At 66.5% G+C, this 47,500-nt stretch carries 40 protein-coding genes and 4 tRNA genes (1 of these 44 cut by a window edge); 6 read left to right on the top strand and 38 right to left on the bottom strand.

The features are described from left to right. The 3 genes from VGL40_06255 to feoB form a co-directional block, all read left to right on the top strand. Positions 1-544, top strand: partial view of a hypothetical protein gene (locus VGL40_06255; protein ID HEY3314870.1) — the 3' portion only. 260 nt of this gene lie to the left of the window's left edge; the window shows 544 of its 804 coding nt (coding positions 261-804); its start codon lies off the left edge, out of view; its stop codon occupies positions 542-544. Positions 545-730: 186 nt separating this feature from the next. Then, positions 731-979 (top strand): FeoA family protein, encoded by a 249-nt coding sequence (locus tag VGL40_06250; GenBank protein ID HEY3314869.1) that lies wholly within the window; start codon positions 731-733, stop codon positions 977-979. Then, positions 969-2,903, top strand: a complete 1,935-nt coding sequence (gene feoB / locus VGL40_06245; GenBank protein HEY3314868.1) for a ferrous iron transport protein B — start codon at positions 969-971, stop codon at positions 2,901-2,903. The genes VGL40_06250 and feoB overlap by 11 nt, the downstream gene beginning before the upstream one ends. A gap of 253 nt (positions 2,904-3,156) precedes the next feature. Here feoB and lysS read toward each other — a convergent pair whose 3' ends face one another. The 11 genes from lysS to VGL40_06190 form a co-directional block, all read right to left on the bottom strand. Then, positions 3,157-4,641, bottom strand: coding sequence for a lysine--tRNA ligase (gene lysS, locus VGL40_06240; protein ID HEY3314867.1), 1,485 nt, complete (start codon positions 4,639-4,641; stop codon positions 3,157-3,159). A gap of 173 nt (positions 4,642-4,814) precedes the next feature. Further along, positions 4,815-5,291, bottom strand: a complete 477-nt coding sequence (gene greA, locus VGL40_06235) for a transcription elongation factor GreA (protein ID HEY3314866.1) — start codon at positions 5,289-5,291, stop codon at positions 4,815-4,817. A gap of 308 nt (positions 5,292-5,599) precedes the next feature. Next, positions 5,600-6,781: a hypothetical protein gene (locus VGL40_06230; protein HEY3314865.1), complete on the bottom strand. Its 1,182-nt coding sequence runs from the start codon at positions 6,779-6,781 to the stop codon at positions 5,600-5,602. Between the two features lie 47 nt (positions 6,782-6,828). Further along, on the bottom strand, positions 6,829-7,746 hold the full coding sequence (locus tag VGL40_06225; protein ID HEY3314864.1) for a quinate 5-dehydrogenase: 918 nt from the start codon (positions 7,744-7,746) through the stop codon (positions 6,829-6,831). A 62-nt stretch (positions 7,747-7,808) separates the two neighbouring features. Further along, entirely contained in the window at positions 7,809-8,375 is a 567-nt protein-coding gene (locus VGL40_06220) for a helix-turn-helix transcriptional regulator (GenBank protein HEY3314863.1), read from the bottom strand. A 153-nt stretch (positions 8,376-8,528) separates the two neighbouring features. Next, positions 8,529-9,575, bottom strand: coding sequence for a tRNA dihydrouridine synthase DusB (gene dusB / locus VGL40_06215; protein ID HEY3314862.1), 1,047 nt, complete (start codon positions 9,573-9,575; stop codon positions 8,529-8,531). 1 nt (position 9,576) lies between these two features. Next, complete coding sequence (locus VGL40_06210) at positions 9,577-10,536, bottom strand: polysaccharide deacetylase family protein (GenBank protein HEY3314861.1); 960 nt, start codon at positions 10,534-10,536, stop codon at positions 9,577-9,579. After that, entirely contained in the window at positions 10,536-11,009 is a 474-nt protein-coding gene (locus VGL40_06205) for a C-GCAxxG-C-C family protein (GenBank protein ID HEY3314860.1), read from the bottom strand. The genes VGL40_06210 and VGL40_06205 overlap by 1 nt, the downstream gene beginning before the upstream one ends. Before the next feature lie 60 nt (positions 11,010-11,069). Then, the gene (locus VGL40_06200) at positions 11,070-11,534 is read right to left on the bottom strand and encodes a bifunctional nuclease family protein (protein ID HEY3314859.1); all 465 of its coding nucleotides are present in this window, start codon (positions 11,532-11,534) and stop codon (positions 11,070-11,072) included. A gap of 106 nt (positions 11,535-11,640) precedes the next feature. Then, positions 11,641-12,996, bottom strand: a complete 1,356-nt coding sequence (locus VGL40_06195) for a tetratricopeptide repeat protein (protein HEY3314858.1) — start codon at positions 12,994-12,996, stop codon at positions 11,641-11,643. A gap of 4 nt (positions 12,997-13,000) precedes the next feature. Further along, positions 13,001-14,323 (bottom strand): amidohydrolase, encoded by a 1,323-nt coding sequence (locus tag VGL40_06190; protein ID HEY3314857.1) that lies wholly within the window; start codon positions 14,321-14,323, stop codon positions 13,001-13,003. 157 nt (positions 14,324-14,480) lie between these two features. Here VGL40_06190 and VGL40_06185 point away from each other — a divergent pair, with 157 nt between their 5' ends. Further along, on the top strand, positions 14,481-14,972 hold the full coding sequence (locus tag VGL40_06185) for a hypothetical protein (protein ID HEY3314856.1): 492 nt from the start codon (positions 14,481-14,483) through the stop codon (positions 14,970-14,972). Between the two features lie 112 nt (positions 14,973-15,084). On the opposite strand, the gene VGL40_06180 is transcribed toward VGL40_06185, so the two are convergent. The 17 genes from VGL40_06180 to VGL40_06100 form a co-directional block, all read right to left on the bottom strand. After that, positions 15,085-15,849: a type III pantothenate kinase gene (locus tag VGL40_06180; protein ID HEY3314855.1), complete on the bottom strand. Its 765-nt coding sequence runs from the start codon at positions 15,847-15,849 to the stop codon at positions 15,085-15,087. Between the two features lie 30 nt (positions 15,850-15,879). Next, entirely contained in the window at positions 15,880-16,662 is a 783-nt protein-coding gene (locus VGL40_06175) for a biotin--[acetyl-CoA-carboxylase] ligase (GenBank protein ID HEY3314854.1), read from the bottom strand. Positions 16,663-16,675: 13 nt separating this feature from the next. Continuing rightward, a complete protein-coding gene (nadC, locus tag VGL40_06170) occupies positions 16,676-17,545 on the bottom strand; it encodes a carboxylating nicotinate-nucleotide diphosphorylase (GenBank protein HEY3314853.1) in 870 nt (289 codons plus the stop codon). After that, positions 17,535-19,145 carry an L-aspartate oxidase gene (gene nadB / locus VGL40_06165; protein ID HEY3314852.1) on the bottom strand — a complete coding sequence of 537 codons (1,611 nt, stop codon included), beginning with the start codon at positions 19,143-19,145 and terminating at the stop codon, positions 17,535-17,537. The genes nadC and nadB overlap by 11 nt, the downstream gene beginning before the upstream one ends. A 112-nt stretch (positions 19,146-19,257) precedes the next feature. Then, positions 19,258-20,214 (bottom strand): quinolinate synthase NadA, encoded by a 957-nt coding sequence (gene nadA / locus VGL40_06160; protein HEY3314851.1) that lies wholly within the window; start codon positions 20,212-20,214, stop codon positions 19,258-19,260. Between the two features lie 153 nt (positions 20,215-20,367). Continuing rightward, the gene (locus VGL40_06155) at positions 20,368-22,059 is read right to left on the bottom strand and encodes a formate--tetrahydrofolate ligase (GenBank protein HEY3314850.1); all 1,692 of its coding nucleotides are present in this window, start codon (positions 22,057-22,059) and stop codon (positions 20,368-20,370) included. A gap of 345 nt (positions 22,060-22,404) precedes the next feature. After that, entirely contained in the window at positions 22,405-23,832 is a 1,428-nt protein-coding gene (gene hutI / locus VGL40_06150; GenBank protein ID HEY3314849.1) for an imidazolonepropionase, read from the bottom strand. Positions 23,833-23,956: 124 nt separating this feature from the next. Further along, positions 23,957-25,081 (bottom strand): hypothetical protein, encoded by a 1,125-nt coding sequence (locus VGL40_06145; protein HEY3314848.1) that lies wholly within the window; start codon positions 25,079-25,081, stop codon positions 23,957-23,959. A 66-nt stretch (positions 25,082-25,147) separates the two neighbouring features. After that, positions 25,148-26,797 (bottom strand): urocanate hydratase, encoded by a 1,650-nt coding sequence (gene hutU / locus VGL40_06140; GenBank protein HEY3314847.1) that lies wholly within the window; start codon positions 26,795-26,797, stop codon positions 25,148-25,150. 20 nt (positions 26,798-26,817) lie between these two features. Further along, on the bottom strand, positions 26,818-28,389 hold the full coding sequence (gene hutH, locus VGL40_06135) for a histidine ammonia-lyase (GenBank protein HEY3314846.1): 1,572 nt from the start codon (positions 28,387-28,389) through the stop codon (positions 26,818-26,820). Between the two features lie 69 nt (positions 28,390-28,458). Beyond that, positions 28,459-29,019 (bottom strand): flavin reductase family protein, encoded by a 561-nt coding sequence (locus VGL40_06130; GenBank protein ID HEY3314845.1) that lies wholly within the window; start codon positions 29,017-29,019, stop codon positions 28,459-28,461. 21 nt (positions 29,020-29,040) lie between these two features. Continuing rightward, the gene (locus VGL40_06125; protein HEY3314844.1) at positions 29,041-30,372 is read right to left on the bottom strand and encodes a pitrilysin family protein; all 1,332 of its coding nucleotides are present in this window, start codon (positions 30,370-30,372) and stop codon (positions 29,041-29,043) included. After that, positions 30,369-31,676: a pitrilysin family protein gene (locus VGL40_06120; protein ID HEY3314843.1), complete on the bottom strand. Its 1,308-nt coding sequence runs from the start codon at positions 31,674-31,676 to the stop codon at positions 30,369-30,371. The genes VGL40_06125 and VGL40_06120 overlap by 4 nt, the downstream gene beginning before the upstream one ends. 52 nt (positions 31,677-31,728) lie before the next feature. Continuing rightward, positions 31,729-32,865: a Xaa-Pro peptidase family protein gene (locus tag VGL40_06115; protein HEY3314842.1), complete on the bottom strand. Its 1,137-nt coding sequence runs from the start codon at positions 32,863-32,865 to the stop codon at positions 31,729-31,731. 21 nt (positions 32,866-32,886) lie between these two features. Then, the gene (locus tag VGL40_06110; protein HEY3314841.1) at positions 32,887-33,498 is read right to left on the bottom strand and encodes a hypothetical protein; all 612 of its coding nucleotides are present in this window, start codon (positions 33,496-33,498) and stop codon (positions 32,887-32,889) included. Beyond that, positions 33,447-34,709, bottom strand: a complete 1,263-nt coding sequence (locus VGL40_06105) for a class II fructose-bisphosphate aldolase (GenBank protein ID HEY3314840.1) — start codon at positions 34,707-34,709, stop codon at positions 33,447-33,449. The genes VGL40_06110 and VGL40_06105 overlap by 52 nt, the downstream gene beginning before the upstream one ends. 74 nt (positions 34,710-34,783) lie before the next feature. Continuing rightward, entirely contained in the window at positions 34,784-36,217 is a 1,434-nt protein-coding gene (locus VGL40_06100) for an HDIG domain-containing protein (protein ID HEY3314839.1), read from the bottom strand. A gap of 443 nt (positions 36,218-36,660) precedes the next feature. Between VGL40_06100 and VGL40_06095 the strand changes: the two genes are divergently transcribed. Together VGL40_06095 and VGL40_06090 are read left to right on the top strand one after the other, a co-directional pair. Continuing rightward, positions 36,661-37,602 (top strand): TerC family protein, encoded by a 942-nt coding sequence (locus VGL40_06095; protein HEY3314838.1) that lies wholly within the window; start codon positions 36,661-36,663, stop codon positions 37,600-37,602. A 163-nt stretch (positions 37,603-37,765) separates the two neighbouring features. Next, positions 37,766-38,770, top strand: a complete 1,005-nt coding sequence (locus tag VGL40_06090) for a diguanylate cyclase (protein HEY3314837.1) — start codon at positions 37,766-37,768, stop codon at positions 38,768-38,770. A gap of 94 nt (positions 38,771-38,864) precedes the next feature. Here VGL40_06090 and ftsH read toward each other — a convergent pair whose 3' ends face one another. The 10 genes from ftsH to VGL40_06040 form a co-directional block, all read right to left on the bottom strand. Beyond that, positions 38,865-40,778, bottom strand: a complete 1,914-nt coding sequence (gene ftsH, locus VGL40_06085) for an ATP-dependent zinc metalloprotease FtsH (GenBank protein ID HEY3314836.1) — start codon at positions 40,776-40,778, stop codon at positions 38,865-38,867. Between the two features lie 152 nt (positions 40,779-40,930). After that, positions 40,931-42,364: a tRNA lysidine(34) synthetase TilS gene (gene tilS, locus VGL40_06080; protein ID HEY3314835.1), complete on the bottom strand. Its 1,434-nt coding sequence runs from the start codon at positions 42,362-42,364 to the stop codon at positions 40,931-40,933. A gap of 196 nt (positions 42,365-42,560) precedes the next feature. Then, on the bottom strand, positions 42,561-44,936 hold the full coding sequence (locus tag VGL40_06075; GenBank protein ID HEY3314834.1) for a SpoIIE family protein phosphatase: 2,376 nt from the start codon (positions 44,934-44,936) through the stop codon (positions 42,561-42,563). A gap of 326 nt (positions 44,937-45,262) precedes the next feature. After that, a tRNA-Glu gene (locus tag VGL40_06070) sits at positions 45,263-45,335 on the bottom strand. Positions 45,336-45,349: 14 nt separating this feature from the next. Then, positions 45,350-45,422, bottom strand: a tRNA-Lys gene (locus tag VGL40_06065). Positions 45,423-45,431: 9 nt separating this feature from the next. Then, positions 45,432-45,505, bottom strand: a tRNA-Met gene (locus VGL40_06060). A 42-nt stretch (positions 45,506-45,547) separates the two neighbouring features. Further along, positions 45,548-45,624: transfer RNA gene (locus tag VGL40_06055), tRNA-Met, on the bottom strand. A gap of 225 nt (positions 45,625-45,849) precedes the next feature. Beyond that, a complete protein-coding gene (locus tag VGL40_06050) occupies positions 45,850-46,254 on the bottom strand; it encodes a S1 RNA-binding domain-containing protein (GenBank protein ID HEY3314833.1) in 405 nt (134 codons plus the stop codon). Positions 46,255-46,349: 95 nt separating this feature from the next. Beyond that, entirely contained in the window at positions 46,350-46,775 is a 426-nt protein-coding gene (locus VGL40_06045) for a septum formation initiator family protein (GenBank protein HEY3314832.1), read from the bottom strand. Positions 46,776-46,823: 48 nt separating this feature from the next. Then, positions 46,824-47,084, bottom strand: coding sequence for a sigma factor-like helix-turn-helix DNA-binding protein (locus VGL40_06040; GenBank protein HEY3314831.1), 261 nt, complete (start codon positions 47,082-47,084; stop codon positions 46,824-46,826). Between the last annotated feature and the right edge of the window lie 416 nt (positions 47,085-47,500).

Genomic DNA, 47,500 nt, shown 5'->3' with positions numbered 1-47,500 from the left:
CGGCGGGGGGACCTTCATCGCCTGGGACTACCTGCCCTATTTCTACGTCCTGTACGCCACCGGCCGGTCGACGGCGGATGACTACGCCGCCGGTCTCCTCAGCCGGACCGAGCGGCGCCTCCTGGAGATGGTCGAGGAAGCCGGGCCCATCGACAGCCGTGAACTCTGGCGACGTTTCAAGAAGGAATTTCCCGGCCCCCGATCCCGGCTGCTGACGGCCTTGACCCAATCGCAGCGGACCTTCCGCCTGACGGTCTGCGGTGGGTCCCTGGAGGGCTGGTCGGTCCACCGGTGGGACCTGCTGGGGCGCCAGGTCCCCGGGAGTCTGCTGGACGGCCTACCACTCCCCGATGAGGCCCGCGAGAAGCTGCTCTTGAAGTACGTCGAGAACGCGGTGGCCTGCCCCCTGGCCGAGCCGGCCCGGGCCTTCCATTGGGAGCGGCCGGTCGCCCGAGGCGTGATCGACCGCCTGACCGGCCGCGGGCATCTGAGGATTGCCGCCGATGTCGCCGGGATCAGGGGAGATGTCCTGCTCCTTCCGTGAGGTCAACCGGGACTTCCGCCGCCTGGCCGCCCGGGTCTTCCACCGCCAGACCATCCCGGACTTTCCTGCCCGACCGCGCCCGATAAAGCGCGGCCTTTTCTTTTCGGCCTAAAGCCCTTTCCCCCGCATAGGCATGGGAACGAGGTCCACTCGTCAAAAGCCGGCGAGGGCGGGAGGGAGGGCATCATGACCCTGGACGAAGCTCGGCGCGGTCAGGTCCTGATCATCGGCGGGATCAGCGATGGGCGCGCCAAGGACCAGGCCCTTCGCTTCGGCCTGGCCGCCGGGTCCGAAGTCCGCTGCGAGCAGGCCTTGCGGGGCGGGCCGGTGGTCCTCAGCCGGGGGGCGATGCAGGTGGCCATCGGACGCCGCCTGTGTCCCAGGATCGCCGTCGAGCTGGCCCCGCGCCGGGGAGGCGTCCGCCGTGGCCGTTAGACGTCACCACCTGCGCGGGCAGTTCACCGTGGACAAGGTCAAGTCGGGGGGCGGCGATCGCCGCGTCGGCTACGAGCTGGTCGGCCTGCCGCCCGGCGCCCGGCGGATCGTCCTGGTCGGCAACCCCAACACCGGCAAGTCGGTCTTCTTCAACGCCTTCACCGGCCTGTACGTCGACGTCTCCAACTTCCCGGGGACCACCGTCGAGGTCTCCAGCGGCCGGCTGGGTCAAGATGTGGTCCTCGACACGCCGGGCATCTATGGGGTCTCCTCCTTCAACGATGAGGAGCGGGTGGCCCGGGACGTCATCCTGGCCGCCGACCTGGTCATCAACGTGGTCAATGGATCCAGCCTCGAGCGCGACCTCTTCCTGACCCTCCAGCTCATCGACATGGGGTTGCCCTTGGTGGTCGCGGTGAACATGGTCGACGAGGCCGAGCGGCACGGCCTTCGGGTCGACTACGAGCGCCTGCGGGATATCCTCGGTGTCCCGGTGGTCCCGACGGTGGCCACCGCGGGACGAGGCCTGGATACGGTCCGCCGGATGCTCGACACCGCCCGCCCCGGCCGCCCCGACCCGGACACCCTCGAGCTCTGCAAACGTGCGGGCGAACTGGCCGGGACGCCTGAGGGGCCGGCCGCCCGGAGTGAGGCCCTCCTGATGGTCGAGGACGACCCGACCGTCCTCGCGGAGTACGGTGGGCGACCGACCGGCCGGCGCGAGGAGGTTTACGGACGGCGGCGGAAGCGGGTCGACGCCCTGGTGGCCGAGGTCGTCCGTCGCGAGCAGCGGCGGGCCGACTTCGGCCGGACCCTGTCCGACCTCAGCCTCAGCCCCTTGGCCGGAACGCTGATCGTCTTCATCGTCCTCCTCGGGCTCTATGAGCTGATCGGGGTGCTGGCGGCCCAGAAGGTCGTCGGGTTCACCGAGGACCGGCTGATGCGGGGCTATTACGAGCCCTGGATCCGCGGCCTGCTTGCCCCTTACTTGGCCGCCGGGGGGGCGGCGGCTCAGTTCCTGACGGGTGAGTTCGGCCTCCTGACGATGACCGTGACCTACGTGGTCGGGCTCCTCTTCCCCCTCGTGGTCGCCTTCTATCTCGGAATGTCGCTCCTGGAGGACTCCGGCTACCTGCCCCGTCTGGCCACCCTGGTGGACCGGGAGATGATGCGGATCGGCCTCAACGGCCGGGCGGTCATCCCGGTCATCCTCGGTTTCGGTTGCGTGACCATGGCCATCATCACCACCCGCCTCCTCGGAACGGCCCGCGAGCGGACCATCGCCGTGGCCCTCCTGGCCCTCACCATCCCGTGTTCGGCGCAATTGGGGGTGATCGCCGGGATGATGGCCGGGGTCGGCCCCCTGGCCGTCCTGATCTTCGTCGGGACCATCGCCGCCATCTTCGCCCTCGCCGGGACCATCCTCGACCGGCTCCTGCCGGGCGTGTCCTCCGATCTCTTCATCGACCTGCCCCCCCTGCGGCTGCCCCGGGTCGGCAACGTCCTTCAGAAGACCTGGGCCAAGACGGTCATGTTCCTGCGCGACGCCGGGCCCCTCTTCGTCTATGGCTCGCTGGTCATCAGCTTCCTGAAGGTGACCGGTTGGCTCGCGGACGTCCAGGGCTTCCTGGCCCCGCTCACCGTGGGTTGGCTGCACCTCCCCCGGGAGGCGGCGACGGCCTTCATCATGGGCATCGTCCGGCGGGACTTCGGCGCGGCCGGCCTTTCGGCGCTGACCCTGGACGCGGCCCAGAAGGTCACCGCGGTGGTCACCATCACCCTCTTCGTCCCCTGCATCGCCGCGGTGATGGTGATCTTCAAGGAGCGCGGTTCTCTGCAGGCCCTGATCGTCTGGGCTTCCAGCTTCGTCGTGGCCTTCCTGGCCGGCGGGCTGATCGGTCGGTTGGCCGAGGCGGTGCTTTAATCAGAGAAAGCATCCCCGACGGGCGGCGGGGCGGAAAGGCAAGGCCGCCGGCCAGAAGACGACCGGCGGCCCGGAGAAACTCAAGACCCGAAAGGAGGACGCAGAGCTCCGCCGGCGCGGCGTCGAAGACATCTCCGACGTCATCCTGGTCCAATCGGACCGGTCGGGCCGGATGTTCATCGACCTGCGGGACGACTTCTCCGAGGTGACCGGGAAGGACGAGTGACGGGCGGCTTTGGGCCGCCCGCTTCGTTCAGCCCCGCGGCCTCATCACCGGGAAGAGGATGACATCGCGGATGGAAGGCGAGTCGGTGAGAAGCATGGTCAGGCGATCGATACCGACGCCCATGCCGCCGGTGGGCGGCATCCCGTATTCGAGGGCGGTGACGAAGTCCTCGTCGTAGGCCATCGCCTCGTCGTTCCCCTTGGCCTTCTCCCGGGCCTGCTGCTCGAACCGCTCGCGCTGGTCGATCGGGTCGTTCAGCTCCGAGAAGGCGTTCATCGTCTCCCAACCGTTGATGAAGGCCTCGAAACGATAGGTCAATTCGGGGTTGTCCGGCCGTCGCTTGGCCAGGGGGGAGATCTCGATCGGGTAGTCGATGAGGAAAGACGGCTGGATCAGGCGCGGCTCGACAAACTCGGAGCACAGTTCGTCAAGGACCATCCCCTTGGTCCGCTTGCCGGCCAGGTCCAGGCCGAGCTTCTCGCCGATGGCCACGGCCTCCTGGTCGCTCTTCACGGTCAGCCAGTCGACCCCGGCGTACTCCTTGATCGCGTCGAGCATCCTGACCCGTGGCCACGGTGGGGTGAGGTCCAGGACTCGCCCTTGATAGGTGACCTTGGTCGTGCCCAGGGCCTCTTCGGCCGCGCCGGCGAACATCTCCTCGCCGAGGCGCATCATGTCCTCATAGTCGGCGAAGGACTGATATAGTTCGAGCATGGTGAATTCGGGGTTGTGTCGGGTGTCGATGCCTTCGTTGCGGAAGCAATGGCCGATCTCGTAGACCCGGTCGAAGCCCCCGACGATCAGCCGCTTGTGGTACAGCTCGAGGGCGATCCTCAGGCAAAGGTCGAGGTCAAGAGTGTTGTGGTGGGTGGTGAACGGCCGGGCGTGGCCGCCGCTGGCCAGGAGGGTCAGGATGGGCGTCTCCACCTCGCAGTACCCGTGGCCGTCGAGGTACCGGCGGACGGCACTGATGATCTTGCTGCGCTTGACGAAGGTCTCCCGGACGTCCGGGTTGACGATCAGGTCGACATAGCGCTGACGGTACCGGAGGTCTACGTCGGTCAGGCCGTGCCATTTCTCGGGGAGCGGCCGGAGGGCCTTGGAGAGCAGTTCGAACCGCCTGATCTCGACGGTGACCTCTCCGCGCCTGGTCTTGAAGACGACGCCGGTCAGCCCGATGGTGTCGCCCCCATCGAGCTCATCAAACAGCCCGTACTGGTCTTCCCCGAGGACGTCAATCTTCGCGTAGACCTGCACCTTCCCAGACATGTCGCTGAGGTCGGCGAAGGTGGCCTTGCCGTGTTTGCGGATGGTCGTCAGCCGGCCGGCGATGGTCACCTCCCGGCCTTCCAGGGTGACGAAGTCGTCCTTGACGTGCTGGGCGAAGTGGGTCCGCTCAAAGCGGTGGCCGAAGGGGTCCAGCCCCATCCCGCGAAGCTTGTCCAGTTTGGCTCGGCGAACGGCGATCTCGCTAGTCTCGGAGAGACTGGTCTTGGGGGTCTCGTCGCTCAAGGTCCTCTCCTCCTGCCTACGGTTGGGGTGGCTGAACGGAAGGCCCGTCCACCCGGGATCTGGATCCATCACCATGGCCATTGAAGAAGGCCGCGATCCGGATGGTCGCGGCCTTGCTCAGATCGCTCTAAGGTTGGCCGGGCGCGACGTCGCCGGCCGGCGCGCGTGCCCTTCTATCGAGAGATGCCGAGGATCTCGTACTTGATGGTCCCGGCCGGGATGTTGACCTCGACCACGGTCCCGACTTTCTGCCCGAGCATGGCCTTGCCGACTGGTGACTCATTGGAGATGAGGTTCCGGCCCGGGTCGGCCTCGGTCGACCCGACGATGGTGAACTCGACGACGACGCCCTTCTTGAACTCCTTCAACTTGACCTTGGAGCCGACCCCGACTCGGCCGGCTTCCACGCTGACCTCGTCCATTAACTTGGCGTTGCGCAGGAGCTTCTCCAAAGTCAAGATGCGGCCTTCGATGAAGGCCTGCTCGTTCTTGGCGTCCTCGTATTCGGAGTTCTCGCCCACGTCACCGAACTGTCTGGCTTGCTTGATCCGCTCGGCCACCTCCCGGCGTCGAACGGACTTGAGGTGCTCCAGCTCTTGCTCGAGCTTCTTCAAGCCCTCGAGTGAGAGGATGACCTCTTTGTCGGCCATCTGGCTTTCGCTCCTTTAAAAGCGGGGGCAAGATCCCCCGCGTCCAAAGCCAATATATGCCTTGGACTCCTCTTTTATTCTCCGTTCTGGCTGGGGAAAAGCGTTTTCAGAGCGGGTCTTAGCGGGCCGAGACTGAAGGCCGGACGGCCGTAGAAAAAAACCCTTGACCGTCTGGTCGTCCCGGGCGGTGGCGTACAACCAGGCAAGCACCGGATCAGCGCCAGTGCTTGCCTATGCGTCCCAAATTATAAGTCACTCCCGATAGGCTGTCAAGGAAGGCTTCGGACGACCCCTCGGCCGTCCTTTTTCTAGAATTCACTGCCCGTCCTCGCTTTCCTGCCGTCCCCCCCAACTTTCGGCCGCTCCGCCCGTCGCCCCGCCGAGAGTTCGGCTTCCAGCCAGCGTAATCGACCGAAGCAGAGGGGTTGCCCGGCGGCCAAAGCGGCCAGGGCCTCGATGTGACGAAGGGTGGGGGTAGCGATCCCCGGCAGCCGACTCGATGGTCTGACGACCCGAAAACCCGGTCTCGCTCTACCCGCGGGTCCGGAGGGCCTGGCCCCCCCCGTCTCCAGCCAGGCTTCGGCCATCACCGCCGGGACCACCCGGACCGGACCGGCCGCCTTGATCCGGGGCAACGAGTCGGGAGGGCCGTCCACCACCGGGAGGGCCAACCGCGGGGGCGGCCCGGTCCACGCCAGGCCGACGGCCCCACCGATGGCCACTCGAAGGTCGGGGCGAGCGGCTTTCAATGGCTTGGCCGCCCCTCGCCCGGGGGTCAGGTCGACGGCGATGGCTCGGTGGCCGAGGATCGAGTTGAGGTCCCCGGAGCCCGGACCGAGGACGATGGCGGCGATGACCGGCTCGCCCTCCCGCCACAGCCCGGCCGGCCCCCCAACCTCGGCGACCAGCCCGCTGTCGGCCAGTACCCGGGAGGCGATCCCGGTCAAGATGTCGGTCCTTGGGCCGAGGAGGACGAGGCCGTCGACCCGGCGGGCAGCCAGGATGGACAAGGTTTCCCCGAGCAGTCGCTGGCCCGGTCCGACCACCAAGCTCAGCCTTCCGCCCGTAGCCCCGGACGGCAGGGCGGCCCAAAGCCCATCGAGAGTCGCCCAGGCCTCCATGGCCTCGCCGGTGATCACCCTCAGGTCGGAATGGCCGGCGATGAAGGCCGCCCACTCGGGCTTGGCCAGGGAGCCGCCGAGGGCGACGGAGCGCGCCCCCTCCTTGACGGCCGCAGCCACGGCGACGAGGACTTTCCGTCGGGCGGCCCCGGAGTTGACGTCGGCCAGCTGCCCGGGGGCCAAAGGGACGGATAGGGCCAGGCCGCGCGAGCCTCCGGGGGCCGGCTCTAAAAAACCAAGCCGGAGCGGTGGGAGAAGGCGCGACAGCCCCTCCAAGAACAGCCCCGGCCAGAGTCCGATCGCCCCGGTCCGGCGGCCGACTGCCGCCGGGTGCGGGTGGACCAGGTAGACGAAGTCGATCGCGGTCACCGGCCGACCTCCCCGTGCCCGGCACGGCTGGAGGCGGCCGGGCGGGCCTAGTTCAACTGCTCGACCCGCGGTTGGAAACCGATCCGGTTAAGTAGGTCATCGTAGTCCTTCTCGGTGACCTCGGCCGGCGACTTGCCGGACAGGGTGATCAGGATGGCCTCGATGACGTTCGTCCCGGGCGACCGGCCGCCCAGGTCCGGGGTGGCGGTGACGAGGGTCTTGACCCCGCGGGTCTTGAGCTCGGCGATGTTGGCCGTGGTCACGGTGTTGGTCAGGATGACCTTGCCGTCCATCCGCTCGGGCATGTACTTGGCGATGTAGTGCCAGTCGCCCCCGACCACTTCGGCCCAATCGTAGTACCGGGCGTACGTCGGGCTGACCTTCTTCGCCTGGCCCTCGCCCTTCTGTTTCTCCCCGGTGGGGTAGAGCCAGCTGAAGGGGAGTTGGACGAGGATCGGGGCCAGCAGCCTGGCGATGGCTTCCAGTTGACCCAGGGTCCGGAGGGGGATGGGCAAGCCGAGGACGAAGATGAAGTCGCCGAAGATGGTATCGGCCTTGACCTCGGTGAAGCCCTCGGCCATCCCGATCCGGTCGACGGCTGAGACGACGAGGCAGCGTTTACCCCGAAGCGGCATGACGCGCTCATCGATGAAATGCACCGTGCGCCGCTCAAGGAGGTGCTTGAGGCCGCTCCCGTCGACCATCGGGGTCTTCCGGGCGGCCCGGAGGAGAGGGGCCGCCGACCTGATGATGTACTTGGCCGTGCGGGACCGGACGTAGATGTCGATGCCGCCCATACCGAAGGCGTCGACCTTGCCGTCGAGGTCCTTGACGAGCTGAACCGCCTTTCTCATGTCCCCGTCGGCGCCCATCCGCTCGATGCTGAACTCCTCGCCCAACACGTTCAGGGTGTACTTGAAGTCCCTGTCCGAGGCTCCGAGGCTGACGCTGACGACTCGTTTCACCACGACTCATCTCCTCTCATGTCTACTCGCGATGGTCCCGCATCTTGTCGGTCTTGGCGGGATTACTGCCGGTCGTTGGGGGTCCTCGACTTGGCCGGCCGGCTGGCCTTCACGGACTTGATCATCCGTCGCAGCTCCTCGGGGTCGAACCGGCCGTTGGAGCCGGCGGTCTGCTTGAGGTGGACGGCGGTGACCTGTCGGTCGAGGAGGGCCTCGATGAAGTGGGCGGGCTGGTTGAAACCGAGGATGATGACCACCGGGAATTCGCGGATCCGGGCCATCAGCCTCATCAACTCGTTGAAGAGCTCGGCCCCGCTGCGGCTGAGCAGGTTCCACCGCTCCTTGTCGTTGAGGACGTAGACAAAGTCGGCCGCCTCTTCCCGGGCGACCCGAGCGATGTCCTCTTTGTTCTCGACGGGGAAGCCGATGATGGCGATGGAATCACCCTTGCGGACCTCGCCGACGCTCTCCAGCCGCGAGACCAGGGTCCGATCGACCCCGAGCCGGTCGGCCACCTCCTGCTGAGACAGACCGCTGGCCCTGAGCGAGAGGATCCGGTCGATGGCCCGCTCGATCTTGTTGCGATCGATCAGCTTCTCTCCGATACGAATGAAGTCCGCGATCCTCACCTCCGGCCGGTTTCACCTCTGAGCACAAATCTGTGCCCAACACAATTATATCGCCTGGTCTTAATTTGGCAAGGGCAGTGGGAAGGGCCCGATCGCCGAGGCGAATGGGCCCTTGACCGAGGAAGCCTGGCGCCGTCGGGCGGTGGCCCGCCCTTACGGGGCCGCCGCATTTAACTCAGACAGGTAGGCGCGAAGGACGCCGGCCATCTCCTCGGGGGTCCTGGCGGCCATGATCTGGGTCCTGGCCCTGGCCGCCCCCCGCAGGCCATGGATGTACCAGGCGGCGTGCTTCCTCATCTCGAGAAGACCGACGTGCTCCCCCTTGTGCTCGACGATGGCCCGTAGGTGGCGGAGGGCCATCCCGACCCGCTCTTCGGCAGAAGGGGGCGGGGCCTCGCGCCCGGTTGCCAGGTAGTGCCGGATCTGACCGAAGACCCATGGGTTGCCCAGCGCCGCCCGGCCGACCATCACCGCGTCACAGCCGGTGAGGGCGATCATCGATTCGGCCGAAGGGCCGTCGACCACGTCTCCGTTGCCGACCACCGGAACTCTGACCGCCGCCTTGACGGCGGCGATGATCGCCCAGTCGGCCGAGCCGGAATAGAACTGGGTCCTGACCCGCCCGTGGACGGCCAGGGCGGCCACCCCGACCGCCTCCAGGCGCCGGGCGACCTCGACGGCGTTTGCTTCCTCAGGGCTGAAACCTTTGCGGATCTTGGCGCTCACCGGCAGATCGACGGCCCGGACGACGGCCCCGACAATCGACGCGGCCTTCTCCGGGTCCCGCATGAGGGCCGAGCCCTCGCCGTTCTTGACCACCTTCGGTGCCGGGCACCCGAGGTTGACGTCAACGATGTCAGCCCCGGCTTCGGCGACGAGCCTGGCGGCCTCGGCCATCGGTTCGGGCTCCGACCCGAGGAGTTGGACGGCGACGGGATGCTCGTCGGGAGCGATGGCGACCATTCGGGTCGTCCGACGATTGGCGTAGATGAGGGCCTTGTCACTGAGCATCTCCGTATAGACCAGGCCGCACCCCTGCTCCCGGGCGAGGGCCCGGAAGGGGAGGTCGCTGACTCCGGCCATCGGGGCGGCAAAGACGCGGCTCGGAGTGATGACCGGACCGATCCGGACTGATCGGTCCAAGCCGGTCGGGGCTTGGCCGGGTGGTATCTCTCGATGGCGATCAACCGGCTGCTCCATGTCAGTACTCCTTGAGCCAGCCATGCCGGCGGCAAAACTCCAGGAACAGATCCCGGACATAGTGAGCCGGGCTGAGCTTGAAGGCGAAGAGAAGGGGTCCGTCTCGTTCGGTGACGGTGATCCGCCGGACCCGCATCGGCGGGCTGCTCCGCAGGTTGAACCCGCGGACCGTCGACAGCCCCAGGTGGAACCCGGCGGCCCTGGCGGCCTCCTCGACCGCCCCATTGGACGTACCATAGGGATAAGTGATGACCGTGGGGGCCCTCCCAACGGCCGCGGTGATGCCGTCCCGGGAACGCTGGAAATCCGCCGCCAGTCTGCTCCGATACTCCTCTTCAGTCTCCAGGCGGCCTTTGTCCCATAGGAATCGACGATGAGTGAGGGCGGAAGCGGCCGTCCCCCGGGCGTCGATGGCCACGTCGTGATGGCTGTCGTAGGTGTGGGAACCGACCTCGAAAGTGCCCTCGTCGGACATCGTCCGGAGCTGATCCCAGGTCAGGTAACGGAGGCCCGGGGCGACCTGGCTACCGGCCGTGGCCTCGTCGATGCAGCGGCCGATCACGCTGACCAGCCCGGAAAAGCCGACCGATCGAAGGACCGGTCGGGCCTCGCTATAGTTGTCTTCGTAGCCGTCGTCGAAGGTGATCATTACCGGCCGGCGCGGCAGGCCTGTCCGGTCGCCGGCCAGAAAGGCTTCCAGCTGGCGAGGGGTAATGGTCTGATAGCCGTGGCTCTTGAGGAAGCGGATCTGCTCGGTGAAGCGCTCAGTGGAGATGAAGACGGGGTTGGTCCGTTCCATCAGGACCCGGGGGACCACCGAGTGGTAGGTCAGGACCGGGATGAAGCGAGGCCAAGGCCAGACATAGAGCCAGCCCCAGATCAGGAAAGCCAGGAGCAGGCCGACCAGGAGGGCGGCGGCCCTTCGAAGCCGCGGCGATCGGCCGCGTTTCCCTTCGGTCACTAGTCCTCCAGCCCCAATGGCTTGGTGGCCAGGGCCACGGCCTGGCGCATGTACCCCGCGCATCTGGTCGGTTTGACCTTGACCTTGTATTCTTCGAACTGAGCCGGATCGGTCAGGTCGTAGCCGGTCATGGCCCGGCAGTTGATCTCCCCGATGGCCGCTTCGAAGGCCCGCCGGAAATCCATCGCCTGGTTGATCGCCCGCTCCTTGCCGGCCAGGTCGTCGGCATGTTTGTGGCCGGCGGCCAGCCCGATGGCCATGATCCCCCCGGTCAGGCAACCACAGGCCAAGCCGGTGTGGCCCAGCCCGCCGCCAAAGCCGGTGGCCACCGAGGGGATGTAGTCCCCGGCGAAACCGAGGGCTTCGGCCAGGGTCATGAAGGTCGCCTCGGCGCAATTGTAGCCGGCCAGGAAGCGGGCGACGGCGATCTCCCCAAGATCGGACCCGCGGGATTTGGGCTTGTCCAGGACCATTGGTCTATGTACCTCCCCCTGATGAGAAGGGCGGCCCTTACCGGCCGCCTCCTTGGTGTCTCAGTGCATCTGCGGATCGCTGTCTTCGCCTTCACCCTCGCCCTCGGTCGGCCCGTCCTCGGGCCCTTTGGGTTTGACCCCGGCCAACTCAAGGACCATCTCTGAGGCGTAGATGGGAGCCTTCGCCCGCAGAGCCAGGGCCACGGAATCGCTGGGGCGGGAATCGATCTCTTTGGTCTCGTTGCCGACCTTCAACGTGATCTGGGCGAAGAACGTACCGTCCCGGAGGTCGTCAATGAGGACCATGGTCACGGCAGCCCCACATAGGTCAAGGAGGTTCTTCAGCAAGTCGTGGGTCATCGGCCGCGGGGGTTCGATCCCCTCGACCATCATCGCCACGGCGTTGCCCTCCAGGGCGCCGACCCATATCGGGAGCAGCCGGTCGTCCTGGGTCGACTTCAGGATGATTACCGCCTGCTGGTTCTCGAGGTCGAAGCCGACCCGTTCGACCTTAAGTTCGATCATCCGCTTCACTCCCAAAGGTGGGCTTGGGCGGTACATTATATCGCCCATCGGCGGGCTCTAGGCGCCCCGGGGAGTGGCCGTGCCCGCCCGGCCCGCCCGGCCCCCCCTAGACCTTTGGCCTGGATAGCCGCTTGACCATCCGGTCGTCCATGTTGCCCCGCCCGCTGGCCAGGCCCATTTTCCTGAAGAGGGCCGTCGCCCGCTGAAAGAAGGCCAGGGCCTTATCTCGCTCGCCCCTGGCCATGTGCAATTCGCCCAGCTCGTAAAGGCTGTCGGCCAGCTCGCCGGGGCGGTCGGCGGCCTCGAACAGCCGGACGCTCTCCTCGAGGGCGGCGCTCGCCCGCTCGGGATCCTTCATCTCGATGAAGACCTTCCCGAGGGCCTGGCGACCCTGGCCGACGAGGGCCGGATCGCCGATCTTCTCGGCCAGTTCGATGCACTCCTCGCTGGTGCCGAGGGCCCGCTCGAGGTGGCCGGCGTGGAAGTGATAGCGGGCCGCCTCGATCATCGCCGCGACCTCACCGCGCTGGTCCCCGGCCTGTCGATAGAGCCGCAGGGCGGCCCCGAAACGCTCGAAGCCCTCCTCCCAGTCCCCGCGGTCCTCAGCCATCAGTCCGGCGTTGAGGTATAGGGCGGCGGCTACCTCGAGGTCGGCCCGAAGGTCGAGGAGGGCCCGGCCCTTGGCCGCCTCGGCCAAGGCCCGGCCGACGTCGCCGGCGGCGTAATGGTTCTGGGCCGTCTCCAGGTACCGCAGAACCAGCTCCGGCGTTCCGGCAAAGACCTTCAAGGCCTCCAGGGCCTCATCCTGCAACTTGTTCCCGGTCACGAAGTCGCCGGAGCGATAGACGGCCAGAGCCAGGCGGCCGATGGCCCGGACCTTAAGCCCCGGGTCCTCTCCCCCGGGCCGGCCCAGCTTGGCCAGGGCGGCCTGGTAGTCAAGAACCGCCTTGGGGATCTGGTTGCGCAGTTCGTCCAGTCCCCCGAGCCCGATGAGGCAGAGGGCCGCGCCCTCTTCCTCGCCGGCTTGCACATAGGCCTCGAGGGCCAGCTGGAAGGTCTTCTCCGCCTCGTCCAAGTTCCCTTGGGCCTTGTGCGAGCGGGCCTGACCCAAGAGGGCCTCGCCCTCGCGCCGCCGGTTGCCCATCTCTGCCGCTTCCTGGGCGGCCTTTTGGAGGACCTTGGCCGCCTTGGCCGCCTTTCCGCCCCCTTGGAGCAGGCGGCCGGTGGCCAGCAGCCAGTCGCACTCCCGTTCCCTCAGATCGGCTTCGGACTCCATGAAATGACCGATGGGCCGCTTCAAGCGGGCCGCCAAGACCTGCAACGACTGGAGGGACGGGCGGATGACCCCACGTTCGATCTGACTGATGAAAGCCGCCGAGTACTCCTCGCCGGCCAGGTCTTTCTGGGTCATCCCGGCTTCCTTGCGGGCCTGTCTGATCTTCTCTCCTAGCGTGGTGGCCATCACCTCACCTTCCGCCGAAGAGGCTGTCCCACATGGTCAGGTAGGACTCCCGGGTGTACTTCGCGTGGTGTTGAGCCCTGAGCTCCTTGGCCCGGGCCGCGCCATCGGCCAGTAGATCGACCAAGGTCATGGCCATGACCTTGGCCGGGAGGACGTAGGCAAGCTCGGGGTCGGCGATTCGGAAGTCCTCGGAGTGGGCCGCCCCCTCGGCTCCGCCGATCATCGGGTGGAGGGCCGGCAGGAGGTGGGAGACGTCGCCCATGTCGGTCGAACCGGCGCCGTGCCGCTCCTGACCGATCCGGTCGGCCCCGATGATCGCCGCCAAGTTGGCTGCGAAGACCTGGGAGAATGGTTCGAAATTGAGCCTCGGGAGGTAGCCGGGAATCTCGGTGATCATGCAGTCCGCCCCGACGGCCAAGCCCCCGGCCTGCAAAGCCCGGTTGACCTTGGCGCCGGCCTCCAAAATGGCCTCCATAGTCTTGCCTCGCACGTAGGTCTCCATGCGAACGTCGGCCGGGATGATGTTGACCAGGTCCCCGCCGCGGGTGATGATCGGGTGGACCCGGATGTGGTCGTCGTCCTTGAACGTCTCCCGCTGGGCGTGGATGGCCACGAGGCCGATCATCGCCGCATTGAGGGCGTTGACCCCGCGGTGCGGGGCGCCGCCGGCATGGGCCTCCCGGCCGCTGTACCGGATGAACTTGCCGATGAAGCCGTTGGACGTGCCGGAGATGGTGGCGTCCTTACCCGGCTCGGGCGAGCCGGTATGGACCATCATCGCCAGGTCGATCCGGTCGAACTCGCCGCGGGCGATGAACTCTTGCTTGCCGCCGAGGAAGCGGATCTGGCCGCCCTCGCGGAGCCTCTGACGATACTCGATCTCCACGTACTCCTCAGCCGGGACGGCCATCAACACGACCTGACCGTCCAGTTCGGCCATGACTCCCGAGTCGAGCAGCCCGAAGCCCGTCCCGAGCATCGTGGCGACCTGACAGTTGTGCCCGCAGGCGTGGGCCGCCCCGGTGATCGGGTCGGCCTGGGGGTGCCCCGGACAGACCACCGCGTCGAGCTCGCCGAGGACGGCGACGCGGGCTTCGTCGGCCCGGCCGGCGACGGTCCCCACGACTCCGGTCAAGGCCACCCCGGTGCGATGCGGGATGCCGGCCTCGGTCATCGCTCGGTCGACGAGCTCGGCCGTCCGCCGCTCCTTGAACCCGAGTTCCGGCCGGTGGAAGATCTCTTCGCCCAGCTGGATCAGGAGGTCGCGGCGGGCGTCGATGGCCTCGACCACCCTCACCTTCAGCTTCTCTTTGGAATCGGCGGTCACTCGTTCACCTCATTTCCAGGGGCCTGGCCGTGGCCGCGGTCGAACTTGGCGGTCACGGGAGGAAAAGCGCCATGGGTGGGGAAAGCTTCGCCCGTAGGCCGTTCGGTCCCCACCGCAGACAGTCTTGGAGGGGCCGGAAACCCGGTGGAGGTGGACCATGTTCCCGCCGTTCCCGGGGTATGAGCCCCTGTGCCGACAAGTCCGGCTCCGTCTGGGCGCCATCGACCCGATGGGCGCCGGTCAGTTGCTGCCCGTGGCCCTCTTGGACTGCCCGAACGAAGGCACGGCCGACCAGGTCGCGGCGGTGCTCATGGAAGCCCAGAACGGAACCCGGACGATGGCCTCCGGAGAGATGCCCATCTTCTTCGGGGATACGGCTCTGGGCCTCAGGGTCTTCCGGGAAACCCTCGGCCGGGAAGGCCGCGGGCGCCTCGGCCGGGCCTGGGCGGAACTGGTGGCGGGGGGGCGTGGCCCGCGGTTGACCTGCGACCTGGTCATCGTCTCCCCGCTGGAGGAGGGCGACATCCGCATCTTCAGCGGGCTCGTCCAGTTGCGGCGGTCCTATTCGGTGACGGTCGGGGTCGGCGGCCGCCCGGAGTTCGAACGTCTCGACGTGGTCAAATATCCCTTGACCGGTTTGGTGGGCTGAGGGTCCTTGACTTAACTGAGGCTTACAGGAAACGGTTATACCCCTTAAGCAAAAATCCTCCCGAAGCGGGAGGGTTTTTATCCGTCTAAGGGGTGATTAACCACGGGTCCGGCTAAAGATTCCGCTCGTGGACGATTCTCAGGCCCTCCAGGGTCAGCAACGGGTTGACCGTCTCGATGGTCTCGCTGTCGGCCGCGATCAGCTCGGCGAAAGGCCCGGTGGCGACGACTCGAACCGGGGCCCCCAACTCGGCGATGATCCGTCGGACGATCGCGTCGACCTGGCCGGCGAAGCCGAAGACGATGCCCGCCTGCATGCTGGCAACGGTGTTCTTGCCGATGACTGACTTCGGCCGGCCGATGTCGATTCTCGGAAGCTTGGCCGCCCGGACGAAGAGAGCTTCGGTCGAGGTGGTGATCCCCGGCGCGAGGGCCCCTCCGAGGTAGACGCCGTCGGCCGAGATGACGTCGAAGGCCGTGGCCGTCCCGAAGTCGACGACGACCACCGGGCCTCCGTAGAGCTCAAAAGCGGCGATGCTGTCGGCGATCCGGTCGGCCCCAATCTCTTTGGGGTTGTCGTACTTGATGACGATTCCGGTCTTGATCCCCGGACCGACGACGAGCGGCTTCAAACCAAGGTACTGCTCGCACATCTCGGAGATGGCCGGGGTCAAAGGGGGCACGGACGAGGCCACGCAGACCGCGTCCAGCTCCCCGAGGTCGATTCCAGCCAGGGAGAACAGGTTGTGCAGGATGATGCCGAACTCATCGGCCGTCCGGTTACGGTCGGTCGACAGCCGCCAGTGCCTGACCAACTCCCGCTCCCGGTAGAGCCCGACGACGATGTCGGTGTTCCCGAGGTCGATCGCGCAGAGCATCCTTCGCACCTCCCTAAGCGACGGGGCCCACTAGCCAGACCGCAGGGAGACGTCAGCCGCCCGGACGGTCGTCTCCCGGCCGTCGGCCGAGCGGATCAGCAGGGCGCCGTCACCCAGGATGTCCAGGGCCTCCCCGGTGATGGCGGTCTTCGGGCCGATAGCCTGGACCGACCGACCGACCGTGGCCGAAAGCGCCAGACAGCGCCCTCGGGCGGGGCCAAAGCCCTCCCGAAGCCAGGTGCCGTACCACCGATCCAGTCTCTCGGTCAGGCTCTCAAGCGCGGCGTCGGCATCGAAGCGGTGGCCGGTCGCCGCCGATAGAGATGTAGCCGTGTCCCGGATTTCCGGGGGAAGGCTTGCCCGATCGACGTTGAGATTGAGGCCGACCCCGAGGAGGACGGCCGGTTCGACGCCGGGGCCGCCCAAACGGGCCTGCCCGAGGAGGCCGGCCACCTTCCGCCGGTTCAGGAGGACATCATTGGGCCACTTGATTCGGACATCGAGGGACCCCTCGAGCCCCTCGCCTACCTCGCCGGCCAGGAGGTCCGCGACCGTCTCGGCGACGGCCACCCCTCCGACCATGGTCAGGGTCGGCCAGGCGTCCAGGCGCTCCGCGGGTGGCCTGAGGATGACCGTCAGCCAAAGCCCGCCGCGGGGAGAAGCCCATCGTCGGCCGAGACGACCGGACCCGGCCGTCTGGACCTCGGCCAGCACGGTGGACCCCTCCGGGGCGCCCTGGTCGGCCAATTCGGCCGCCACCTGGTTGGTCGAATCGGCCTCTGCCAACCTCATGATCGGCCTACCCAGGGTCACCGGCGGCGGCCCCTCACGCCGGACCGGGCCGGCCCGGTTCGGGGCCGATCTCGAGGCTGATGTCCATGGCCTTGACCGAGTGGGTCAAGGCGCCCATCGAGATCAGGTCCACCCCGGTGGCGGCCACCTCGGCCAGTCCATCGAGGTTGATTCCGCCCGAGGCTTCGACCGTCGCCCGCCCACCGATCCTGGTCACGGCGCCTCGCATCTCTTCGAGGCTCATGTTGTCGAGCATGATCACCTCGGCCCCGGCCGCCAGTGCCTGTTCTACCTGGGCCAAGTTCTGGACCTCGACCTCGACCTTGGTGAAGGGTGAGACGGCCGTCTTGACGGCCTTCACCGCCGGGCCCACCCCGCCGGCCGCGACGATGTGGTTGTCCTTGATCAGGGCCGCGTCGTACAGGCCGAAACGGTGGTTCTTGGCCCCGCCGCAACGGACGGCATACTTCTCCAGGCTTCTCAGGCCGGGGGTGGTCTTGCGGGTATCGACCACGCAAACCTTCGGGTTGGCCGCCCGGGCGACCTCCGTGGCCTTTCTGGCCATCGTGGCGATGCCGGAGAGCCGCTGCAACAGGTTGAGAGCCACCCGCTCGCCGCTGAGGATGGCCCGCGTCGAGCCCTCCAGGACGGCCAGGATGGTGCCCTTGACGACCCGGTCTCCGTCGGCCACCCGGCCATGGAAGACAACCGTCGGGTCGAGCCGGGCGAAGACCCGTCCGGCCAGGTCCAGGCCGGCGATGACGCCGTCGCCCTTGGCGAGGAAGTAGGCCCAGACCCGATGGTCCTCGGGGATGAGCGCCTCGGTGGTCACGTCGCCGGTGCCGATGTCCTCGGCCAGGGCCAGCTCGATCAGGCGGTCGAGGGCGATCGGATCAAGCTTCATGCCGCCACGCTCCTTGGGGTCGCTCGAGCACCGTGTGCCAACGCCAGCCTTCGTCGTCGCGGGCCGGGAAGTCGAGGCGGAAGTGACTGCCTCGGCTCTCCTGGCGGATGAGGGCGCCCTCGGCCACGAGCCCGGCGACGGTGATCAGGTTGGCCGTCTCGACGTTTTCCATGGTCAGTGGGTCCGACCAGGTGAACCGGGCCATGTCGGCCAGCTTGGCCAAGGCGTCCCGGAGCCCGGCCCCGTCCCTGAGGATGCCCACTTCCGACCACATCAGCTCCTGAAGGGCGGGACGGAGATCGTTCGGCCCTTCCCACGGACGCCGCTCTTCCTTGGCGGACAGCCGCAGGTGCCCCAGGTCGTCCCGGGTGGCGCCGCCGGCTCGGTCCTTCATCGAGTTGGCGATCCTTCGCCCGAAGACGAGGCCCTCGAGGAGGGAGTTGGAGGCCAGGCGGTTGGCCCCGTGGACCCCGACGCAGGCCGCCTCCCCGCAGGAATAGAGGCCGTCGATATTGGTCTGCCCGTCGACGTCGGTCCTGATCCCGCCCATCATATAGTGGGCCGCCGGAGCCACCGGGATGGGCTTTGTCCTGGGGTCGATGCCGTACTTGCGGCAGGTCTCGTAGATTTTCGGGAATCGTTCAGCGAAGCCGGCCCCGAGGCTCGTCCCGTCCAGCCAAACGTGCTCGGCGGAGGCCTTCCTCAGCTCGTCGAGGATGGCCCGGGCGACGACGTCGCGGGGGGCGAGATCGCCCCGCGGGTGATAGCGGGGCATGAACCGCTCGCCGGCCGGGTTCAGGAGGATCCCGCCTTCACCGCGGAGGGCCTCGCTGATCAGGAACTTCGGGTTCCCCGGATGGTACAGGGCCGTCGGGTGGAACTGGATGAACTCCATGTCGGCCAGGATCGCCCCCGCCCGGTAGGCCATGGCCATCCCGTCCCCCGTGGCGACGCTGGGGTTGGTCGTGTTCTTGTAGAGTTGCCCGGCTCCGCCCGTGGCCAGCACGGTGGCCTGGGCCAGATAGGCCACCTTTTGACCGTCCGGTCTCAGGGCCAAGGCACCGTAACAGCGGCCGCCCTCGGTCAGAAGATCGATAACCTGCAGGTCCTCGTGGATCAGGATCCCGCTCGAGGTCAGGGCCTTCCAGCTGAGGACGGTTTCGATCTCCTCGCCGGTGGCGTCGCCGCGGGCGTGGAGAATCCTCCGCTCGCTGTGGGCGCCCTCCCGGGTCAGGGCGAAGTCCTCACCGCGCTTGTCGAAGTGGGCCCCCAGGGACACCAACTCCAGGACGCAGGCCGGGCCCTCGTTGACGAGGACGCGGACGGCCTCTTCGTCGCACAGGCCGACCCCCGCGGCCAGGGTGTCCTCCATATGCAAACGGGGAGAATCCTCGCGGCCGATGGCCGCGGCAATTCCCCCCTGGGCGTGTTCGGTATTGGAGTCTTCCATCTTCAACTTGGTCAATACCGTGACCCGCCCCCACCGACTGGCCTTGAGAGCGGTGTAGAGACCGGCGATGCCGCTGCCGATGATCAGAAAATCGCTTTCCTCCCGGGGTATGTCCGAGAGGTCGAAGTCTTTAAGGTACCTCGGATACACTGGTTTCCCTCCAGTAATGGGGCGCCAGCGTTGACCGAGCGGCCAAATTGCCTTGTGCTGGGAACGTCCCCCGACAAGAGTGAGTGGGTAGGTGAGGGTGGCTGACCGTCGGTCAGTCGATGGTGAGCATCCGGTCGAGGGCTTTTTGGGCACGGACCCGGATGTCCTCGGGCACGGTGACCCGCGGTTCCAGACGCACGAGGGCCCGGACCAGTTTTCTCAATGTGGTGCTCTTCATGTTCGGACAGATCTGCTCGTCGCCGGACGGGAAGTAGAAACTGGCGTCGGGGCGGTCTTTCTGGAGGGGATGAAGGATCCCCATCTCGGTGCCGATGATGAACTCGTCGGCCGGACTCCGCCGGACGAACCGCAACATCCCCTCAGTCGAGAAGACCTCGTCAGCCAAGCCGACGACGGCCGGATCGGCCTCCGGGTGGACCAGGACGACCGCCCGCGGGTGGGCCTCTTTCATCAGTCTGACGTCCTCGGCCTTGATCCGGTTGTGGGTCGGGCAGAACCCCGGCCAGGGGATGATCTTCTTCTTCGTCTGGGTCTGGACATAGTGGGCCAGGTTGCGGTCGGGGACGAAAATGACCGAGTCACCCGGGATGGACTCAACCACCTTCACTGCGTTCCGCGAGGTGCAGCAGATGTCGCTTTCGGCCTTGACCGCGGCGGAGGTATTGACGTAGGCGACCACCGGGACCCCGGGATACTCCTCTTTCATCGCCCGGAGGCCTTCGCCGGTGACCATGTCGGCCATCGGGCAGCCGGCCTTGGGTTCGGGGAGGATGACCGTTTTCTTGGGAGACAGGATGGCCGCGCTCTCGGCCATGAAGTGAACGCCGCCGAAGATGATGAGGCCGCTCTTGGACCAGGCCGCCTGCTGCGATAGGCCGAGCGAGTCGCCGACGAAGTCGGCCAGGTCCTGGACTTCGGGACGCTGGTAGACATGGGCCAGGATGAGGGCCTGACGGTCGTCCTTCAGGCGGCGGGCCTCGGCGGCGAGCTCGGTTTGGTCAAGGGGCTGGTCCCCCTGCTCCGCCGGGGCCTCGGGCTCAGCAATCACCGTTGACACGGCCTTTTTCCCCTACTTTCCAGATACAATCCGATTGTATTCCCCACCCCTACCCTTGTCAAGGAAAGCGCCACGGCGGGCCAGCCGTACACCAGCTGGCCCGCCGCCTGGTTCCTTGGGACTCGGAGAAACAGTGAGGGGTCTTTAGAACAGACCGAGGACCTTGCCGTCGGCGTCGATGTCGTACTTCGTGCCGGCCGGAACGGACGGCAGGCCGGGCATCGTCCGCATCTCGCCGAGGAGCGGGTAAAGGAAACCGGCGCCGACCGAGGCGCGGACGTCGCGGATGGGCACCCGGAACCCGCGCGGCCGACCCTTGACGGTCGGGTCGTGGGACAGGGAGAGGTGGGTCTTGGCCATGCAGATGGGGAGCTTGTCGTAGCCGAGCTTGGTGTAGAGCTTGATCCGCTTCTCGGCCAGCGGCGTGTAGTCGACCCCATCGGCCCCGTAGACCTTGGTGGCGATGGTCTCGATCTTCTCCTTGATCGAGGCCTCGAGCGGATAGAGGAAGTGGAAATCGCTTGGCTTGTTGGTCGCCTTGACGATGGCGTCGGCGAGCTCCTTGCCGCCGGCTCCACCCTTCGCCCAGACCTGGGAAAGGACGGCGTCCGCCGCGCCGGCTTTGATCGCCCGGTCGTGGATGAACTGGATCTCGCGGTCGGTGTCGGTGACGAACTGGTTGATCGCCACGACCACTTCGAGGCCATGCATCCGCATGTTCTCGATTTGCTTCTCCAGGTTCTCGCAGCCCTTGTCGAGGGCTTCCATGTTCTCCTTGGACACCAGGGCCTTGTCCATCTCCTTGCCCGGGACGACCTTGAAGGCGCCGCCGTGCATCTTGAGCGCCCGGACGGTGGCCACGACCACGGCCGCGTTTGGCTTCAGGCCGCTGTTACGGCACTTGATGTTGAGGAACTTCTCGGCCCCGATGTCGGCGCCGAATCCGGCCTCGGTGACCAGGAACTCGCCCGACTTGATGGCGATCTGATCGGCCAGGATCGAGGAGTTGCCGTGGGCGATGTTGGCGAACGGACCGGCGTGGACGAGGACCGGATCGCCTTCCAGGTTCTGCAGCAGGTTCGGTTTGATGGCTTCTTTCATCAGGATGGTCATCGAGCCGGCGCACTTGAGGTCCTCGGCGGTGACCGGCGTACCGGTCTTGGTGTAGCCGACGACGATCTTGCCGAGGCGCTTGCGGATGTCCTGCAGCCCGGTGGTCAGGGCGAGGATGGCCATGACCTCGGAAGCCACGGCGATATCGAAGCCGGTCTCCCGCGGGATCCCGTCCCCGCCGAGACCGATGACGATCTTGCGGAGGGAGGCGTCGCTGACGTCGAGGACGCGCGGCCAGGTGATTGAGAACATGTCGAGGTCGAGCGGGTTGCCGTGGTTCAAGCTGGCGTCGACGAAGGCCGCCAGGAGGTTATGGGCCAGGCTGACGGCATGGACGTCGCCGGTCAGGTGGAGGTTGAAGTCCTCCATCGGGACGACCTGCGAGTAGCCGCCGCCGGCGGCCCCACCTTTGATGCCGAAGACCGGACCAAGGGACGGCTGGCGAATGCAGGTGGTGGTCTTGTGGCCCGAGCGGTTCAGGGCCTGGCCGAGGCCGATGGTAGTGACCGTCTTGCCCTCGCCGAGGGGGGTCGGGGTGATCGCCGTGACCACGACGTACTTGGCATCCGGCTTGTCCTTGAGACGGGGGATGACGTCCAGGGAGATCTTGGCCTTGTACTTACCGTACAGCTCAAGATCATCCTCGGTGAGCCCCATCTTTTTGGCGATTTGGACGATCGGCTCCATCTTTGCCGCCTGGGCGATTTCGATGTCACTCTTCATTGATCGTTTTCACTCCTTGTCCTTGCAGCTGTGGGGTGTCCGCGGCCGATCGGCCGCGGTTTCCGCTCCCCTGGACGCATGGTCTGCTTCACTTACCTCTCGAGCGCGAATGGGTGCCTTTATGTGAAGAGGCAGAGACCGTCGCAGCGATGGCTTCGAGAAGAGTGGGCGTCAGGCGGTCCGCTCGGGGGCGTGTAGTAGATTGGTGATTGGGGCGGGGCGTCTTCGACCAGCGATCCGGGCTACTCCATGTCATCCCCCCGTCTGTACCGCGTCAAGGCTGGCAATCCTGCGGTCCCAAGCGGAAACTGCAATCCCCGCAAAAAACGGAGACCAAGGGATGAACTATCGTGGACCCTGGCAAGCCCACCTGGTCAAGAGGCCCAGAAGGGCCGCGATGAGAAAGAACGTCAGCGTGGTCTTCCAGCTCCTCGGCCTGGCCGCCGGGGCTCCCGCCGGAACGCCGCCTTCATCCTCCTCCGGGAGTAATCTGGCCTCTGGCTCCAGTCTTCCATTCCAGACGACCACTTTCCCGCCGGCGATGACGTGCCGGACTAAGTTGGCACCGAAGTAGTAGGGGATGGAAGCGTGACTCGGAACGTCCCAAACCACGAGGTCCGCCCGCATGCCTGGGGTGAGGCGGCCAATGACGTCCCCCCGCCGGAGGGCCATGGCCGACCCCCGGGTCGCGGCCCGGAGGGCTTCGCCCGGGGTCAGTCGGAGCAGGCGACAAGCCAGCCCGAGGACCACCTCCATCGATGGGATCGGGCTTGTCCCGGGATTGAAATCGGTGGCGACGGCGACCGTGACGCCCCGCCGAAGCATCTCCCTGGCCCGGGCCTGTCGATCGAGGAGCAGGGTGAAAGGGGTCCCGGGGAGCAGCACGGCGACGGTCCCGGCCTTGGCCATGGCCTCCAAACCGGCCTCGGAGGAATAAAGCAAGTGGTCGGCGGAGACCGCGCCGACCTCGGCGGCCAGTTCGGCCCCGCCGAAGGGGCCCAATTCATCCGCATGCAGCTTCGGCAGGAGGCCGTGCTTCTTGGCTTCCTCGAGGATCTGGCGGGAGTCCTCCACGGAGAAGACTCCCTTTTCGCAGAAAACGTCACAGAACTCAGCCAGCCCGCTACGGGCTACTTCTGGGACCATGACGCGAGCCACTAGTTCGACGTACTTTGCGCTTTTTCCTTCAAACTCCGGCGGCACCTCATGGGCTCCCAAGAAGGTGGGGACCACCTCGATCGGAGCCTCCGAACGCAAGCGGTTGGCCACCCGGAGGAGCTTCATCTCGTCCTCCAGGGTCAGCCCGTAACCGCTCTTCACTTCAACCGTTGTCGCCCCGCCCAGGATCATCTTCTCGAGGTTCAGGGCCGCTTGGGTGTACAACTCGTCCTCGCCGGCCGCCCGGGTGTCCTGGACGGTCCGGATGATGCCCCCACCGGATTCGGCGATCTCCGAGTAGGTCGCTCCGGCGATCCTCCGGGCGAACTCGTCCTCCCTTGACCCGGCGAAGACCAGGTGGGTATGGGGATCGACGAGCCCGGGAGTGACGACCTGGCCGTCCACCGGGATGACCTCGGCCCCCGAGAGGTCGTACTCGGCCGCCAATTGATGGTAGTCGCCGACGGCCACCACCTTCCCCTCGCTCACCAGGACCGTCCCGCCCTTGACCACACCTAGCCCCCGTTCGTCGGGCTCGTCCCCGGCCATCGTCAGGACCTCGGAAGCGCCCTTCAGGACCAGATCGATCGGCTCGCTCCGCTTTGCCTCCGCCATATGCTCCTCCTCCACCTCGACGGCGACGGTGTTTGTCGGTGCTTGTCCTACCCGTCGCCGCTAATCCATGGAAGGGACTGGTGAACCCATTCAAGCCGGGGCCCGCCGCCCATGCCCGGCGGGCCTATCTGGGCGAACCCTCGTCCTCGCCGGTTGTCGGCCGGAAAGGCGACCGCAGGATCAGGTGGGAGTTGGGGGTCGACCGGACGATGGAGAACCCGGACGCGGTCACCCGGACAAGGTAGAGCCGACCGCGGGCGTCGATCCGTCCGGCCACCAGCGTGGCCGGGTCGGACTCACTCAACGCTCCGGCGGCCGGGTCAATCACTTCCTGAACCCGGCCGTCCGGACCGATCTTGACCACCCGGCCGTCCGGAAGGCCGAGGTCCGTGCCGAGGTACAGGCAACCGTTCCCGTCCGCCCCTAACAGGATGGCGGTCTCGATGAAAGTGGTGCTCTCGTGGAGGAAGGACTCGACGGTCCGGCCGTCCTCCGACTGGATGAAGAAACGCCTTTGGAAGGGGGTCCGGCCGGCGGTCATGACGGCCACCGCGCCCCGCCCGAGGGGCACGAAGCCTTCGATCGGTCCGTCGGGGCCTCCCGCCGTCCCGGCCCGCGGCCGACCGTTCGTGTCCAGGGCGACTTTGGCCGGGGTGGCCAGGACGGTCCCCCGGCCAGAGTAAAGGCTGATCGTTCCGACGTAGCCATCCTTGGCCATGGCCACCCCCAGGACGTAGATGCCGCCTTGGTCGGCCGGCACCAGGGCTTCGACCCGCCATAGGGAAGCGGCCGGCCCAGCCCGCTTGACCTCGATGGTCGCTTGAGGCCGACCGTCCTGATCGTACTTCAGGACCACCCCACGGGAGTTGTCGGCCAGGTAGATCGAGCCGTCGACAGCCACCGCCAGGTCGTCCAGGGAGGGTTCGTAGCCGAGACCCTCACCCACCGGGAATTGAAGAACCAGCCTCCCTTCGGGGCTGTACTTCTTGACCCGGTGGTTGGCGCTGTCGGCCACGTAGACCTGGCCCTCGCCGTCCAGGGCGAAGCTGCGCGGGCCGAAGACACGCCCGTCCGGTGCCTGGTCGCGGCCGAAGTCCCCGGAAGCGGCTCCCCACCCCCCGGAAACGACTACCTCCGGCGTCCGGGTCAGGACCCGCTCGATCCGGCCGAAACTAAGGCCGAAGGCCAGGGCCAGACCGACGACGGCGATGACGAAAAGTCCCGGCCGCCTGATGAGCTTGGTCGGCAAGGCTGCTCCTCCTCACCGGGGCCGCGGTCCCAGACCGGTCTGGCTGACCCCGGTGGGAGCGGTCCCTCAGTCGATCATCGGGAGCTTGATCCCTTTGTCCCTGGCCGTCTCGACGGCCAATGGGTAACCGGCGTCGGCGTGGCGCATTACCCCGGTGCCGGGGTCGGTGGTCAGGACTCTCTGAAGCCGAGTAGCGGCTTCCTCAGTTCCGTCGGCGACGACGACCATCCCGGCGTGGATCGAAAAGCCGATGCCGACCCCTCCGCCGTGGTGGACCGACACCCAGCTGGCGCCGGCGGCCGTATTGACCAGGGCGTTGAGGATCGGCCAGTCGGCGATGGCGTCGCTGCCGTCCCGCATCGCCTCGGTCTCCCGGTTGGGCGAGGCCACCGACCCGGAGTCGAGGTGGTCACGGCCGATGACGATGGGCGCCTTGACCTTGCCATCGCGGACGAGGTCGTTGAAAGCCAGGCCGATCTTGGCCCGGTCGCCGTACCCGAGCCAGCAGATCCGGGCGGGCAGCCCCTGGAAGTGGATCTTCTCGCGGGCCTCATGGATCCAGCGGGTGAGTCCGGCGTCGTCGGGGAAGGCCCGGAGGATGACCTCGTCGGTTTGGTAGATGTCCTCCGGGTCGCCGGACAGGGCGGCCCAGCGGAAGGGACCCTTGCCCTGGCAGAAGAGGGGACGGATGTAGGCCGGGACGAAGCCCGGATAGGCGAAGGCGTCCTCGACCCCGGCCTCCAGGGCTTGCTGGCGAAGGTTATTGCCGTAGTCGAAGACGATCGCCCCGCGCCTCTTCCATTCGAGCATCGCCCGGACGTGGGCGGCCATGCTGTCCTTAGACCGCCGGACGTAGTCCTTCGGGTCGGCCTTGCGGAGTTCGGCCGCTTCGGCCATGGTCAGTCCGGCCGGGATGTAGCCGCATAAGGCGTCGTGGGCCGAGGTTTGGTCGGTGACCACGTCCGGGACGAGGCCGCGGCGGATCATTTCCGGGTGGGTCTCGGCGGCGTTGCCGAGGACCCCGATTGACAGGGGCTGACCCTTGGCTATCGCCTCCCTGGCCAAGGCCAGACCTTCGTCCAGGGAACGGGCCATCTTATCGAGGTAGCCGGTGTTGAGGCGCCGCTTGATCCGCTCCACGTCGACCTCGACGATCAAGGCGACACCGCCGTTCATCGTGATGGCCAGGGGCTGGGCCCCGCCCATCCCACCGAGGCCGGCGGTGACCACCAGGCGTCCCTTGAGGTTCGCTCCGAAGTTCTGCCGGGCCAACTCGGCCAGGGTCTCGTAGGTCCCCTGGATGATCCCCTGGGTGCCGATGTAGATCCAGCTTCCGGCGGTCATCTGGCCGTACATCGTGAGACCCTTGGCTTCCAGCTCCCAGAAGTTCTCCCAGGTCGCCCAGTGGGGGACGAGCATGGAGTTGACGATGAGGACCCGGGGGGCCATGGCGTGGGTCTTGAAGACCCCGACGGGCTTGCCTGACTGGACCAGGAGGGTTTCGTCGTCTTCCAGGCCCTTCAGGGCCGAGACGATCGCCCAAAAGGCCTCCCAGCTTCTGGCGGCCCGGCCGCTGCCGCCGTAGACGATGAGTTCCTCGGGCTTCTCGGCGACCTCCGGGTCGAGGTTGTTCATCAGCATCCGGAGGGCCGCCTCTTGGGCCCACCCCTTGCAGTTCAGCTCGGACCCGCGGGGAGCACGGACGATCGGCGACATGTGGCTGCCTCCCTCAATGTCTATGCCTCATCGACGGCGGCAATGCCCGCGTCTGTCAGGGCTTGATAAGCCTCGCCCCGGCCAACCATCGCCCGGACGACCTCGAAGTCGGAAGCCAGGACCCGGTCCTCGTCGAGCGGGGCCAGTCGTTCGCGGACCAGGCGGTAAAGGGCCTTCGTCCCGCGGCCAAGGGAGTCCTCGGCCGACCGGCCGACCGCCCCGGCGGTCTGTTCGACGGCCAGGTCGACGGCTTGGGCCGCGCAGAGGAGCTCGATGGCCAGGATGGTCTCGAGGTTGTCGAGGATCGCCGCCGCCTTCCGGGCGGCGATGGTCCCCATGCTGACGTGGTCCTCTTGATTGGCCGACGACGGGATGGAATCCACCGAGGCCGGCGAGGCCAGGAGCTTGTCCTCGGAAACCAGCGCCGCCGCGGTGTACTGGGCCAGCATAAAGCCGGAATTGAGGCCGCCCTTCCGGGTCAGGAAGGCCGGCAGGCCACTCAGGTGTGGATTGACCATCCGCTCCAGCCGCCGCTCGGCGATGCTCCCCAGTTCGGCCAGGGCGATCCCGGCGAAGTCCATGGCCAGGGCGACCGGCTGGCCGTGGAAATTGCCCCCGGAGATGACCGCCCCGTCGTCGACGAAGATCAGCGGGTTGTCGGTGGCCGCGTTGGCCTCCCTGGTGACGACCTCGGTCGCGTAGCCCAGGGCGTCGCGACTGGCCCCATGGACCTGGGGCATGCAACGAAGGGCGTAGGCGTCCTGGACCCTCAGCTCGCCCGGCCGGGTGGTGAGACGGCTCCCTTCGAGGACCCGGCGGAGAGTCTCAGCGCTGGCCTCCTGGCCCGGGTGGCCGCGGACGGCCTGCAGGCGCGGGTCGAAGGCGGCCGGGATCCCGCGCAGGGCCTCCAGGCTCAGGGCCCCGATGGCGTCGGCCAGGACAGCCAGACGGGTCCCGCGGCGCAGGGTCAGGGCACCCACGGCGGTCATGGCCTGGGTCCCGTTGATCAACGCCAGCCCTTCCTTGGCCTCGAGGACTAACGGGTCGAGACCGGCGGCCGCCATGGCCTCGGCCCCGGGCAGCCGCCGACCACCGAAGGTGGCCTCCCCCATCCCGAGCGGCACCAGGGCCAGATGGGCCAGGGGGGCCAGGTCTCCGCTGGCCCCGAGGGAACCCTTCTGAGGAACGACCGGGATGACCCCCCGATTGAGCATCCCAAGGAGGGTCTCGACGACCGCCGGGCGGACCCCCGAGTGGCCGCGGGTAAGGGCGTTGGAGCGGAGGAGGAGCATTGCCCGGACAACCGGTTCGGAGAAGGGTTCGCCGACCCCGGCGGCGTGGCTGACGATGAGGTTGCGCTGCAGGCGGGCAACGTCCTCCGGGGGGATGACGACATCGCAAAAACGGCCGAAGCCGGTGGTCACTCCATAGACCACCGACCCTGAACGGAGGATCCCGTCGACGACCGCCCGGGCAGTCTCGAGCGACTCTCGGGCCCCTGGAGCCAGGGCCACCTCGGCCCGGCCCGATGCGACCCGTTCGACCTGGGCCAGGTTGAGCGAATGACCATCGATCAGGACGGCGCGGTCCATGTCTCTTCCCTCACAAAAAGAGAAGGCTCCCGCCTTCTCGGGGTTTTGCCTCCCGGACCCATGACCCGGTCAGGATTTCTTGCTGAAGCCGTATACTCCCAGCCGTCGCCCGAGCGACCAGTAATCACCCCCGCCGTAGGCGAGCGGATCGATCTTGCCGAGGTCCAGATGCCCGTGCTGGTCAAGGACCGCGTCGTCGGCGGTGATGTTGACGACCTCCCCGATGAAGAGGTCGTGGGAACCCAGGTGATGGAACCCGCGGACCTCGCATTCGAGGTTGACCGGGCACTCGGCGATGGCCGGCGCCTTGACCTTCTGGGCCTTGATGGCGGTGAGTCCGGTCAGCTTGAATTTGTCGGTCGTCTTGCCCGAGGTGTTTCCGCAGATGTCCACCGCCCTGACCAGACCGGCGCTGGGGATGTTGATGACGAATTCCCCACCGTCCTTGATCATCCGGTAGGTGAATCGCTCCGGGCGGACCCCGATGGTCACCATCGGCGGATCTGAACAGGCGACCCCCACCCAGGCCAGGGTGATGATGTTCTTGGCCGCTTCGAAATCACCGGCGGTGACCATCACCGCCGGCTGCGGATAGAGCGACGTGGCCGGCTTGAGGCTCAGCCTGGTCATGGCAGCACTTCCCTTCGGCGACTATCTTCTACGCCCGGGCGGGGAATCCTTCGGTCTGATGATGGAGACGGCGAAGGCCGAAGGGTCCAGGACCTCCCGGAGCCGCCGGTTGGCCCCATCCAGGTCGACCCGTTCGAGGGCCGTCAGGTAGTCGAAGATGTCCACGTCCTTGAAGCGGAAAAGGGTGAAGTTGTGGGCGGCGAACTCGGGGGAATTGAACCCGGCGATGAACCCCCCGCTGAGCTTGCGTCGAGTCCGCTCGAAGGTGGCCGGGTCGATCCCGTCCGTCCGGGCCCGCCCGAGGGCTTCGGCGAGGCGGTCGCGCAGCCGGTCGGGATCGGGGGATTCCCCGCCGACGACGACGTAGCCGTAGTCCCGCTCGCCCTCATAACCGAAGGAGAACCGCTCGTCGATCAGGCCGTCCTGATAGAGCGACTCGTATATGGCCGAACTGCGTCCCAGCAGGCCGTCAAGGACGGTCTCCAGGTAGACGGTCTTCTCCAGGAGGCGCGGCCCGTCGTAGCCGATATCCCGGTCCTTGAACCCGACCAGGATGAGGGGGACGGCCACGGCCATGCCCTCCTCAATCAGGTGCTGATTGACCGAGGGCGGCTCGTCGGGGAAGAGGCGCTCGATGCCGCCCTCCGGGGCCGACCCGCCGGGGCCGGCCGGCCGGTCGACCGTCGCCCGGCCGACCACATGGTCGATGGCCCAGGCCGGGTCGACGTCCCCGGTGATGAAGAGGATCATGTTGTCGGGCCGGTAGAAGGTGCCATAGCACTGGTAAAGGAGGTCCTTGGTGATCCCCTCGATGGATTCGACCGTCCCGGCAATGTTGATCCGGACGGGGTGGCGTTGGTAAAGAGCGGTCAGGAGGTTGTCGCGGACCCTCCACTGCGGGCTGTCTTCGTACATCCGGATCTCCTGGCCGATGATCCCCTTCTCTTTGGCCACGCTTTCATCGGTGAAATAGGGCCGCCGGACGAAGTTGACCAAGAGATCCAGGCACTCCGGGAACTTCTCCGTGGTCGAGCAGAGATAGCTCGTCGATGTGTAGGTGGTGAAGGCGTTGGTCATCGCGCCAAGTTCGGCGAAGCGATCGAAGACGTTACCTTCCGGCTTCTCGAACAACTTGTGCTCGAGGAAGTGGGCGATCCCGTCGGGGACCCGGGTGGCTTCGGCCGCCCCGGAGGCCCGGAAGTGGCTGTCGACCGATCCGTAGTGGGTGGCGTAGGTGGCATACTTCTTGTGGTAGCCCGGCTTGGGCATGACGTAAACCCGCAACCCGTCACCGGTGGTGGCCGCGTAGACCGTCTCCCCCAGGGCCGGATATTCGCATCGTTGAAGGTTCATGCCTGGCCGCCCCCTTCCCGTCCGCGGAGGAAGTAGACCGTGTCCGGGACGACCCGCTCGGCGATCCGGATGATGTCTTTCTTGCCGACCGCCTCGGTCCGCCTGAGCCGTTCGGCGGAGGTCATGAAACGTCCCGACCTGACCTCGGCGAGCTGCACGGCGATCATGTCGGACGGGTTGTCTTGCCCCTGGCGGATGACGTTCTGCAAGGCCTTCCTGGTCGATTCGAGCTCGTAGTCGCTGATCTCGCCGCGCCTAATCTCGGCCAATTGGGCGTCGATGATCTCCCTGGCCCGGTCGAAGTCCTTCGGCTCAATGCCTGACTCGATGACGACGAAGCCCTTGGCCCCGTTGACCATCGAATGGGCATAGTAGGCCAGGCCCGCCCGCTCGCGGACGTTCTGGAACAGCTTTGAGTGGACGAACCCGCCAAGGACGCCGTTGTAGCCGAGGAGAGCGGGAAAGTCGGGGTCGGCCTGAGTGATCCCGGTCCGGTAACCCATGACCAGCTTCCCCTGCTTGATGTCCTGCTCCTCGATGACCTCTCTGGCCTTCTGGGGAGGCGGCTTGGCCCCGGTGGCCTGAATCGGGAGGCGGCCACCGGTCCCCCCCGGCAGCCGCTCGGCCACCTGGCGGGCCATCTCGGAGGGCTCGACGCCGCCGACGGCCAGAATATCGATGGGCATCTCGGCCACCATTCTCTGGTATCGGGTGTAGACGCCGACTGGGTCGAGGGCGGGCAGGTCCTCCGGGCGGCCCAATTCCAGGAGCCCGTAACCTTCGTCGGGGCACATCTCCTGAAGACAGCGGAAACGGGCGTACCGCTGCTTGTCGTTGATCAGCCCGTCGATCCGCCGGCGGAGGTTGTCCCGCTCTTGCTGGAAATAGGACGGGACGAAGCCGCCATTCTCGGTAGCCGGCCGGACCAGCATCTCGAACAGTAGGTCCAAGCCATCAGCCAGGACGTCACCCCCGCCGGGCACGTAGCGCCGGTCGACGACGTCCAGGGAGATGCCGATCGATTGGCTTTCCCCGTACTTGGAGACAAAGGCCCCGATGTCGGCGCCGAAAAGCTCCTCGGTCCGGATGGTCAGGGCCCTGGTTGACGGAAAGCCGGCCGTCCCGCGCTTGAGCAGCTGGGCAGCCAGGGCCGTGGCCGTGACCGTCTCTTTGGTCAAGGGCCGGTGGATGAACAGGCTAACGTTGACCGTCTTGAACTTGTCCACCTTGAGCCCGTAAAAACTGACCCCCTCAGCCGGGCGGGTCACAAGAAAATCGCCCGCCGGGGCGAGCTTCAGATCCATGTCTCGGCCTCCCATCCGGACGGGCACAAGTCCGCCAAACCGGGCGATCGCGTCATGACCGCGGTGGCCGACGGCTCGGCCGCAGGTCGCGTGGATAAGTGGTCAGGCTGCGCCCGCCTTCCTCGGTGAGGAGGAGGTCGTCCTCGACCCTGACCCCGCCCTTGCCCGGCAGGTAGATTCCGGGCTCGACGGTGAAGACCATGCCCGGTTTGAGAGGCTCGCGGTTGCCGCGGACGATGTAGGGTTCTTCGTGGACCTCGAGACCCAGCCCGTGTCCCGTCCGATGAGTGAAGTATTCCCCAAAGCCACTTTGGGCGATGTAGTCCCGCGCCAGGGCGTCGACGTCGGCGCCGGTCATCCCCGGTCGGATCCCTTCCCTGGCCAGTTGCTGGGCGGCGAGGACCACTTCGTAAGCCCGGTCGAGTTCACCATCGAGGGTGCCGACGACGTGGGTCCGGGTGATGTCGGCCAGATACCCCTGGCGTTCCACGACGATGTCAGCCCAGACGGTCTCGCCCTCGCCGATGACCCGGTCACCGGTCAGCGCGTGGGGCATGGCGCTTCGCGGGCCGGAGGCGACCATGCATCCTCCGGTGGCCGTCTCGTCCCGGCGGATGGCCGCCTCGATGGCCCGGGCGACGGCCGCCTCGGTGACCCCGGCCCGAGCGGCTTCGGCCCCAGCCCGAGTGGCCTCTTCGACGACGGCCACGGCCTTCTCGATCAACTCGATCTCGCCGGGGTCCTTACGGACCCGCAGTTGAGTCGTGAGCCTTCCGGCGTCCTCGGCTTCCAAACCGGGGATGGCCTCTTGCAGCAGTCGGAACTCGAAGAGTCGCATGGTCCGATGCTCCAGGCCGAGCCGACACACTCGCCCCGCCCTGGCGGCCGGGAAGGCCGAAGCCAGGGCCGAGCGGACCGCCCCGGCCGGACCATCCTCGTCGGCATAGGCGTAGACTTCGCCGGCCCCGGTCTCGCGGCGTACCTTCTCCTCCTCGAGGAGAGGGGTGACCACCACCAGCGGCCTCCCGACAGGGATGAACGCCATCGCCGTCCGTTCGCTGCTCTTCATCGTCAGCCCGGTCAGGTAGTACAGGTTGGCCCCGGGGACGACGACGACTCCGTCCAGCCCCGACCGGTCGGCCATGCCGGCCAGGCGCCGGCGCCGTCCTTCAAAGATCTCAGTTCCCATTGCTTCGCTCCTGACTGTGGTCTAGAGTGTCCCCGGGGGCCCTTCCGCCGCGAAGTCCGCTTCCATTTCCCAGGCCAGGCTCGGCCGCATGATCACGTCGAGCGCCGTCATGGCCAACATCTTAGCGGCCAAGAGGAGCCCGCGGTGCCCGGCCTCAGAGGCGGCGGCCGCCGCGAACTCCCGGCTGTGACCGGGGACGGAGCTTGGGGCGATGAAAATGCCTGGAGCCGCGGTGGGGCAGGCGTGGCTGACGTTACCGACGTCCGTCGAGGCGCTCAGCCGTTGGCCGAACGTGTCCTCCGGCTCGACCCCGAGTTGTCGCAGGTTATCCAGGCCGGCCCGCATCAATGGCCGGTTGGGCCGCAGGTCATCGTAACCGACTCCCTCCTCCACCTCGAGCTTGGCCCCGGCGGCCAGGGCCCCTCCGGCGGCGCAGTCCTTGACCCGGGCGACGACTTGATCGAGGTAGTCTCGGGTGGCCGCCCGGACGTAGAACTCGCCCCAGCCGCCATCGCCTCGACTGCTTTGGTCGCGGCCGCTTTGAGCGCCGGCAGACGGGCGTCGTCCAAGCTTGGTCCCCCCTAGTCGTCGAGGAGTTCTTCGATCTCTGGTCCGGTCTGGTAGCTGCCGCACTCCTTCAGTTTGTCCACCGTCGCCTCGAAGACCGCCGCCGTCATCCGGGTGAAAAAGCCGGTCCCGGCGGCCTTCTTATCGCCGGCCCGAATGTCGGTCTGGTATCGGAGGACCCAATCGGCGAGGGCATTGGCCCCGGCGACCAAGAAATGGGTGTTGACGTTGTCCTTGCCGACCAAGCCGCGGACGACGGTGGCCGCCCCGGTCCCCCCGTGCTGGACGAAGGGCACGTAACGTCCGGTCCAGGTCAGGATCTCCCGTTGGACGGCGGAAAGCCGTTCGACGTCGGGCTCGTGAGCCTCGCCGCTCCTGGCGGCGTGCTCCATCCCGATGGGGTAGGCGATCGCCTCGGCCCCGGTGTAGGCGATGAACGCCGCCACCTGCCGGGCCAGACTCTCCAAGTCGGCACCGCGGGTCGGCGTGTACTGGATGGCCTGGCCCCGGGTGCCCGTCGCTCCATACTCGGCCTCGATGACCACGTCGTCGTTACCGAGCTCGTCCCGGACACCGTCAATGACGTCCCGGGTGACGGCGAAGTCGAGGACCGGCGGTAGCTTCTCGGTGTCGATCATCGCCCAAGCCGGGGAGATGGTCCCGATGACGGCCATGAAGTCCTGCTTGAACTGGCGATAGCGGGCGCTGCAAAGGTAGGTCACGTAGGACCGCAGAGTCTCCTCGGTCCGGTCGACTTCCCCGAGGTGGACCGGCTCGACCGCGGCGAGGGCATGAACGACCCGCCTCTCGGCCAGCTCGACGTCGAGCGCGGCCAGTTCTTCGCCGAAGGCCAAGCCGGACCCCGGGTCGGCGACCTGCCCGGGTGGCACGTAGGCCGGCAGCTTGAAGTGGTCCAGGGAGACGGCCACCCACTCGGCCCCGTAGTGGGCGGCGAACTCCTCGATCAGCCAGTTCCCGAGGACGGCCCCGTCGATGACCGGGCGGACCCGGTCGTCGCGTTGGACCCCGGGGGGGGCCGGGAAGGCTTCCGGGTCGCCGCCGATCAGGCTCAGGGCGTTATGGCTCAACTGGACGATGAGCGGAGAGCTATCCCCTTCGGCGGCAGCCATGGCGAAAGCCCTCGCCTGGATCTCCAGGGGGAGGTTCGCGTTGGCGGCCAGGATGGTCACCCGCTCTCCTTGCGGCTTGAGGCTTCCATCAATCTCGAAGGGCGAAAAATGTTCGAAGACACGGGCCAGTTCTCGACCTGACAGCATGGGCGTCGCCTCCTTGGATAACCCGCCCCTCACCCGGACGTCAAGGCCACCCTCGCAGGTGGCCCCAGGATACCTTAGGTTGATTCATCGTCCGAGGGGGACTCGTCCTCGTCGGTAGGGATTGGTTCCCCCGATCTGACCATTTCCTTGACCCTGGCCTCGAGGGTTGCTCTCGTGTTCATCTGCGGGTCTTCAAGGACCTCCTCGAAGAGGCGCTTCAGGATCCGCCCGACCCGCGGACCCGGTCGCAGGCCGCCGATCTGCATCACGTCGTGCCCGTCGATGGCCAGGTCCTTGAGGCCGAAGGCCGTGTCTTCCTTGAGGACCTGCTCGATCCGGGCCAGAAGCCTGAGGGTCCCGTGGGAGACCGGCCCCGGTTTCTTCCCTGAACCGATCCGATCGGCCCGGCGGAGTTCCAGAAGGTCGCGGATGTTGTCCAGGCCGACCCGGGCGACCAGCCGCCGCACCGCCGAGTCCTTCATCTGCGGGCTCAGGTGTAGGGCCATGTGGTTGCGGATGAGATGGGTGACTTTGGCCACCGTCTCGTTGTCGTACCTGAGCCGCCGGAGGATCGCCCGGGCCATCGCCGCCCCCAGGTTCTCGTGGTCGTAGAAGTGCCGCTCGCCGTCGATGATGGTGAGGGTCCGCGGTTTGGCCACGTCATGGAGGAGCGCCGTCAGGCGCAGGTGGAGCTCGGGCGGGATGGCGTCGACGGCAATCAGGGTATGCTCCCAGACGGTGAAGGCGTGATGGACGTTCTGCTCGAAGCCCACTCCTTCGATAAGCTCGGGCAGGAACAGGGCCAGAAGACCGGTCTGGCGCAGGATCTCCAGGGCCACGGAAGGAGACGGCGACAGCAGGATCTTGGAGAACTCATCGCGGATGCGCTCGGCCGAGACATGCTTCAGCAATTCGGCCTGATCTTTGACCGCGGCGAGGGTCGGCCCGTCGATGGTCATCCCCAGCTGAGCCGAGAACCGGACGGCCCGCATCATCCGCAGGGCGTCTTCTCGGAAACGCTGAGCCGGGTCGCCCACGGCCCGGACGACCTTGCGTTCGAGGTCTCGCAGCCCGTTGAAGGGGTCGACCAGGTCGCCGTGGGGTCCGAGGGCCATGGCGTTGATGGTCAAGTCCCGGCGGGCCAGGTCTTCGCATAGGCTCCTGGTGAAGACGACCTGGTCGGGATGGCGGAAGTCGCTGTACCCCGCGTCCACGCGGTAGGTGGTGACCTCGATAGCCGGCCCGGGGGTCAGGACGGTCACCGTGCCGTGCTTGACCCCGCTCGGCACGGTGCGCTCGAAGAACCGCGCGACCTCGTCGGGTAGGGCGTCGGTGGTCACGTCCCAATCCTGTGGCCTCTTCCCGAGGACCATATCGCGGACGCAGCCGCCGACGATGAAGGCCTGGTGCCGGTGGAGCCAGAGACGCCTGAGGACGGCCTGCACGTCCTGGGGGACGAGCCTTTTGGAGACCAAGCGAAGACGGGCTCGGACGAACAGTTCCTTCAAGAGACACCTCCGGGGCGGCTCGTACGGTTAGGGTTCCCGGCCGAAAGGCAATACAACAGATTAGCCACCGGGCCGCCCATCCCCTTCCAAGCAGTCGCGCCGGTGCGGATTTCGGCGGTACCGTCTTGCCGAAGGGTGAAGGTCGGGGATTCGGCGAAAAACCCAAGCAAACGGAGGGGTTCACAACCCCAAAAGACCCTTGACATCCTCGCTGTGGGCGCGTATTGTCTTACGTAGATGAATACCTCGCAAGGGGAGTAGCCAGCCTGAGGGATCAGGTAGCGCGATCGGTCAATACGGGTTAGCCTGGCTAGGGCTTCCCCCGGTTGCGTTTGTCACCTTCTTTTTTGGGGACACGGCGAGACCTTGGTTCAGAGCGAACCAGGTTTTGCTGTGTCCCATTTCATATGCGGACATCCTAGTTCCGGGGGTGCTGTTAACCTATGCAGGCTGGTATCTGGGTTTGGACCGGATTCACGGCGCTGATTCTGGCCCTCCTCGCGCTGGACCTCGGTGTCTTCAACCGGAAGGTCCACGCGATCTCGATCAAAGAGGCGACCATCTGGAGCATCGTCTGGATCATCGTCGCCCTTCTCTTCAACGTGGTCCTGTACTTCTGGGCCGGCCGAGAGGCGGCCCTGCAATTCCTGGCGGGCTACATCATCGAACGCTCGCTGAGTTTTGACAATATCTTCGTCTTTGTCCTCATCTTCTCTTATTTCGCCATCCCCTCCAGGTATCAGCACCGAGTGCTCTTTTGGGGGATCTTGGGGGCCCTGGTCCTGCGGGCGGTGATGATCGTCGCCGGGATCAGCTTGATCAACGCTTTCCACTGGACCATCTATGTCTTCGGCGCCTTCCTGCTCTATTCGGGCTACAAGATCGCCCTCCAAAAAGGTAATGAGACCATGGACATCGAGGGCAACCCCATAGCCAGGCTGGTTCAGAAGTTCCTGCCCTTCTCACCGAAGCTTGCCGGACACCGCTTCCTGACCCGGGTCGACGGGAAGCTGATGTTCACTCCGCTCCTCCTGGTCCTGATCATCGTGGAAACCAGCGACGTCGTCTTTGCCGTGGATTCCATCCCGGCCATCTTCGGCGTGACTCGCGACCCCTTCCTGGTATATAGCTCCAACGTCTTCGCCATCCTCGGTCTTCGGGCGTTCTACTTCCTCCTGGCCGGGGTGATCGACCACTTCCGTTACCTCAAGATCGGGCTCGGCTTCATCCTCGCTTTCGTCGGCCTGAAGATGCTGACCACCGGTTTCGTCGACATCCGCACCGATCTGTCGCTTGGCGTGATCTTGCTGGTCTTGGCGATCTCCATCGCGGCCTCACTCATGATCCCCGAACGCAAGGGCGGGCCAAGTGGCTCCAGTGCTTGAACCAACGATGTTCCAGGGCCATCGAGTCACCGTCACCTAGGTAACGAAACCCGGTTTAAATCGGCATACCGCCCCACCAGAAGGATTTTCCAACTCCGCGTTGAACCAAATCCTTACAGGACGGTCCTCTTGACCGTCGGTTCAAGCGGGGTGGTGCATCCGGGTGGCTCCTGTCAAGGGTTTGTCCTGGCGGTCGCGTTTCGTCATCCCCCTGACGGCCATCTTCATCGCCGTCATTGGAGGGCTCATCGGCCTCTTCCTGATCGGGCTCGGTGACACCCTGGGGGCTCTGCCCGAAGCCGACCGGCTGGCGGCCACGGCCGGGCTCGGGACGCGTCTGATCCTTCTGGGCTTGGTCGGCCTGGCGGCCCTGGTGGCCGGGACGACGATCATCGTCGACCGCCGGATCAAGGCCCCGGCCGACCGCCTCTTGAAGGCCTTCCGGCGGACCGCCCGGGGGGACCTGCCCGAGCCGCTCAAGTTGGAGACCCGTGATGAATTCGGCAGCCTGGTGGCTGGGTTCAACGAGCTCCTTGGTCCCTTGCGGCAGCAGCGGGAAGTGGCCGCCGGCCTCCATCGCCACCTCGAGGGGGAGCTCAATGCGGCGCTGGCCGATTCGGCGACCGATCCGCTGACCGGGCTCTATAATCGGAGGTTCTTCCGCTACCGGCTGGCCGAGGAAGTCGCCCGGGCCGCCCGGTACGGTCACCAGCTCAGTCTCGTCCTGGCCGATCTCGACCGTTTTTCGGCGGTCAATCAGGAACATGGTCGGGAGTCCGGCGACCGGACCCTGGCCGACTTGGCCAATCTGATCCGCTCCAGCGTTCGTGGATGCGACTTCGTCGCCCGCTGCGGGGGCGAGGAGTTCGCCCTGATCATCCCCGAGACCGATCCGGCCGGGGCTCATTTCCTGGCCAGGAGGCTCCGGCAGAAGGTGGCCGAACACCCGGCCTGGGCCGACGGGCGGACGGTCCGGTCGTTGACCATCAGCCTGGGCATCGCCTGCTTCCCGCAGGACGCTCGAACCGCCGACGAGCTCTTCGAGCGGGCCTGGAAGTCGGTGCTCTTGGCCAAGGAGATGGGCGCAAACCAGGTCCGCCACTATGGCGAAGTGCTCACTTCGGGCCCCGGCTCCGGGGCCGGCGGTGGTCAGTCAAAGGCCCCTTGAGGCGAGCAGCTCCGAGCCTGGCCCCAAGAGAGACACAAAAGCCGCACCAGTGGCTGGTGCGGCTTTCCTTTTCGGGCTCTTGGGCCGCGGGGTCTTATGAGACCGGACGCGGTTTATCGGCGACGAGGCCGATCTTCGGGACCGGCCTCGAGTCGACCCCCTGGGCCGGGCGCTGCTCCTCGCCCTGCATTCCCGGCTCGCCGGCCCGCTTGGGGCCGAGTTCCTCGCCGGCCAGTAGAGCGTCAATGTCGTTCGCCTCGAGGGTCTCCCGCGCGAGCAAGGCCGCGGCGATCTTCTCCATCTTGGCCCGATTCTCGGTCAGCAGGCCCACGGCCTTCTTATAGCAGCTGGTCACGATGTCGTGGACCTCTTTATCGATCTCGGCCGCCACTTCCTCGCTGTAGTTACGGTCGCGGGCGATGTCTCGGCCCAGGAACACCAGGTCCTGCTTGTTGCCGAAGGTGAGGGGGCCGAGCTCCTCGGACATCCCGAACTCCATGATCATCTTGCGAATGAGCTTGGTCGAGGTTTCGAGGTCGTTCTCCGCGCCGGAGCTGGCCTCACTAAAGACCATCTCCTCGGCCGCCCGACCGGCGAGGGCGATCGTGATCCGGTCGAGGATCTCGGACTTGGTGATCAGGTACTTGTCTTCCACCGGCAGGTGCAGGACATAACCCAGGGCCCCGCCTCGCGGGATGATCGACACCTTGTGGATCGGATCGGCATTGGGGAGAAGCTTGCCCACCAGGGCGTGGGCGGCCTCGTGGAAGGCCACCATCCGCTTTTCCTTCTCGCTCATGATCCGGCTCTTCTTCTCCGGGCCGGCGATCACCCGGTTGATGCCCTCTTCGAGCTCGTCCATGCCGATCCTCTTCTTGCGGCGGCGGGCCGCCAGAAGGGCGGCCTCATTGCACAGATTTTCCAGGTCGGCCGGGGTGAACCCGGGCGTCCGGCGGGCCAGGACCTCCAGGTCGACCTCGCGCTCGAGGGGCTTGCCGCGAGTGTGGACCTTGAGGACGGCGAGGCGTTCGTTGAGGTCGGGCTTGTCAATCGTGATCTGCCGGTCGAACCGGCCGGGGCGCTGCAGGGCCGGGTCGAGGACGTCGGGGCGGTTGGTCGCCGCCATGACGATGATCCCCTCGTTAACCCCGAAACCGTCCATCTCGACGAGCAATTGGTTCAAGGTCTGCTCGCGCTCATCATGACCGCCGCCGTAACCAGCGCCACGCTGGCGGCCGACGGCGTCGATCTCATCGATAAAGACGATGCAGGGGGCGTTCTTCTTGGCTTGGTCGAAGAGGTCACGGACGCGCGAGGCGCCCACGCCGACGAACATCTCGACGAAGTCGGAGCCGCTGATGGAGAAGAAGGGCACGCCGGCTTCACCGGCCACGGCCCTGGCCAGGTAAGTCTTGCCGGTGCCCGGGGCCCCGAAGAGCAGGACGCCCTTGGGGATGCGGGCCCCCATCTCCAGATAGCGCTTGGGGTGCTTGAGGAAGTCGACGATTTCGGCCATCTCTTCCTTGGCTTCCTCGGCCCCGGCGACGTCTTCGAAGGTAATCTTTCGTTTATCTTCAGTATGCAGGCGGGCCCGGCTCTTGCCGAATTGCATGACCCGGTTGCCCCCGCCTTGGCTCTGTTGCATGATCCAGAGAAAGGCCCCGACCACCAAGACCACCGGCAGGATGGTCGTCAGGAGGGTGGTCCACCAGGGCGGTTGAGGCGGCAGACCGAACTCGACCTTGACCCCCTTGGACTGCAGGGTCTGGTAAAGGGTCGGGTCTTCCGGGGCGATGGTCGAGAACTCAGTCCCGTTCTTCAGTTTCCCGGTGACCGTCTTGTCGACGATCTTGACGCTTTCGACCTGGTTCTGATTGACGTAACCGAGGAAATCCGAATATGTCAGGGGGGTCTTGGGGTGCTGCGGTTGGTTGAAGTACTGGGCCACCCACAAGGCTAGGAGCAGGACTAGGGCATAGAAAAGGAGGCTCCTGATGCCTTTGCTCAAAGACCGACCCTCCTTCCGTCAGTAATCTGATTAGCGGCCCTGTGGCCGTGTCTCGGGGCGCCGCTCAGGGCCTGAACCTGGCCACCTTTAGTGGCACCAGATGACCAGATTATTTTACCACACCCTATCATAAAAAACAAACCACGGGTGGCTCATGGGCCTGGTCGAAAGAGCTTCAGATGGAGCAACCGGCGGGTCTTCGAGGTGACCGTGAAGGCTTCGTCGAGGCGATGTCCGGCCACCCAAAGGATGACTTGCGGGTCGTCGGCCCGGACGACGATGGGGATCGCTTCCCGCTCACGGCGGGAGACCTTCCGGTCGATCAAGAAATCTTTCAGTTTCCGACGGCCCGGGGCGCCCTGGGGGTGGAAAGCGTCGCCGGCGCGGCGCGGTCGGACCAACAGGCCGCCACTCGACCGCCCCAAGGCGGCGTCGGCGTCCAGGTAAGCCTCGCCAGGCCCGACGCCGGCCCCGCCCGGGAAGGCCACCGGCGGCCGGACTTCGGCGGTTATGGCCAGACCGAGATCGACCAGGTCGGCCCGACCTGGTACGGGCAAGGACAGCGGTTCGAAGGCGGACCGAGGACCGGCCGACGGTAGGATGGTCAGACTGTCTGATTCCCTGACGGCCCGGCACCCGGCTCCGAGTTGGACGACCCCCCCGGTCCGCCCGCGGAGGGCAAGATCCAGGGCTGCCTCGACCCTTTCCGCCGCCGGCCCCGACCCCTCGCCAACCAGTCGGACGGCATGGCGCACCAGGCGGCGCCCAATGGCCGGAGGCTCAGCCAGGAGGCCCTTCAGATCCAGCCTCACGCCGGCCAGTTCATCCTCGGCGGCGACCCGCCGGAAGGCCTCACCGGCGATGGATTGCAGCAGGCGGCTTTCGTCGCCCATCCGGCGGGCCAGGTCGGCCAGCCCGGCGACGACCGACGGGTTAAATTCCCCGATCAGGATGGGCAATAGACGGCTGCGGACGCGGTTACGGACGTAGGCCGAGTCGTGGTTGGTGGCGTCCTCGCGAGGGACCAGGCCGAGCCGGCGGCAGTAGCCCTCGGTCTCCTCCCGGGTCACCTCGAGGAGCGGGCGGATGAGGATGGCCGTTCCAAGCGGTCGGGCCGCCGCCATCCCGGCCAAACCGTCGGTCCCGGTGCCGCGGATCAGCCGAATCAAGACCGTCTCCGCCTGGTCGTTCTGGGTGTGGCCGACGGCGACCTTCCGCGCGTGGCGGTCCTCCGCCACCTGGGCCAGGAAGGCGTACCTCGCTTCCCTGGCCGCTTCCTCCGGACCTAGGCCACGGGCTTCCGCCAGGGCTGGGACGTCGGCCTTACCTAGGACGATCGGCAGCCCGAGCCGGGTCGACAGTTGGCCGACAAAGGCCGCATCGGCCTCGGCCGCCGTTCCCCGTAGCCCGTGGTCAAGGTGGGCCACGGTCAACTGAAGGCGGTAATCGGCGGACAGCTCTTTTAGGGCTAAGAGGAGGGCTAGGGAATCCGGACCGCCGGAGACGCCGATGACCACCCCGTCACCAGGCGCCAAGAGTCCGTATTCTTCCGTCGCCGCCCTGACCTTGGCCACGAAGGGATCCACGCCCGCCACCTCCCGGCCTATTATGCCCAGCGCTTTCCAGTCATTTCGGCGCTTCGCGGAACCATCCCTGCCGCGGCGCCCCGAGGACAAAAAGGACGGTGTGGCCGAAACGCCACACCGCGCCAGGATTGGGGGGAGGAATGCGGGTTGAGGTATGGGGACGAAGGACCCGCCTCGGGGCCGGTAAGACGGACCTCTAGCGGGATTCGATCCGGGCGCAGAGAATCGTCAGGTCGTCGCAGAGCGCCCCGGTCTCACCGACCGATTCCATCAGGCTGGCCGCGACACCCTGGGGCGGGCCATCCCCCACAGCCTTGAACCGGCGGACGAGGTCGGCCTCGCGGCCGGTCACCTTGTCCCCTTTGACCAACGCCCCGTCGGTCGCCATGATCAGGGTATCCCCCGGGCGCAGCCGCCAGTGCTCCGGCTCGACGTCGATCTCGCCAAGGATCCCGGCCGGGACGGAGGAGGCCCTGATCGCCGCGACCCGCTCGCCCCGCCGCAGGTAGCTCGGGCAGGCCCCGATCTTGGTGAAGTCGCAATCCCCCGTGGCCAGGTCGATGACGGCCAGGTCGATGGTGGCGAAGGTGTCCTCGGGCGTCCGCAGGAGGAGGACTGAGTTGATCGTCCTGACCGCGGCATCGACTCCGAAGCCCGATTCCAGGAGTCGTTCCAGAAGGGCCACGGCGGTACGGCTCTCCCGAGCCGCCCCGGCGCCAGCCCCCATCCCGTCGCTGAGGGCCAGGACCATGTGGCCGTCGTCAAGCTCCTTGGCCAGATAGGAATCGCCGGAGACGGCCTGACCATCCTTGGACCGGCTGGCTACGGCGACCGCGCAGCCCAGCGGCAGGTGGCTCCGAAAGACCTGGGTACACGAGGGACGCCTGGCCTGATCGGCGCAGTCCGGCCAGAGCGGGACGACTTCCGTGCCGACAGCCTCGGAAATCAGCGGAGCCAGGGTCCCGCGGCAGAGGTCCCCGGTCTCGCAAGGCCGGGAGCGGATGGACACGACCGGGCGGCCGCCGCCGACCCTGACCTCAACCTCCTGGCTTGGCCCAGGCGCCCGGGCCAAGGCCCTCCTCACCGATTGGGCCAGGCGGCGCTCGACCTGACCGTTCCGGCCGTCCTTGGCCGCCGCTTCGGCCAAAATGGAGGCAACCCCCTTGCACTGGTCGGCCATCGCCAGCCGGCTGTACCGCAGGCGCTCCCGGGTCGACCGTCGGAGCCGTTCGGCGCGGTGACAGAAGTCGGCGGCCAGGACCACCTCGCCCACTTTGGAGCAGCGGCGGCCGCCCTTTGGGTAATCCTCGATGGTCAAGCCGCCGGCGGCCTCGGCCTTGTTCCACAGGTCCATCAGCCGGCGATAGGTGTCCCGGAGGTTGTCCTTCCAACATGGACCGTAAAGGCTGCACCGCTCGCAGACCTGGGTGCTGACCGACTCGAAGTAGGCCGGAAGCGGGTCCTCCCTGGACGGACCGGCGGCGGCCACCTCCTGGATCGCCCCGGCCAAGTCATTGAACAGCCCGACCAAACGGCCGACCGTCTCGGCGTTGGGTCCCGCGTACTGGCTCTCGATTGGCGGGCCATCGGCGTCCTCGTCGGTCGCGCCGAAGGAGAGAGCCTCGATGGGTGACGCCGAGTCCAGACGCCGCCCGGGGCCGCCGTCGGACTCCTCCACCGGCCCGAGCAGCCTAGTCAGGGTGGCCGACGGGGTCATGGCGAAGAGAATGGCCCCGGCCGCCGCCGGAATGAGCAGCAACGGTAGGTCCTCGACTAAGCCCAGGCCGGCCCCGAGGACCGCCCTGGCGAGGAGGTAGCCGGCGATCACTCCGACCTTGCCCAGGCCGGAGAACATCCCGGCGAGAAGCCCGGCCAGACCCTCCAAGCCGATTGAGGACGCGGCCAGGCCCGTGCGGAGACCGCCCACGAGACCGACGAGAACTCCGGCGGCGGCCCCGAGACCAAGGCCGCCCCGCGAGGCCAGGGCCATCACCAGGTAGGCCGCGACCATCCCGTCCACGGCGTAGGGCCCGAGCTTGATCCCGGACAGCCCGGCGGCGGCGGCGGCCGTCATGATCCCGACGAAGACCAGTTGGTCCCGGTCGATTGTCTCGGGCCTTCCGGCCTGCAAGAAATCGACCGCTGGGGTGAAGATCACCGCCAGCACCGCCGACAGGACCGCATCGAAGCCGGCCGTCAGCAGGGCGAAGGAATCCGGCGACGTGATGACGGTAACGGCCTCGCGGACGAAGAGCGATAATCCGAAGACGGAGAGGGCCGTGACCACGCCACGACGGCGCAGTTGGGCCGCCCCCGCCCGCACGGCGGTCAAGGCCGGTCCCAGGAGGAAGAGGATGATCGCCACCTCGAGGGCCCTGGCCCAGGTCTGGCCGGCCAGCGATCCGAGGAAGGCGCAGGTTGCGGCGAATAGGGCGGAACGCGGCCGGACCACCGTGACGGCGGCGACGAAGGCCACCCCGAACGGATCCAGGAGACCGGCCACCGAGGCCCGGCCCAGGAGGAACCCGAGCCCGCCGAAAGCTAGGTCGAGGCCGGTCAGCCGGCGGCTCACCGACCGCGGCCACCATCGCGGTGCACCGGCCTTCATGGATGGCGAGCGCTCATGTACGATGCCCATCTGGTCGGCCTTGACACCCCCCGTGGTAACCCGGGTGCCGGCCCGGACCCTTGCTACCGGTGGGTCCGGCCGGGGGAACCAACCGGCTGGCCCAATCTTAACCCAGCCCAGGTCATGATTATTGTCGTAACTCGGCCAGCCGGCCGGCGAGCGTACGACAGGGGCAGGGGGCCTGGGGCCGGACGGGGACCACGAATCGCGGGCCGACGACATCGGTGACAGAAAAAGAAAAAACCTTGTCGCCCTTGCGACAAGGCTAGTGACCCCATCGGGATTCGAACCCGAGTTACCGCCGTGAAAGGGCGGTGTCTTAGGCCACTTGACCATGGGGCCAGACTGTTCAATTGTGGGCCATAGAGGAATCGAACCTCTAACCTTGCGATTAAGAGTCGCCTGCTCTGCCAGTTGAGCTAATGGCCCGAAGAACGGTAGCGGCGGGTGGACTTGAACCACCGACACTGCGGGTATGAACCGCATGCTCTAGCCAACTGAGCTACGCCGCCTGGTGCCCGGTGGATGGCCGTCTGGCGCCGGCCGGAGTTTTTTGGTTGCGGGGGTAGGATTTGAACCTACGGCCTCCGGGTTATGAGCCCGACGAGCTACCAGACTGCTCTACCCCGCGACGTGTTCCCGCGGCCATCGCCTGTTCCGGACGAAGGCCACGACTGATTATATTATAATCACCTATCAGCGTCAAGGTCGATAACCTCACCAAACTTGGGTGCTTGCTGGTTTTTCCTTGACGACTTTGGCGGCCTCGGGCGACTAAATAGAAAGGCATTCCTTCCGGAATGCCATGCTTCCTGAAGTCACCTTTGAAACCGGCCGGGGCCACTGGCCGCCGCCGTCAGGCGCCCTCCCGCCGCCCCGCGCCGCGTCCGCCCCGCTTGGAATCGGTACTCTTCCTGAGATCGGAGATGCGTTCGTCGCTGTCCTTCATGAACTTGGCCAGCTTGTCCTCGAAGGACATCCGGGCTTCCCGGTTGGGGGGGCGCCGGCCATGAGCGGCTGGCCGGTTGGGATTGGCCTGCTTGATGGACAAGCCAATTTTTCCCTTCGGATCAACCGAGAGGATCTTCACCTTGACCTTGTCTTTTTCTTTGAGATAGTCCTTGATGTCCCGAACGTAGGCATCGGCCACTTCTGAGATGTGGACTAATCCGGTCTTACCCCCCGGAATCTCCACGAAAGCGCCGAAATGCGTGATTCCGGTGACGGTCCCCTCGACGATTTGGCCGACCTCCAACTGCATGACCGCGGCTTGGTCCTCCTATTCGATTCATAATCTGCAAATCAAAATTATACAAGAACCAGCCTGCAGCGTCAAGCCGTCAAATCACCTGACCCTCAGTATCCAGACCCATTCTTGATCTTCCCGGGGTCGCCCGGGGTGCCGTTGTAGTACGGTATCTCTCCATCTTTGACCAGACCGAGCTGTTCGCGAGCCACTTTTTCGACGTATTCGTCGCTCTGCATGAATTTTATCTGTTCGCCCAGATCTTGGTTCTCCCGGCGGAGCCGATCGATTTCGCCTTGAACTCTGTGCTCTTGGACCTTGAGCTGGTACATCCGGAATTCCTGCGTACCGAAGAGGAAGAAGCCATAGGCGACGGAGAGGACGAGCAGCAACCGGCCGAAACGAACCTTGATCCTCGGCCGGCTCTTGGCGGCGGCGCGCCGCCGGGCGGCCGCCGGGCGGATGACGGTGCCGACCCGATCTCGGTCATAATCGACCAGCGACGTCCGAGACGTGCCAGCGAGTGGGTGGGCCATGGCCGTCATCCTCCTTCTGAGCGGTTTAATCAGACGAGACCTGATCGGCTACTGCTTCGGCGAATCGTGGTCCTCCGGTTCGTCCTCGACCGGCTCACTGGAATCGAAGACATTCAACGGGTCCCCGCTCATGATGATGACCACCTGATAGCCCTTGTTCTTCGCCCGGCTGTAAAGGGTGGCCACGGTGGCCGGGCTCAGGCGCAATCGGGCGGCCACGTCGGCGTTGCTGAGCCCCATCTCTTTTAGGGAAACAACCTGGCGTTCACGGAAACTCAGACGCTCGACGCCGCGAATCTCGATTTGCACCGCCTAGTCCCTCCATGGGAACACCCGGCAAGGGCGAGTTATTCACAATCTGTGTACAAGCTGTGTACAAGTTTTGCAGGTAGGAAATCTGTTTCGCCGTGGTTGACAGAATTCCTGCCGCTGCCCCCAGAAACCATGCCGGGAAACCGAAAGGGTCGCCCATGTGGGCGGCCTCCTGCGTTAAGAGCCCCTAACGAGCCCGGGCGGGTCACGCTAGACTGGCCATCCCAGTCGACCGCGGCTCCCAACCCCTCGCCGACCGATCGAAGGGGGACCAGGACCCGTCGGATCATTCCCGGCGATGATTCGACGGCTCTTGTTTCGGCCTCGCGCCGGTCACTGGCCAGGTGGTCGCGGTCGGCGGAACCGGCCGGCCCCACCGGCGACCGCGGCCGTGACGGCCCGGCCGGCAGCCA

Source organism: Bacillota bacterium (assembly GCA_036504675.1).
Taxonomy (GTDB): Bacteria; Bacillota; Sulfobacillia; order JAJYWN01; family JAJZPE01; genus DASXUT01.
This window is presented reverse-complemented; position numbering and strand designations above follow the sequence as displayed.

Coding starts and splice junctions, on each gene's coding strand:
- VGL40_06250 (HEY3314869.1), top strand. CDS start 731: ATGACCCTGGACGAAGCTCGGCGCGGTCAGGTCCTGATCATCGGCGGG.
- greA (HEY3314866.1), bottom strand. CDS start 5,291: ATGGCCGACAAAGAGGTCATCCTCTCACTCGAGGGCTTGAAGAAGCTC.
- dusB (HEY3314862.1), bottom strand. CDS start 9,575: ATGGAGCAGCCGGTTGATCGCCATCGAGAGATACCACCCGGCCAAGCC.
- VGL40_06205 (HEY3314860.1), bottom strand. CDS start 11,009: ATGGTCCTGGACAAGCCCAAATCCCGCGGGTCCGATCTTGGGGAGATC.
- VGL40_06200 (HEY3314859.1), bottom strand. CDS start 11,534: ATGATCGAACTTAAGGTCGAACGGGTCGGCTTCGACCTCGAGAACCAG.
- VGL40_06195 (HEY3314858.1), bottom strand. CDS start 12,996: ATGGCCACCACGCTAGGAGAGAAGATCAGACAGGCCCGCAAGGAAGCC.
- VGL40_06185 (HEY3314856.1), top strand. CDS start 14,481: ATGTTCCCGCCGTTCCCGGGGTATGAGCCCCTGTGCCGACAAGTCCGG.
- VGL40_06180 (HEY3314855.1), bottom strand. CDS start 15,849: ATGCTCTGCGCGATCGACCTCGGGAACACCGACATCGTCGTCGGGCTC.
- nadC (HEY3314853.1), bottom strand. CDS start 17,545: ATGAAGCTTGATCCGATCGCCCTCGACCGCCTGATCGAGCTGGCCCTG.
- VGL40_06155 (HEY3314850.1), bottom strand. CDS start 22,059: ATGAAGAGTGACATCGAAATCGCCCAGGCGGCAAAGATGGAGCCGATC.
- hutI (HEY3314849.1), bottom strand. CDS start 23,832: ATGGCGGAGGCAAAGCGGAGCGAGCCGATCGATCTGGTCCTGAAGGGC.
- hutU (HEY3314847.1), bottom strand. CDS start 26,797: ATGTCGCCGATCGTCCGTGCTCCCCGCGGGTCCGAGCTGAACTGCAAG.
- hutH (HEY3314846.1), bottom strand. CDS start 28,389: ATGGACCGCGCCGTCCTGATCGATGGTCATTCGCTCAACCTGGCCCAG.
- VGL40_06130 (HEY3314845.1), bottom strand. CDS start 29,019: ATGACCAGGCTGAGCCTCAAGCCGGCCACGTCGCTCTATCCGCAGCCG.
- VGL40_06125 (HEY3314844.1), bottom strand. CDS start 30,372: ATGAACCTTCAACGATGCGAATATCCGGCCCTGGGGGAGACGGTCTAC.
- VGL40_06120 (HEY3314843.1), bottom strand. CDS start 31,676: ATGGATCTGAAGCTCGCCCCGGCGGGCGATTTTCTTGTGACCCGCCCG.
- VGL40_06115 (HEY3314842.1), bottom strand. CDS start 32,865: ATGGGAACTGAGATCTTTGAAGGACGGCGCCGGCGCCTGGCCGGCATG.
- VGL40_06105 (HEY3314840.1), bottom strand. CDS start 34,709: ATGCTGTCAGGTCGAGAACTGGCCCGTGTCTTCGAACATTTTTCGCCC.
- VGL40_06095 (HEY3314838.1), top strand. CDS start 36,661: ATGCAGGCTGGTATCTGGGTTTGGACCGGATTCACGGCGCTGATTCTG.
- VGL40_06050 (HEY3314833.1), bottom strand. CDS start 46,254: ATGCAGTTGGAGGTCGGCCAAATCGTCGAGGGGACCGTCACCGGAATC.
- VGL40_06045 (HEY3314832.1), bottom strand. CDS start 46,775: ATGGCCCACCCACTCGCTGGCACGTCTCGGACGTCGCTGGTCGATTAT.